A 57671-nucleotide genomic window follows, 5' to 3' on the forward strand; every position below is an offset into this window, starting at 1 on the left:
CTACTCGATCCAAATAGTCGGGTAATTGAATCAATTCATCTTCGGGAAACTGCCCCAACACAAAATCAACCTGCCGTCCTCTCGAAAAATCACTACCGATTCCTACCCGCAGCCGGGCGTATTCCTGGGTGTTAACAGACTCATCGATACTCCGCAGACCATTGTGTCCGCCGGGAGAGCCTTTGGGCTTCAAGCGTAATTTGCCAAAGGGCAAATCCTTATCATCGGTGATAATCAGGATGTTCTCGATGGGTATGTTCTCCTGCTTCATATAATACAGTACGGCCTTACCACTTAGGTTCATGAATGTAGTAGGCTTTATAAAAAACAGTTGCTTGCCTTTGTACTGCCATTTGGCCGTGTAGGCAAGGCGCGTCATCGTAAAGGTGAACCCGTGTTGGGCTGCCAATCGGTCAAGAACCATAAAGCCAGCGTTGTGGCGGGTAAGGGCATACTCCGGGCCAATGTTGCCCAGGCCAACGATAAGGAATTTCATAAAAACAATCAGTGTAAAAGGGCTACCGACTGGCGATACGTCATGGGTGTTCCATCTGGAAACAAACAGTCGAGCCGATACCCGTACATACCTGCCGGGGCCGCTCCACCATTTAGCTGACCATCCCAGAGCGGCTCCCCGCTTGAGAGTGCAAAATTAGCACGATTATACACGACTGCACCCCAGCGGTCGTAAACAATGAAGGTGGTAATCGTAAGGGACGGAAAACCGAAATGAACGATAAACGCATCGTTCACCAGATCATGGTTGGGCGAAAAGGCTGTTGGCAGGTAGACCTGATTGCCGCAATCGAGTGAAATTTGTACCGGTTTGGTGCTCAGACAGGCGTTATCGTCCTGAATCGTGAGGGTGTAATTGCCTGCCTTTAGTCCCAGGAAAACAGGGTTTCGCTGAAACGACTGCCCGTCAATGGAAAACACGAGAGCAGGTGCTGTGGCAGGAAGTAAAATATAAATGGTTCCATTCTGTTCGCCACAGGTTGCTATAGTGGTTTGTATATCGCTGATTTGAGGGCCTGTGCTAGCCGCTATCGTTACCGACCGACTGATGGTGCAGCCTGTGCTGTCTTTGGCCTGGATCGTATACGCGCCAGCCGTCAAGTCCGTAAAATGAGGATCATTTTTGACTGTCTGATTGTCGATACTGTATCGAACCGGTTTGTACCCCCCCGAAATATTCATCGTTACCTCGCCATTCGGTAGTCCGCAAGTGGTTGACGACAAGGATACATTCTGGATCTCCATGGGTATGAATGGCGGGAGCGTTACAGCTTTGTTAACCTCGCAGCCATTGGCATCGCGAACGCGAATCGTATAGGAACCGCCCGCCAGTTTATTGAAAACAGAACTGGACTGAAACGTAACCCCATAATCAATAGAATAGGTAAGGGGCGCTTTTCCCCCTGCCGCAACAACGCTAACTTCGCCATTGGCACTGGCGCACTTGGGTGGAGTAACGAAAAGGTTGGGGATGGTGGGGGCCGCATCGCCCGTAATCGTAACGGCTTGCCCTGCCTGACAGCCATAGGTATCTCTGGCCACTACCGTGTATGAACCGGGCACGAGACTGGCAAATAACGGATTCGGTTGGAAGCCCCCCCCATTTAGACTATATTGCCAGCCCGTAGAGCCCGAAGCTGCAACCTCAATTGCCCCGTTCGTTTTATCGCAGCCTGTATTGGCAGACACGATTCGAATGACTGGATCAGAAATGGTAATTGTGATGGGAATAGCCGGACTTTCGTTTTGGTAGAGTGTTTGCGTAATATAAAATGTGGTTGTCTGGGTGATGTTAGGGCTGAAGGTGTTGCCTGTGGCGAGGAGACCGGTTTTTGATGCCGAAGCGTACCATCGGATATTTTTGCCCGTTATGGCTAGATTGACCGGTTTACCCTTGCAAAAAGTGGTGTCGGAAGTTAGTGCAATTCGGTAGAGTTCGACCTTACCGCTCAACGCGTTGAAACAGGTTGTGCCATTAACGATGTTTTCGTAGGTGCCAATAAGGCTTTCGTCAGTAGAATTATAGGCTAGTGTTCCGCGCCAATAGCAGATGCTTCTCACGGCGGTACTTCCGCTCTGATCCGATTCATTGAACTGTACTGTCGATCCCGTCAATTGCCCCGAAACGCGTACTAAGCCGCTAAAGGGTAGATTGGGTGTGGCGCTCTGAGCGGTTCCATCCAACCTACTACCCGTTTGGGTAAAGGTCATCGTGTAATCATAAACGTTCTGATTTGGATTGCCAGGATAGGAAACGCCCAGCCACAGCCCAGTTACCGACTGCGCGTGACTGAGCGTAAAACTCAGGCTAAGTAGTAGTAGCAGGCCAGTAAAATTCCGAATCCTCATGCTCGATGCATTTCGTGTGGATAGGTCAAAGCTACAAAGAATCTTAAGTCCCCGGAAATTCTACATTTTAGGCCTGATAAACCGGTATATGACCGACTTACTCCTATTTTTACTCCATGAATCAACAACGCCTAATTTTGTCCAGTCCGTTGCTGGAAATTGTTGTGAGCCGCCTGGTGCAGCAACTGATTGAAAATTATCAAAATTTTGCCGACACGGTTATTCTGGGTATGCAGCCAAGAGGCATTTATTTTGCCGATCGTGTGGCCCGTGAATTAAATCGTGCGTTGGGCTACGAGGTGCCGCTTGGGTATCTGGATGCCACCTTTTATCGGGACGATTTCAAACGGCGCGATACACCTCTGCGGCCCAACACAACGCATGTGCCCTTTATTATTGAAAATAAACGAGTGATTCTGATTGACGATGTGCTGGCAACGGGACGTATGGTTCGGGCGGCACTCGATGCCATGACGGCCTTTGGTCGGCCTCGAAAAGTAGAATTGCTCGTGCTGATTGACCGGCGTTATAACCGCGACCTGCCTATTAAGCCAGATTATACCGGCAAGCGGGTCAATACTCTGGAGTCGCAGCAGGTATTGGTGGAATGGACGGAGCAGGGCGCCGAGGCCGACCGGATCTGGTTAGTGGGCTAACGATGGAACCGCACCGCCAGTGCGGTTCCATTTTTACTTTAAAATAGGCTCCAGCGCGGCTCGGTTATCCTTGAGCCAGTTGTGGATGTCGGTGGGGGTCAATTGCCTGTTGGCCATTGAGTATACCCGGTCAGCGGTGTGGGCTAAACCCGGTTTGTGCGTGATTAGCAGGATGGCGAGATGCGGGTATAGGTGGTTTAGCATCTCCATCACAAACTGCTCGGTATGTTTGTCCATTGCCGAAGTTGGTTCATCCAGCAAAAGCAGTTGGGGCTTCTGGTATAAAGCCCGAGCCAGGGCAACCAGTTGTCGTTGTCCGCCCGACAGGTTCACACCATCTTCTCCCAGCAACGTTAAGTAACCTTGTGGGAAGCTCTCAAAATACGGCGCGAACCCATGTTGTTCGCAGAACCGGATAATAGACTCGGCTTTTTCGGTAGTATTGCCCAGGCAAATATTATCGAGTAAGGTTCCACCAAAGAACGTGATGTGTTGAGGAATTACACCAATGGCTTGCCGCCAGGTAACGGTATTGACCTCCTGCCAATCGTTTCCATTTACCCAAATCAAGCCAGTTTCGGGTGCATAAAATCGTTGAATTATCTGAAAGAGTGTGCTCTTGCCACTGCCGCTTTCGCCCAGAATCGCCACGAACTCGCCTTTGTCAATAGTTAAGGAAACGTTTTCCAGCAGTAAGGGGCGACCCGCAAACCGGTAGGTGAGGTGCTGGATGTTAAGAGATGAAAAACTAAAGTCCGGGTCTGGCGAGGTGGTGGTATGTTCGGGGGTTAATTGCGCATATTCATACATCCGCTCAAAGGCAACAGTTGCCTCCTGAATCTGAAGATTGGTCAATGCCAGACTGGCAACTGCCGGGATGATACTGCCTGCAAGGGTTAGAATAGCCATCATCTCGCCCAGTTGTAGAGATTTCTGAACAACCAGCACCGACGTGACTGCCAGTAAACCGGCAATAAGTAAAGCGTTGATTAGCTCGGCGGTCAGGGTAAATTGTAGCCCGATTGTGCCGAGCCGATACACCTGTTGCTGATACAGGCCATAAACGGCTTTGGTGATGGTGCTGAAAAACGATTCGCGGTTGGTGGCTTTGATAATATCAATCCCTTGTAGGGTATCGACATAATTACTTTCGGTATGGGCCGAAGCCGCCATCACGTTGCGCTGTCCGGTTAATATGCGGGCGTGGTAGTACCACACCAACCCGCCATATAGCGGAATACTAACCACACTCAACAAGCCCACCCAAACCGAATAGGTGAACAGGTACCCGGCCGACACCAGTACGACCAGGGCATTGATAACTACCGCGCCCGTCAGATGACTGATGGTTCGTTGAATGCGGCCCGTATCATTCAGACGCGCTATTAGTTCTCCGGTTTTACGACTATCAAAAAACGACTTCGGGAGGTGTAGCAGGGCTTCGTAGAATCGATTGATGATCCGGTTGTTGAAGTCGCGGCTTTGTCGATTAAGCAGGAAACCACGAACATAACCGACAATTGCCCGTGCCAGCAGTAGGAATGTTAACAGCGACAAGCCCAGCAGTAGCCGTTTGGTGTCGTGTTTTGGTAAAATTTCGTCGATTAGTTTTTGCGAGAAAATTGCCGTGGACAGTCCCAGTCCTGCGGTTATAATGCCTAGTCCGGTAGCAATACTGAGTAAAGGAACATCATCCCGAACGAGATTGAGCAGCCAGCGACGTTTGGCCTTTCTGTCATCGTCCTGTAGACTCAGGCTAGCGTTTGGTGTTAGGGCTAGAAGCAATTTTGACGGCCAGATAGTTGCCAGTTCGTCTGTGGTATAGGTAAGGATGCCCTGCGCGGGATCGCCGATGAGGAAGTGTTTTGTGGTGGACTCCCAGCCGTAGCAGACAACGTAGTGTTGCAGCCTATTGTCAATGAGCACATGGAGTATAACAGGCTCGCTAACATCGGTCTTTAAATTCTCGATAGAATTAGCTTCCATCCCCTCGGCATCGAAGCCAATCTTCGAAGCCGCCTGATACAAACCCAGCATGGATGTGCCCTGTGGATCGGTACCGCTAAGTTCGCGTAACCGCTCCAGCCTACTATGGCCGCCATAGTAGGCCAATAACGAGGCCAGGCAAGCCACCCCACAATCGGCCTGCCCCTGTTGCCGAACGAGGGTCTGGTTGATGTGTTTGCGGGATTTCATAGGTGCGGATAGCTTGAATAGTTCACCAAAAGCCAAAGCAGTAGCAATAGAACGGATAGGGCTTGTTCCATAATCGGTTTTCAGGAAAGAGTGGAGATTAAATTAAAGGTGCCGTTTAATGGCGTCGACACTGGTTTCGCCCCGAAAACGCTTTGCCAGCGAACCATCGGCATGGTAAATGAGTAGATCGGGAACCGCCGCAAAACCAAAGGTTTCGTAGGCTGTTTTTCGGTCGATGTGGGCGACCTGTAGGGTTGAGACGGTATTTAGTTTGTGCGCTCTGGCAAAGGCTTGTAGTACAGCTACTGGTTCCGACGAAAGCATCAACACCTGTGCGCTGTCCAGCTTGTTGGCCTGTTGGCGAAGTTCGTCAGCTTCACGCTGGCAATGGTCACAATCGGAGTTAAAATAGAGCAGAACAGCTGGTTTATTCTGAAAGTCAGCCTGACTGATTGGGACGTTATTTATGCCTTCTGCTTTAAAATTGGGTAGTGTCTGAACTCGTTCATTAGCTTCCTGTTTGTGGTGCAGTTTTGTCGTAAATCCCCAGGCGAGGTATGAAAGCAAACCAATAACAAGCACCGGCAAGCTCCATTTAAGGTACGTTCTCATGACAAACTAACGGTTAGGAACATGATGAAAGCTACCCAAACTAACAGCCCCGATCCATATGAAGCGGCCACCAGGCCAAAGGCTCTTGACATAGGCATTTCGATTGCCTGCATGATACCATAGGCCAGTACCAGCCAGTAGGCCAACTCAAAGAGGTTAGCTATCTGTAATGGATAAGCCAGCCACGGCGCTATGTCTGTTGACTCGACCAGATTGAGCAGGCTAAGCGGAAAGAAAAACTGCAATTCATGAAGATTATAATCCGTTTGCACGAACAGGAACCAGATTAATTTCACAACCGCCGGAAGGAGCAACACCAGCTCGCCCTGAACAGCTACCTGAAAAAAGGGCTTGAATACCCAGCGATCTGCTGCAAAGTAATAACCCAGGCTAATACAGGAAGCGACAAGGGTAAATTTGAGCAAATTGAAGAGGGGTACTATGCAGTAGCCTAACCACGACCATTCATGACTCTGAGCGATAGTTTTTTGAATCTGCTCATACGTCATTTGCTCGGCGAGGGCGTTGAAATATAGCTCGTCAGAAAGGAGTAGATGCTGACCAGCGTAGGCGAGAAAAAGGCTAATCACTGTAATAAATAAAAACAGTAACCAGTCATGAACGGGTGGGGCGGATTGCTCAATCCGCCGATTTGGAAAGGTAGCGATTGGCATCATAGGAATGTAAATTTTTCATCTTTAAATCGCTTGGGAAAAATTCTATAAAATCAAATAGAGCTTTATGTTTTTTTTATCTTTCGCAAATAAATATCACATATGAATAATGAAAAGAGTATAACCCAATTAACTAACCTCCATGTTTGAGATAAAATATCACTCGCTAAAAGTGATACCGTAAGTACAAGAAATATACCCCAAATAATTCTTAAAGTAGTTAGTCTGTTTTTCCAGGGTCTATAGATAAATTCCATAATATCATGTTTTTGGATACTTCCCCCAGCAAGTGATCTTAGGGGAAGTATCGAATTATTTTACCAGTTTGAATAGACTGTATATCCACATGCAGCTAATTCCATTAACCCTAATGGTATTGCGCCGAAGCATGATACCAAGACACCCGTTAAGCACAATAAAGCTACTCCTTTGTTCTGTAAACCACCGGTTACATTTTGCATTTTAATATAGTCTAACTTTTTCATGTTATTTCAGTTTATGACCTACTCTCTTTTTTAGGCTTTTCGGCATTCGCCTTTGTTGCGCGACAACATGACAAAGGTGGAGAATGAAAATGTCTGTTACATGAGCAAGTATACCTATTTCGTATGGGTAATCTTGCTTATCTTGTATAGGTAAGCTTCCCTACAACTTACCTATGAAGCACTTACTGAAGTAAGGCCAGAAGCCGCTCCCGGTTCAATAATGAGAACTTTACCAAACTGCCCGGCCCGCCACAAACATTCAGTTTGAGCGCAATTTTTGCCTTATGGTTGTTTACCGTTTTTGGGCTTATAAAAAGTGTCTCGGCAATTTGAGGACCCGTTTGTCCTTCGGCTAGTTTCTGTAAAATCCGTCGTTCGCCTTGGGTCAGCTCCTGCCAGCCGGGAAATAATTCCTGGGCACGCGAAAGCGTATACGTCGCCAAAAGAGTGGATGTATAGAAACCATCTGCCACGAGACTTCGCAAGCAATCGGTAAGTTCATCCAGTGTACAAATACTATCAACCTCTATCGTGTCTAAATATGGCCAAAGCCGGTCATTAATAGCCGAGGCATTGGGCAATACACACAAGACAATATGGGTATGAGGACTACGTTGCCGCAATTCGGCAAACAGGGCCGCCTGCTCAAGGTATTCGTGTGTTAGAATCGCAAATTGAGGCTTTGTAGCCAGTGCCTGAGCAATAAAATCTGTTTCAGAGAGGTGGGCGTAACCATTTAATCCAGCTTGTTTGGTCGACGATGTCAATAGCATGGCCGTTAATCGACGGCGGCAAAGTAGGATAGGGGCCATAATCCATTGCATAAAGAGATTGGTTAGTAAACAGTATGAATGTGGATGTAGCGCAAATAAACAGTTATGATATGTAAATAACAAATACTAATAAGTTACAAAAGTGGGGATGATTTTAAGGCATTAACTATCAATTAGTTGGGTGAGTCGTTGAACCAAAAATAATAATTAAGTAACTTATTTAAAGATGTTTGATGCAAATCTCAAGTATATCATATAGGTGGTAAGACTACAATATAGATTGATTAATGGGGGGACAATGTACTTTTCGGCACGAAAAAGCCCCCGATTCAGGTTTGAATCGGGGGCGAGGGCGATAGTATAAAAAGTTCTACTTACTTCAAAATCGGCTCCAGCGCGGCTCGGTTATCCTTGAGCCAGTAGTGGATATCGGTTACGATCTCGCGAATGCCGAGTTCCGGTTTCCAGCCGGTCAAGTTCGTAACGTTGGTGTTGTCGGTAACGTAGAGCCGGATATCGGCGGTTCGGTTTTCGGCAACTTGTTCGATGGGAATGGTTTTACCCGTTACTTCCTGACAGATTTGGGTCAATTCCTGCAACGACGCACTACTGTCCATACCACCGCCCGCATTGAGAACCTTGCCGTTCACTGCATCTAAATGGTGCAGTTCCCAGTCGATCAACCGGTATAGATCGGCAATGTGGAGCATGTCGCGGGTTTGTTTACCGGTGCCGCCGTAGCCAATATAAGCGAGTTTCTGCTCGAAAAAGTGCTTGGCAATCCATAGAACCATCACGCCCTGATCAACTTTGCCCATTTGCCACGGGCCAGTAATCACGCCACAACGGTTAATCACCGTTTTCAGGCCATAAAACTCGTTGTATTCCTGAATCAGCAGTTCCGAGGCTAGTTTGGTAGTGCCGTAGAGCGACCGGGGGCCATCGAGCGGAAAATCTTCGGCAATCCCCTTCGACGATGCGCCCGGAACAGGTTGATTATCGCTTAACACAAAGCGCGTTTCGGCCTCGTCGAAATGCAGTGTTTCGAGGGTTTTGATTGGATATACCCGGCTCGTAGATAGGAATATAAAGCTGGCTTTATGCTTCAGGGCGTAGTTCAGGCAATTGACGGTGCCGAAGAGGTTGGTATTAATGAGGTAATCGGGTGTACCATCCAGACCAGCCAGCACAGAGGGTTCGGCAGAAGCTTCAATGACGGTATCGACCGCAGGCAAAGCATCAAAATCTTCCTTGTTGCGAATATCGCCATGTAAAAACTCGATACCAGCCGCTTTCAATCGGGCCAGACTCAGCTCAGAACCACGCCGTTTGAGATTGTCAAGGGCATAAATCTGGTAATGGGGGTAATTTTGTTTAAGCGAAATAGCCAGCGATGAGCCAACAAACCCGGCTCCGCCAGTGATGAGAAGTTTCATAAATTAGTGAAAGAGTGAAAGAGTGAAAGAGTGAAAGAGTGAAAGAGTGCGGGCGAGAAATTGATGCGCCAGCCACTCTTTCACTCTTTCGCTCTTTCACTCTTTACGATGTAATCCGTTTTAATTGAACGTTTTCGACGGGGCGAATAACGAGGGGTACTTTTTCGATTTTGACCGAACTGCTGTCCAGCCCGAACCAGCGGTCTTCGGGCGTTGTGAAGCTCTTGATTGCAAAATAAATGTTCATAATGAATCGCTCGCGAGCGGGCAGTTCATTTTCGAAAGACAGGAATTTTTCCAGCACAACGAACCTGAAATCACCAATAACATTCTGGCGGCTCAACGATTCATAGCGACTTGTAATGTCCACCTCCTTGTTCTTGACCATGTCTTCGATAACCTTCCGGAAGAACAGATTGATGCGTTGTTCAACCCGAAAACCTAGTTTAAACGTCACTTTGTAGACATCGTCGGGGGCAATGGTGTTCACTTTATACTCCATTGTGTACGGGTCATCGGTGGTATCGACGTGAACGAACCAGTAAATGTCGGCTCGTTTAGGCCGTTTCTGGAAGATCGAATAAATGATCTTCGACTCGATTTCAGATTGCCGGGCGGCATTGCTCATGAAGACAATGTGCGTAGCATATTTTGGAATACTAATATCCCGGCTGAGTTCTTTAATAGCCTGTATATAGTTATCAATCCGTACATATTCAGTCAGGCGCAGTTTGATCTGGAAAGCCCTCAGCCAGATAATCATCACGGAAGCCATCAACCCTGCAATCAGAATTGATACCCAGCCACCATGTGTGAACTTAGCCAGATTGGCCACCAGAAAGCAACTCTCCAGGCATAAATAGAAAATAAGGAAAAAGATAGTGAGCCAGGCATTGTATTTATGCGAATACATATAATAGCTGAAAAGCACGGTACTCATCATCATGGTCAGGGTGATGGCTAGTCCATAGGCGGCTTCCATTCGCGAAGATTCCTGAAAATAAAGCACGACACCAACGCAGCCTGCAAAAAGCAGCCAGTTAATACTGGGTACATAAAGCTGGCCTTTTTGATTGGACGGGTAGCGAAGCCGAACCTTTGGCCAGAAATTAAGCCGGATAGCTTCGCTTATCAATGTGTATGCCCCCGTCAGCATAGCCTGGCTGGCAATCACTGTAGCTGCCGTGGCAACGACGATACCAATGAGCAAAAACCATTCGGGCATAAGTCCGTAGAAGGGATTTCTATCCCCTAATGGCTGACCAACAAGGTTTTCCACGAAAGCGCCCTGTCCGAAGTAGTTAATCATCAGGCAGGCTTTAACATACACCCAACTGACCCGGATATTGGATCGGCCGCAGTGACCCATATCGGAATATAGAGCTTCTGCACCCGTAGTTGATAGGAAAACGGCCCCTAATAGCCAGAAACCACCCGGATATCCTGTCAGGAAATCGTAGGCATACATGGGGTTCAGCGAAGCCAGTATAGTCAAGTCATCGACAATATTTATAATACCGAGCGTGCCCAGCATCGTAAACCAAATCAACATAATGGGCCCAAAGGCGGTGCCAACTACACTGGTACCAAACGTTTGAATTAAAAAGAGAAAAGCCAGAATTCCCAGCACAATGGGAACTGTTGGAATATCCGGGTAGATAATTCGAAGTCCTTCCACCGCCGATGAAACGGAAATAGGGGGCGTAATAATGCTATCTGCCAGTAATGAACTACCCCCGATAATAGCTGGAATAGTGAGCCACTTCGCATGTCGCCTTACCAGTGCATAGAGAGCAAAAATACCGCCTTCACCACGATTATCGGCTCGTAGAATCAAGATAACGTATTTAATGGTGGTTTGAAGCGTAACTGTCCAGAAAATACAGGATAAGGCTCCTCGAACAACCTCGGCTTTAATTGGCTCGGTGGTTCCCACAATAGAACGCAAAACATATAAAGGCGACGTGCCAATGTCGCCGTATATAATGCCCATAGCCACCAGTAAACCGGCAGCCGTAACGGTGTCAATATGTTTCTTGTCTTCCATGGAATGGGCTTCCGCTTTCTTGATTTACGAGTGGGTCAAAACGGCGCAAAGATAACCGATGTTTATATTCTTTAATGTGGATAAAGCTGAAAGTTACATCCAGGTAAGATGACTCGAAAACGACTTCCTAGCTGTCAGTTTACGGTTTTTTCTAAAAATAGCTTTCTCGAAGAAATAGTATGAAAGAACGTAGTCGTAAGTGATCATATACGTGTAATAAAAGAAAACCAACCGATCAAACAAACCGTATATATAAACTCGAGTGTATATGTTTTTGGGTTTTGTTTAATTAGGTGTGTTTGGTAGATGGCCCGTTATATTAACGGGCCATCTCTTTTTCAATACTGTCGTATACCTGACACATAGTACGTTCTCATAGTTACTCTGGCAACTTAATCCTGGTTATTGGCCATTTCGTTGCCCGGAAACGGCTCAGATAGCTTTGTTGCACTTTTCGGTATTGATGCCAAATTATATACCTAGAAATAAATATAGGCGTGTTAGCATCTGTATCTATTTATTTTTTGTCATACATTAGTTCGTTAGCAGTCTACTTTATTCATCAACTTACACAAGTTGATGAATTATGCAAGTTGGTGTATAAATACGGATATAAAACAAAGTATTTGTAATGAAAATATATCACCTTCGATACTAACTTACGTATATTGCAAATAAATGGTTTATTTACTTATCCATGCCACCTATACACGAGTATCAGTTCGAACAACTGATCGAGAATTTAAGTCAATTACCTGCTTATACCATTGGGCGACATTTAACGAATCAACTTGTTCTGCCGAATAGTAAAGTTAGTGGGCATCATGCCCGACTGATTCAGTGTACACCAGCCAGTTTTGTTCTTGAGGATCTGTCCAGTAAAAATGGGTCGTTCGTGAATGGCATTCGCATTACGCGTAAAGTAGTTGACAAAAAAGATGTCGTTCGGCTGGCCGATACTGAGATTACGATTGAACAACTTCTTGCTTTATTACCGGTTGAACCGGTTAAGCCAACCGCTCCGGTCGTGTCCGCTCCGGTTGCCAGCAAACCCCTTCCCAAATCAGAAAAAGAAGTACTTGATGTTAGTCGGCAATTTTCTGACTTACAGCAGGTTTATGAGCAATACCCGAAACTCCGCCGGGATTGTCGAAGTCGCGAAAAAATGATTCGGACGGGCAGCGTTATCCTTTCCTCCATTGTCGGCATAAGTGCTGTTCTATCGACAGGAGGGGGCGCCTTACCATTCATTCATATCATGTCTGGAGCCGGGTTGAGCATGTTGGTGCCTACGTTATGCTCCACTTTATTATCGACCGACGAGAAGTTGGAGATCATTGACAAGGAATACCGCGAAAAATACCGTTGCCCCAACCCTAACTGTCGTGACCCCTTTGGTACTCGGGAATGGGAGTTGCTCGCCCAGCAGAAATCCTGCCGCCGTTGTCAGGCTATCTGGGTCAACTAAGAAAAAAACGCTTTTTCTCACTTACCTTTTTCAGGTACGTCCTATTCATTCGTGTAGTTAAAGATTTATAACCCTATCAACCATGTCTCAATTTCCCGACCAGACCGATTTGCAAACCGATTCCCATTCCCCTTCTGTGACACCCTCCTCATCAACACCGCCTGCTGCCAAAACAGGTCCGAATCCTACCCAAAAGAAGATACTGGGCATTTCAGCCGCGGCCATGCTACTAGGTGGAACCGCGTGGGTTGTGGCTAACCCAAGACCACATGGTCCGGATGGGTCAATACACAAAGATCCTATGTCACCCCACGCTGACATTGATGCGGCTGGTAAAGTCGATGATACAATGTCATTTGAACGGGCGTTTGAGGTCGCTCGGGATGAAGTTGGTATGGGGGGCATATTTAGCTGGCACGGTAACTGGTACAATACATTTATCAAAGAGGAGTGGGGTAGCCTGTCGCTGGACCAACGGCAGCAGTTTACGGAACTGATTACCCAGGAGCATCTGCCGGTTAAACCCTATGAAGAAACTGAAATCGAGACAGTTAAAGCAGCAGGTGAATCAGTAGAGGCCCCAGAGCCCACTATTATTGAAGGTCATATCAATGGGCAACGTGTAATGGGCCTTGACTTTAACCGGGATGGCGTTATCGATACGCTGGTTATGGAAGGAACGGATGGCAGCACCTATAAAATAGTTGATGCCCAAGGCGACGACGGGATGGATACGCTGTTGCGCTATGACTCATTTACGGGTGAACTTATCGAAATTGAGAAAATCGACGAGCCATTTGTCCTGAGCAACGATCAGTTTAGTCAGGGACTGGAAGCCAGTATGTCGAAAGAAGTTGTGGATTCTATTCTTGAGCCGGAAGTTGCAGCACCAGTTGCGCCCGCATTGTCGGTTGAAGAGGCTGATGACGACGATGAGCCTTCCCTCGGTGAAGAACACCTGGCCGATTCACACGAGCCAGATGATGATTCCTACATTAACAATGGGGATGTTCATGACATGGACGAGCAGTAAACATGAGTGGATTTAAAACAACGCTGATTGTTTGTCAGCAATGTGGCCGTAAAATAATGGTTCGTGCCGTCGATGCCGAACGCGGGTCTATTCTCTGTTCGCATGTTGGTTGTGGTGCCGTGAATGCGTTGCAAAAAGCATTTCATTACGATGAGCACATTGTGCAGGGACTCCCTTCTTTCGGGCATCTAACCCATGCCGATGAGCCAAAAACCACGTACCCGCTTCAATTTGGCCCGAATAGCATCGGCACTTCAGATACTTGTACTGTTCAGGTACCTCGACTCATGCATAACGGGCGGTGTTTCATCAGCCGTCGGCATTGCACCCTAACGGTCATGTTCGATAAGTGGACAGGCCAGCTGCGCTATCAACTTCAGGATGGAGCTGTAGACCCCGATGCCACAACGATCAAATACAGCTTAAACGGCACCCAGTTGGCAAATACGCCCTTGTTAAAAACAGAGATTGTCGATGTGGCAGACCGGGAGATAATCACCCTGGGCGGTCTGGATCGCTTTCGCCTGATGCATTATTCAATACCACCGGTCATGCTCGAAACCTATAAAGTGGAGTTGGACTACAACCCGGACCGCACCGAATAGCTTATGCAGATTCATCCAGCATCTCCTTTTGCGTTTTCGCACATTGGCCAACGGACAATCAATCAGGATACGCTGTATCCGGCTGTTGGTACGGCCACTGAACACACACAACTTTTTGTTATCTGCGACGGTATGGGCGGGGCCGATAAAGGCGAAATTGCCAGCCAGTTGGTATCCCAGGCCATACAGGACTATAGCACGGCAATGGGCTCGCCTGTTTTTGACCGGGTTCATCTGCAAACGGCTCTCGATCAGGCATACGACGCCTGTTATGCATACCTTCAGCAGCATCCATTCGTCAGTCGGATGGGGACGACACTGGCGCTCCTGCAAATTCATCCGGAAGGTGTCACGGTTGCGCACATCGGCGATAGCCGGGTGTATCAACTGCGGGGGGGGGATATTATTTTTCAGACCAAAGACCATCGGCAGGTAAACGATATGGTGGAGTCGGGCATCATCACCGTAACACAAGCACTTACGCACCCCTGGCGCAATCGGCTCAGTAAGGCTATCGTTGCCAGTGCAGCTGATAATCGAAATGCCTCGTCCCGTCCTGTCCCGGACATGACTATCCTGACGGATGTTCGGGCGGGTGATTATTTCTTTATGTGTACGGATGGCGTACTGGAGTATGTCGATGATTACGCGCTGAAAACCGTACTGGCGGGTAATGTTCCCGATCTGGCTAAAGCTCAATCGTTACAGGCCATGTGCGATGGGCAGACCAAAGACAATTATTCGGGCTATTTGATTGGTGTTAGCCGTGTAGAACAAACCGAATCCGTTCAAGTAAATGACCCGTTCAAAACCTATGCTGACTAACCTGCTACTTAGCTTGAGCTTGCTTTTTGGTTGTCAGCGGGCTTCCATGCCGGGAAAAACGTATGCCGTTGTTATTGGTATTTCCGATTATCAGGCCCTTACCTACACAACGGGGGATTTGCGGTTTGCTGATCGGGATGCACAGCAGGTAGCTACTTTTTTGCGGAGTAAAGCCGGGGGAAGTGTTTCGAATGCAAACATCCGGTTACTGACCAATCGGCAGGCTACGCAGGAAACGATTCAGCAGGCGTTAACACTCTTCCGGCAAGCGGGCCCGACCGACCGTGTTATCCTTTATTTTTCAGGACATGGTCTGCCTGACAGCTTTGTTCCCTACGACGCCCGACCGGGCGATGAGCGTAAGTTGTTAACCTACCGCGTTATCAAAGCCGCTTTTCATGAGTCAAACGCGAAAACGAAATTATGCATAGCTGATGCGTGCATGTCGGGCGGAATAACCCGACAGAAAACTAAACGATCAGCACTGGCTACCAACGAGCCGGATGGCAGTAATGTTGCCATGATGCTTGCCAGCCGATCTACCCAACGTGCTGTTGAGGATGGCCGGTTGGCAGGAGGGGCTTTTACTTACTTTTTATTGAAGGGCCTGACTGGTCAGGGAGACGTTGATGGCAATGGCATCGTAACCATTCGGGAGTTACATAAATACGTATCGCCACAAGTCAAAAAACGGACAAAAGGTCAACAGACGCCCATTTTTTATGGACGTTTTTCGGATGAACTGCCTTTGTCTTATCTTTGAATTAACATTTTTACATAGTTTGATCCTTACTCTATGAGTCAAACAATTACTTCGTTTAAAGACTTCAGGCAACGGTACCCAATCCGCCCAAACGATGAGGGGGCGTTATTGGGGAGTGGTTCGTATGGGCGTGTTATAAAGGTTGAGGATCAACTGGAAACCGAATGGGTTGCCGTTAAAATAAGTGAATTTAAGGGGAACGATACGAAGTCACTGAAAGCCGAAGTCGAACTGGCAAAGCGGGTGCCCAGGCAAGCCAATATAGCTCGATATGATGCCTGCTATCGGCTTGAAACCGATACCAGTGTTAGTGATTTTGCGATCATGAAATATTATCCGGATGGTAATCTGGCCGATCTGCTCCGGCATGTCGTGCTGACACCCACCCAGATTTATGAGATAACCCAGGGCATTTTGCTGGGCCTTCAGCACCTGCATAAAAATCGCATCGTTCACCGCGATTTTAAGCCCGCCAACATTCTTATATCTCGTGATAACGCTGGTCGATTCATTCCGAAAATCGCGGATTTTGGCCTCAGTAAACTAGTGCGTGACGACGAACTCGACAGTTCTGATTTTGATCTGAGCGATGGACGTGGTACGCCTTCCTACAAAGCGCCTGAACAGATAGAGGGCAGCCGGGTTAGTTTCAACCTCGATTTGTGGTCGTTTGGCGTGATCCTGTATGAAATAATGACAGGCGAAAAACCGTTTCGAGCCGACGCACGCAATAGTAGTGAACAATCGGTTCGACGCGAGATCGAAAAGAAAATCATAACCGTAGAATTGCCTTCGCGCCTGAACCAGGTTGCCGAACCGTATGGGGCCATAATTCGGCGGTGCCTTGTGCGCGATATTCACGAACGCGCTCGGAAGGAAGAGGAGTTGCTGAACTTACTAGATTCCATTCCCCAATTACTGGCCGAAGCGCAGAAACTTTTCGACCACCGTGAATACCAATCAGCTCTTGCCGTCTTTGAGCAGGTGCTCAGTAAGCGCGAGTACGATAGTGGAGCGCAAAAAGGTGTTGAACAATGTACGTCGGCTATTGAGCAACAGCATATAGCGACGCTGCTGAACGAAGCCGAAAGGTTCATTCAGCAACAACGGTTCGATCAGGCCAAAGCACAATACGAACAGGTATTGCAAGTAAATCCAGTGCATGAAACGGCGGTTCGGGGTCTGGCGTTTTGCATCGACAAACTTCGACCTAAACCACTGGTCATCGAGCCAGAGTCAACGGATACCTATCAGGAGCAGGAAGAACGTACAGATGCTTATGAATCTCCTGTTGCTCCAGTCGTTGTGCCAATTGCGGTAAAACCAGCTGTGGTTATCAAGGCTGTTGTGCCTGAGAAGCAGCACATAGCTAATTTGCCACGTCAGCCTGAGGTTGTGTCTAAGCCTCCCGTTTTGCCCCCTGTTACCGGTAATGTGATTACCCGGACGTTCCCCTGGAAGGTAGTCGCGCCGGTATTCATGGTTGTTGGTGGGCTTGTTTGGTATTACAGCCTGGACGGAAATCATACAAGAACAGATTCTATTCAGAAGCAGGATAGTACTTTAACCGCTGGCGTAGTGCCACCTCCAGAAAATACTAAACCTACACACATAGAACATACAGAGCCAATCAAGCTCAAACCGGTCCTTGGTGAATCGAAAGAAGCGCTTGGTAAACGAATAGATATTGCGCTCGGCAAGGCTCAGCGGGCTTATCAGTCAAAAGACTTTGGGTACACTATTGACATGGCCAATAGTGCGCTTAAGCTTGACCCCACTCGTCGGGATGTGATCAAACTCCGCGACGCGGCTAGTAGAGAAAATCTGAAAAAAGCACAGGAAGAAGCGAAAGCACCTCTTACGACTCCGTCAGAATCGCCTAAGAGTGCGGCACCGGAGACAGAGAAGGCCAAACCTGCGGAGTCTGTTGCGCCGGAAAATTCAAAAAAGGAAGATCAGGAAAAATATGAGCAGTTGATTGAGGAAGGCACGAAAGCCATTACCAGCGGAAACAACAAGGCAAAAGCCATGGCGACATTCACTAAAGCGCAGGCTTTCGCGAAAGAAAATGATTTGAACACTGCCAAAGGCGATGGTGCCTATACATACATGATGGGCAAAGGCAAAAACTATTTTGAGAGAGATGAATTTGATGGCGCTAAAGGTTGGTATCAGGTAGCGCAATCCTTGAAAGATACCGAAGAGGTCAAACGAAAAATTAAACAATGTACAGATCAGTAACCCAATTTTATGCGTAAACTACTACACCCGTTCATCCTTGCCCTATTCCTGACGTTTGTTTTGCTGCCCTCTATGCGGGCGGTGTGTCGCCCATCAAATGGCGTCGTTGTTGTCGACGACGAATATGATCGGTACAAAAAACGAGGGGACGATTTTTTTAAAGAGGGCAAATATTTCGAAGCACGTCGGCAATATCAAAATTGTCTCGAAGTTCCCGGTTTCGAAAACGACCCTTATGCGAAGGAACAGATTGCCGACTGCACAAATGGCTTAACGCTTCGCCAGCAAGCCGATGATGCCGTGCGGCAGAACAAAGGGCCGGAAGCAATCCGGCTATTTGGCCAACTGCTGAATCTCAATCCGGATGATGCCATTACAAAAGCGCAGCTGGCCGATTATTACGAACGCCAGGGTAACCAGCTTTTCAACCAGAAACGGTATCGGGAGTCTAAAAACAGCTATTCAGAGGCACTTAAATATGCCGCTGCAACAAAAAAAGAATCGCTTGTAATTCAAATGCAAACCATAGATGGTATTCTTAATCCAATTCCTAAACGTATTGGTTTAAAGATCTTTACGGGCGCAGTTGCTATTGGTGCCGGTGCGTATGCAGTGCTCCTTCGAAGTGATTATCAATCTAAAATGAACACGCTTACTCAAATTAGCCAAACCGCCGACCCTACCGGAAGCGGTATTATCGCTAACTCCGACACCTATCGGCAATATAATGAGGCTTATACGGCAGCCGAAGCGGCTCAGCAAAAGAACGGGTTGTTCAAGGCTTGTATAGGCGTTGCTGCTTTAGCGACAATAGCCGAAATCTACTTACTGGTACACAAGCCTAAACCACGCACCAGTACGTTGCAATGGAGGCCTTCATCGCAGTCGTGGGGTCTGGCAGTCGGTTACACGTTTTGAATTATTTCACACCATCTTTTCCATAAAAAATGAAGACATCACGTACTTATCTCCTTGTTAGTGTTTTAATCTGCAGCTTTGGTAGTCTGCTTTTAAGTTGTGGCAGCTGGGACCTACCCACGAAAAAAACGCAGCGAATCTGCGAAAAACCGGCAGGGACATTAACTCAAAAAGCGCAGGAACGGAAGGTTGATTTTTCGATTAGTGATGCGAAAGGTACCATTGATCAGGTTATCTGGAGCTTTGGGAATGGAATCACTGCCACAACTACGGGTACAACGGTTACGTATACATACCCAGTTTCTGGCACATTTACTGCCAGTGCAACGCTGACGAATACATGTAATAACACAACCACGTTGTCTACTGTAGTTACCCCTGTTAATATAGTTGCTCCTTCACTTAGTATTGTCAAACCATCTAGTGCTGGCGTGACTACAGCCAGTGTAAACTTTGTTGTCAATAATTATGGTAATCCCGCTGCCGTAGAATATGGTATCTGCTATTCATCTACCATTAATACTCCCGATACTAAAAACTCAACTGTAGTTCCGGTAGTTACGCCAATAGTAGGTGTAAATACAGTCGTCAATCTGCCAAATCTGGCGCCTAGTACGACTTATTATTATCAGGCTTATGCCAAATTACCTTCAGGAGATTTTGTTTATAGTTCACCGGTTGAATCATTTACGACGCAGGCAGATCCTCTTCTTCAGGACCTGATAGCCTCTGTATCATTCACTAACCAGTCCCTTCTGGATGTTAGTGGCTATAACAATAACGTTAAGCTAGTAGGTACCACGTTTACCGGCGACCGTAAGGGCAATGCGAACTCGGCTATTTTGTTAAATGGGTCGGGTGATTATTTCTACATGCCTGAGAACGGGACTCTGAATCCGGAGGCATTGTCAATTAGCATTTGGATCAAACCAGCCGTCATACCTGTTGGCGTGGAAGGCCGGATGCAGATTTACAATAAAGCACGCTTTAGCGACGGTCTCCCGCAAACGTATAGCTCCTTAATTAAAGCCGAGAAAGATATTGGGCCAGGGCTGACGTTTATGACCAACATTAAGCAAAATAGCGACTGCATAGGTGGTAAAGGCTGGCAGGATTTGGAGTTTACCAGCGGTGTTGACCTAAGTAAGTGGCACCATTTGGTATTTACATATAGTGGAAGTTCAGCCCGAATGTATTTTGATGGTGCAGAACTATATGTAAAAACTGACCTGTCTCCTAACGGAATAGATAAATGTCCGGGTGGGGAATTGAAATTTGGGGCACAGTATCAATCCCTTCCCTGGTATTTTAAGGGAGCTATGGACGACATTAGGATTTACAAACGGGCGTTAACAGCCAGCGAGGTACAGATGTTGCTTAATCAATAATCTGGATTAGTCAATTTTCTGAAGCACACGTTGCGCCAGTGAGTTAAAAGGGTGGGCCTTATCGGTACTGATTCGTTTCAGCATGGGTAAGGCCTTCTCTTTTTGCTCATTTTTAACATAAGCCAGAGCCAGAAACCACTCGGCTTTTTGTCGGAGTTGACGAGATGGAGCGGCCTGCGCTTCGATCAATAACGGTATCGCTTTGGTCGGTTGCTTATTGGCCAGGTAACTCAGTCCCAGAAAATAATCCTTGTAATAACGCGTCTGTTTATTGGCGGGGAGGGTGGTTAACTGCTCAATGACCTTATCGTATTTACCGGCCTTATAGTTTCTCATGGCGTCCAGAAACTCAGTCCGGACGGACGGGGAAACCTTGCCGGATGGGAAATCTTTCAGCAGGTCGGTAGATGGATCGGGCGAGGAGATGTCGGCGTAGGCCATATCGGCCTGATTATTTCCAGTCTGCTGATACGAATAATAGCCAACGCCTAACGCCAGAACTACCGATGCGGCCGCTGCCCAGTACCGCCAGTTGGATAGGGGACGAACAATAGTCCGTTTTTCGGTCAATGACTCTAAAGGTGCTGTGGTTGCCTCATACTGTGCTTTTGCTCGCTCCAGAGCGCGTTCGATACCCAAAGCCCGCAAGCCGAGTCGAATGTTACGCTGTCGATCAACTTCTGCCCGAAGTTCGGCATCGGCCTGCATATCCTTTTCAAACAAGGCTCGGTCTGTTGCCGACAGCTCGTTGGTTAAATAGGCCTCAATTATCTCGTATTGCTCTTCTGATAAATTCATAATCCTTACTGATTAGCCGTTTTCAGGTAAAAAGTTTTCAGCTTTTCGGCACAATCATACCGTTTCGATTTCACTGAGGACTCCTTCATGCCAAGTCGTTCGGCAATTTCCCGCAGTGACAGGTCTTCCACATAAAACCACTCTATTACCTTTCGGCACTCATCCTTGAGCTGGCCAAGCGATTGCCGAACCGCCTGCACAATATCCAATCGTTCTAGATCCTTGACTACGTCGGCCGTATCAACCATATCGACTGTGTCGGGCATGGTAGCGCGGGTACGTAATCGGGACGATTTCAATTCAGTCAACCATACGCGTTTACAATACTCAAAAACGACGGTCGTAATGCGGGTACCCGCCTGAAGTTGATAACTACCAGTTTCCAGGTTGAGCAAAAAACTCATTAACCCTTTCTGAAAGGCATCCTCAGCATCCATTTCTGAGCCGCTGTTGGTCAATACCCAATATCGAAAAGAAGGAAGTGATTCAGTGTACAAAAATTGATAAGCCCGCTCATCGCGACGGCTCAGGGCGGTATAAAAATCCTGTTCTGTTGAGTAAATGGGTAACGGGCGCGTTGACATATGGCTGTAGAATGGGCGAATATAAAACCCGAACGTCCACAATTGCACCCGCCAGCCAATTATTGATGAATAGGACTCAGGCCAAAAAGGTAAGTCAGACAATCTTTTTTACTTATTTCTCAAAATGCCCACTCACCTTCTCGCAGTTCGATTGATATATACCCGAAGCTTAGCTTTAAGGTAGTCGAAGCCATTATTGGAGTTGACCTTCCTCTTAAAATACTAAGCGGGTTATAACACCGATTTCCCGAAAAACCAGGTGGCGTAAGCTGAAAAGCCAATAGAGTAAGCAATAGTTAAATTTTTGTTCAAAATGAAAAATCTTATTTTACTATCGATGATTGTGTTTACCAGTTCACTTTCAATGGCTCAGTACAAGAAAGATGGTACGCCAGATATGAGGTATAATTCAAATAAGCAGGCATATGGCAATAGCTATTCTACACCTAGCTATGGTACTACAAATACAGATAAACAGTACCAGAGCGGTTACGAGCGAAACGGGACATATGTTGAGCCAAGTTATCATACGAGACCGAACAATACCAATACAGATAATTGGAGCACAAGTGGAAACACAAATCCGATGACTGGAAGTCAGGGGACAAGAGCCAGAGACTATTCGAATGATGCAACTAACTATGGTCAGGGTCAATCTATTAAGACGGGTTCGCGTGGTGGTCAGTATTACGAAAACAGCAATGGTAATCGAACCTATGTACCTAAGCAACCATTCCGATAAGCGGTATTTAAAAAGAAATAAAAGACATAATGATTTTTGGCTTTCCGCTACTTCCACCCATCCCGCAATTCAACAATAAACGTTTCTTTCCACTAAAATCATGGGTACTGTTCAACCATCTGGCTCGTCAACCACTGTTAATCCTGACGATTATTACTTCTACCACACTATTGATTTACCGGGCCTTGGGGAAATGAATGGCGAATGGGATCTGCGCCCTTTTGTCGATGATTATCTGGGTCATGTTCCGTTGGCAGGTAAGCGCGTGCTGGAAATGGGAGCCGCTAATGGGTTTCTAACATTTCATATGGAAAAGAAAGGGGCGTCGGTGATTAGTTATGACCTATCGCCGGATCTCGATTGGGACATGGTTCCCTTTGCGCATAAGGATGGAGCAGCCTGGGCACCCAAACGGAAGAATCATATTCGAAAGTTGAATAATGCCTACCGTCTGGGCCATTCACTCTTTAATTCAAAAGCCGAGTTTGTACATGGCACCGTATATGATATTCCGAAATCGGTTGGTTATGTGGATATTAGTACGTTCGGCAGTATTTTACTTCACGTTCGTGATCCATTTCTGGCTTTAGAACAAGCGGCAAATATTACCAAAGAAACCATCGTCATTACCGAGATTCTGGATAACAATCGCCAGAAAATCATAAACAGTTTATTTGGCTGGATGGGCGAATCGACGGTGCGTAAAATTCGAAGTAAGCTGCTGGGCCCATCAATGATCTTTCGGCCTAATGCAGTGGTGGGGCATCCTGAAGAAACCTGGTGGCACTTTACACCAGAAATTCTCGAACAATTTCTAGGCGTTCTTGGCTTTCAGGATGTTCAGATCAAATACCATAAACAGTTTTTTGCCCAGCACAACAAAAGTCAATTAATGTACACCATAGTCGCGAATCGGACTACGCCAATAAAGTAGGCTTAAGTTATAAACAGGACGACGATATCACAATAGTTGATATCGTCGTCCCATTTTTGTCGTGCGACTATAAGCAGCGAACAGGCTAATTCGTTAAATAGCGTGAATTAGGGATGATTTAAAAAGGAAACTATGCGTTGCTTTTGTCATCCCGACGGAAGGAGGGATCTTCGGACAAGACGAAGTGATCCAATTTACCGAAGATCCCTCCTTCCGTCGGGATGACAAAAAGACAAAACATTGAATTACAGATGCTTAACTGAGTGTCTATCTATAATTCATATTAAATATATGTTCACGGTTATAAACTCGAAACCGTGTCCCATAATAAATAGGTATTCAAGACGATAATAAGCACCGCAACGATCCAGGATAGTGCTTTTACCCAGACAGGATTAACGAATTTTCCCATCTTGGTTTTATTACTGGTGAATGAAACAAGTGGCACAACTGCAAAACTAAGCTGGAGTGACAGAATAACCTGGCTGAGCACTAATAGCTCACTGGTGCCATGTTCACCATACAGAATGGCCACTACCAGTGCCGGAACAATAGCAACCAGACGTGTAATAAGTCGGCGAATCCAGGGTTTAACGCGCAGATTGATAAAGCCTTCCATTACAATCTGCCCGGCCAATGTACCGGTCAGAGTGGAGTTTTGGCCTGATGCCAGCAAGGCTACCGCAAACAAAATACCCGCTAGTTTAACGCCCAGAATTGGGTCGAGTAAACGGTGAGCATCGGTAATATCGGCCACTTGCTGGTTCCCCGAAAAGTGAAAGGTTGCCGCTGCCAGAACAAGAATGGCTGCATTGATGAAGAAGGCAAGAAACAGGGAAACCGTAGAGTCGATAGTGGCGAATTTAATGGCCGACTTCCGACCGGCGTCATTCCGCCCGAAATCGCGGGTTTGTACAATGCTGGAGTGCAGATACAAGTTGTGCGGCATCACCGTAGCACCCAATATGCCAATGGCAATGTAAAGCATGCCCGGATTGGTGATAATGTCTGCATGGGGCACCAGACCGGCAGCAACGCCAGCCATATCGGGCCTGGATACCAGCAACTCGTAACCGAAACATCCCACAATCAGAAAGATCAGACTGGCAACGATTCGCTCAATGAGTTGAAACCCTTTGTTCTGTAAGTATAACAGTAACAGCACATCAAGGGCCGTTATCAAAATGCCAAGCGTGAGGGGCAGACCAAACAGCAGATTGAGCGCAATCGCCGACCCGATGACTTCGGCCAAATCGGTGGCGGCAATCGCAATCTCGGCCAGAAGCCATAAGCCAATGGATACGGGGCGGCTAAAATGATCGCGGCAAGCCTGAGCAAGGTCACGGCCAGTCGCAATGCCTAATTTTAACGCCAGGTGCTGAAGCAGTATGGCAAACAGATTAGAAATAAGAACAACCGATAAGAGTTTATAGCCATACCGGGCCCCGCCCGCAATATCGGTTGCCCAGTTGCCTGGGTCCATGTAGCCCACGGCAACCATTAGGCCAGGCCCGGCGTAGGCCCGTAATGTTTTAAAGAACCCTCCGCCTATCGGCACATGAACAGAGCTATGTACGTCGGCCAGAGAGTTTTCGTTACTCTCTTGCCGCCAGCCTTTCATCGACGTATTCGTTACCTCCATTTCAGTCTTACACGTTGAATACCCACTAAACCGGTTGATGAACCTGTGTGGTTTTAAGTAGTTATTGAATTACTCAGAAATACGTTTGTTTTTCTATAACGCATTAAAGATAAGCATTGTTGAAATAAAAATTTAGAGTCGCCTAAATTTTTAGAAAGTTTAACATAAAAACTACCTTTGCAGGCAAACTGTTTTCGTTTATTCAGCCGTTATGGATAAGCAGCCACTCATTTCATGCATTCATTTACTGAAGAAAATTACCTGAAGACCATCTATTACCTCGCCAGTCGTCAGCAGGGTGAAGTTAGCACGAATGCACTTGCCGAAATGACCGCAACAAAGGCAGCTTCTGTAACGGATATGCTACGAAAACTGGCCGAAAAGCAATTGATTCACTACAAAAAATACCAGGGCGTTCGATTAACGGAAGAAGGTGAGCGCCTGGCATTGCAGGTTATTCGGCGGCACCGGCTCTGGGAAGTCTTTCTGGTGCAGAAACTTGGTTTTGGCTGGGACCAAGTTCACGAAATTGCGGAAGAAATGGAACATATTCGGTCGGAGGAACTGGTGACGCGTTTAGATACGTATTTAGGTTGCCCGCAGTTTGATCCACACGGCGATCCTATTCCAACGCAGGCCGGACAGATGCCTGAAACAGGCTACCAGAAACTGTCTGAAGTGGCCAAAGGGCAGGACGTTTGCCTGATGGCTGTGCTGGAACACTCGACCGAATTCCTGAAACACCTCGATCAGTCGAATCTTACCCTCGGCTGCACCGTTACAGTAAATGAAATTAACGCGTTCGACAAGTCGGTGCTGGTGCAAATTGAAACCGGCCGTACTGTGTTCATCAGTTACGAAGTCGCCAAAAATTTATTGGTAAATTCTATGAGTAGCAGGTAGATACCAATCAGGCCACTCACTATCTGGCCACTTACCACTTGACTACTTACTTTCTTATGAAACTCTTAGACGCCTATATACTTAAGCGCTTTTTGCAAACCTACATCTTCGTGGTGCTGGTAATTGTGCTTGTGGTTGTGATGATCGATTACACCGAAAAGGTGGACAACTTTCACAAAACACACGCACCCGCAGGCGAAATTCTGTTTAATTATTACCTCAATTTTATTCCGTACTGGGCTAATTACATCAGTCCGCTAATGGTGTTCATCGCCACGGTTTTCCTGACATCCCGACTGGCGGCCCGCACCGAAATTATTGCTATTCTGAGTAGTGGCGTCAGTTTTGTTCGCTTGCTGTTGCCGTATGTGCTGGGGGCAACGGTACTAGCCGTAGCCACCTACTTTATGGTTAACTACGTAATTCCGAAGGCTAACAAAACCCGGATTGCGTTTGAAATAAAGTACATCAACGACGCCTATACCTACTCCGGGCGCAACGTTCATCTGAAGATAGCGCCCAATACTTACGCCTATCTGGAAAGCTATAATAACCAGATCAATACGGGTTATAAGTTTACGATGGAACGGGTAGAGGGGAATCAGCTAAAGCAAAAACTCTCCGCCGATCACATTGAATGGGATGCCAAGAAAAAGAAATGGACTGTATACGATTATAAAATACGAACCATCAATGGACTACAGGAAACGCTCACGCCCGGTGCCCGTATCGACACAACGCTGAACCTGAAACCCGATGATTTTAGCTCGGACTTTAACTTATATGAAACCCTCACGCGCCCTGAGTTAAACCGACACATCGATTTGTTACAAAGTCGTGGTGCCGACGGTGTTGAGACGTACCTGCTCGAAAAATACAGCCGCGATACCCGGCCATTCGCCATCATTATTCTAACCGTTATTGGCGTTATCATGTCGGCCCGCAAGAGTCGCCGGGGGGTGGGCTGGCAGGTGGCACTGGGCTTCTTTCTGGCCTTTACGTATCTTCTATTCTTTATGCTGGCCAAAGGTATTGCCGAGTCGGGTAACCTGAACCCCATAGTGGCAGTATGGTTGCCAAATGCTATTTTTGCAGGTATCGGTGTGCTTTTATACAACACCATTCCGAGGTAAGCAGTAACGAATGATAAAAAAAGCGTCAGTCACAGATTATCTTCAACTTCATTTCATTGTGCTGATCTGGGGGTTTACCGCTATTCTGGGTAAACTGTTGCAACCCCTCGACCCTTCGGCAGTCGTTTTATTCAGGACGTTGCTGGCCGTTTTGGGCGTAGGTGTCGTGTTGCTTATTCGTAAGCAAACCATCCGGGTGTCAACCACCGACTGCTGGGGACTTCTGGGAACCGGCGGGCTCATTGGCCTGCACTGGGTATTGTTTTTTCTGGCCGCCCGGCTGTCCAATGTCTCGGTTTGTCTGGCAGGTATGGCTACCAGCTCCCTTTGGGCGAGTTTTCTGGAACCCTTATTATTGCGTCGGCGGGTTCGGCCTGTTGAGGTAGCCCTTGGCGCGGCTGTTATGGCGGGCCTGTATTTAATTTTCCGATTCGAATTTGATAAGGTTGTCGGGCTGACCGTTGCGGTTGGTTCGGCCATGCTGTCCTCCCTGTTTACGATCATCAACAGCCGGTTTACGCATCGGTACGACGCACTGGTGATTTCATTTTACGAGATGACTGGCGCGTTACTGGGGGCCATAATCCTGTGGCTACTGGTGTGGCAGCTTACTACAACGGGGCCGGGTTTGCCGGTTGAGTTTGTGCCCCAGTCACTTAGTCAATGGTTCTGGCTTTTGATACTGTCGATGGTATGTACGGTGTATGCCTATACCGTTGGGGTAAGCCTGTTACGGAAATTTTCCGCTTATCTGGCCATATTAACCGTAAATTTGGAGCCTGTATATGGCATTATACTCGCCCTGTTGATATTTGGCGACACCGAGCACATGACATCGGGCTTTTACATCGGCACGCTTGTCATTCTGATCGCTGTACTGGCCTATCCATTTCTGAACGGACAGAAGCCAACGACAGCGGTGGAGTGAATAATTTATAATGAAGAGTGAATAATGAAGAATGAAAAGTGAATAATAAATAATGATGGTAAGTTTTTGAGTGTAAGTGGTTTACTATTTTTCACTCTTCATTATAAATTATTCATTATACGTTCTTCTATGTCCTGCCTCTGTTCAACTTTTGCATGAAACATCCGCTTATTGATCGGTTGGCGACCGTAACCGTAGTTCTCTTGTTTTTGCTGGCTTATCTGCCGTTAGTATTGCTTTCGTTTCATAATCACCCCTCGGCTGCCGACGATTATTGCTTTGCTGATACGGCTACGCGCTATGGGTTCTGGCAGGGACAGAAATACTATTATGATGGATGGACAGGGCGCTATTTTTCCAATATGCTGGTTCACGCGAGTCCGCTGGTGTGGGGCTGGTATGATGGGTATCGCTTTATTCCGGCTCTTGTAGCTACTGCTCTTGTGGGCTCTATTTATGCACTGGTCAACGAAATATTGCGCAGTGAATCGCTGAAAAACCGGCTCCTAGCAACAGGATTGGTGTTTTTTATGATCGTGATGGCGCTTCAAAGCACTGTCGAAGCGTTTTTCTGGACGGCTGCCATTGCTACCTATACCGTCCCCACTATTCTGACCATTTATTTGGTGGCTGTATTAATTCGATGGTACCGTTTACCAAATAGTCTGCTTAAAGGGCTGACGGCCGTATGGGCGAGTTTTCTGGTATTTGCCACGATTGGTTCCGGCGAAACGAATCTGATCTTGTTGATTTTGTTGCTCTTCACCATCGTGGGATACCGATTGGTCTTTCTTCGCCGTTTTGATCCGTTGCTGGTCGGGCTGGTTGTCGTGGCGTTGATATCGGCCTGGTTGCTATTTCGGGCACCGGGCAATGCCATTCGTATGGGCAGCAATCAGGCGAAGGCTGGCGAATTGGTCAAGTCTGTGGGATTCTCATTTGGCTGGCTGGCCCGGTCGATAGGCGAGTGGCTGCTAAAAACACCAATAATACCTTTTTCGCTGTTGTTTATTCCCGTCGCCCGTCGCCTGGTACGGCACGGTAGCCCTGTTCGGGAATTGTTCCTGCTGCCAGCCGGCTTGTTAACAGTCATTTATCTGGGCTTACTGGCCGGCACAATTTTTCCGTCCTATTATGGCCTGGGCATACCACCGTTTGCCCGCACCATGAACATCCTGTTCGTGTTCTTTGTCCTGGGCTGGTTTTATGTGCTGACCGTCTGGGTAGGCTGGCTGGAACGGCGGGGCCGCAGCCTGACGCTTGTGCAGAAGTGGCCCGCCCCCGTATGGTTGTTTACAGGTGTTTGGCTAATTGGAAGCCTGCTCGCCAGCACGTCCATTAAGCAAATGGGTACTGATTTGCTGACCGGGAATGCATCTACCTACGACCACGAAATGACAGAACGACATCAGCAACTATTAACAAAAGCAGATACCGTCCGTTTACGGCCAATCAGCGTGTATCCGCCCAGTTTGTTTGTAGAAGATATTAAGTCCGAGCGCAATCATTGGTGGAACCGCTGTCAATCAGGGTACTACGGTCATAAAGCGCTCGTTCTGGACTCTACCCTCACCGCCACCGTCAACCCATAAAGGCCGAATGTCGATTGTTTGCATCATTATTCCCTGTTACAATGAGGCTACGCGGCTCCCGGTCGATGTGTTTCTGGCCTATGTACAGCAAAGTACGAACGTTAATTTTTGCTTTGTAGATGATGGTAGTACCGATGGTACCCGTGCCCTATTGGAAACAATGCAGCGCCAATACCCAAACCGTGTAGAGGCCTTACTACTGGCACAAAATCAGGGTAAAGCCGGAGCTGTACGTGCCGGTATGTTACATTGTGCCAACAAGTCATTCGACTATTTGGGGTTTCTGGATGCAGATTTAGCCACACCACTCACGGCCATTGCCGATTTAACGGCTGTGTTGGACACTAATAGCGCCCTTGATCTGGTTATGGGGTCACGCATCAAATTTCTGGGCGTTGATATTCGACGTGATCCGTTTCGGCACTATGTGGGCCGGGTGATTGCCACAATCATCAGCAACATTCTGAAGTTACCCGTTTACGATTCGCAGTGTGGCGCCAAGCTGTTTCGGCGCAACACGGTTGTGAGTCTGTTTCAGGAAGCCTTTATTAGCCCGTGGTTATTCGATGTAGAATTATTGGCCCGGTTAACCCAAAAACACGGCCGGCCAAGCGTACTGGAGCACGTTGCCGAGTATCCACTTCGGCAATGGATTGAGCAAAGTGATTCGCGTATTAGTTCAAGCTACGTTTTTAGAATGTGGTACGAACTATACCGGATTCAACGAAAATATAGAAACGTATGACCCGCCTATATCGCCTATTGGCGTTTCCTCCCGTAACGAGGGCTTTGTTGCTGTTGCCCATTGCGGGATTCTTTCTGTATTTCTTTACGATACGCTTCAACATACCGTGGTTCGATGAGTACGAAAATATTCCGTACTTTCTGGACCGGTTTCTGAATGCACCTTCTTTTGGCGAGCGCATCGGCGCATTGATCAGACCCAATAACGAGCACCGGGTTGTTTATGCTCGTCTGGTTGTACTGGCTCAATATTACCTGACGGGCAGATTGAATTTCGGTCAGCTCATGCTCTGGGGAAATATGGCCCTGGTGCTCATCTTTTTTCTTCTGTACCGGGCCTTGCGCGATCAGGAGGGTAATTCGAAAAAAGCACTCATTGGTATGTTGCCGGTACCGTTGCTACTGTTTGTGGCTCAAAATTATCTGCTGACGTTCACGGCGATTTATACACTTCAATACCTGGCGATCATTGGGTTGGTCATGCTTACATTTTTTGTTCTCGCCACCAATAAGCCGCTTAATTTGGGTATAGCTCTGGCATTGGGCTTACTCAGTACATTTAGCATGGGCAATGGCATGCTGTTGTGGCCTGCCGGAGCCGGTATGTTAATTCTCCAGCGTCGATGGCTTGCGCTGGCTATATGGCTGGCGGTAGGTGGTCTTGGTGGATATCTCTACTTCTTGGGCTATCCGGTGCAGCAGGGCAATGCAGAAGGGTTTGCCTATGTAATTGCTCATCCTGTTCAAACACTGTTCGGCTTCCTGGTTTTTGCCGGTAGCGTATTTGATTTCTTCCCCACGCTCCTTGCCGAAAAGCGGGTTCATTTACCATTTATCGCGGGTCTGATTCTCGTTGGCGGCCTTGCTTACTGGATCATTAAGAGTCTGTTTCAGTCAAAAAAAAATACCTCTTTCTTTGATGCCTTCATTCTGGGTATCGTCCTTTTTTTGCTGGCCAACATCGCTCTGATTGCGGTCTTCAGGATTCGGTTTTATTTCGGAATGGTTTTGCATAGTTCTTATCGAACGTATGCGATGGTGCTGTGGGCAACTGCCTGCGTTTTGTTCTATAGCCGATTACCGGAGAACAAACGGGTACGTATCTGGCCAGTCATATGGGGAATCTTCGTTGTCGTTAACGTGGTGACTTATATAACGTATGTGCCGATGGCTGTTGAACGGAGAAAGTACTTACAGGGTATGGCCTACAATCAGGTGCATAGTCAGGTTGGTCTTGGCGGGAGCCGTGACACCGAACTGGCCCGATATATCTCGAATCTAACGTCTATGATGCATAATCGCGGCTGGTATAGCCTGCCTGTTCCAACGATAACGCCCGATGAGAAAAAGATGGAGAATCCTGTTCAGGCGTCTCCGCTAAAAATACCGCTGCACGTCGACCAGCAGACTGATTATGTGGTTGTCAGCAGTGATGATCCTACCTATAAGCCGGGTTTGAATGAAGGAACATACATGGTTATGAAGTCAGACCGCCATACGTATGTGATGTTTGCAACCCCAAACCGGCCCATAGGGTATTTCCCCTGGCGAATGGCGCCCGGCTTCTCAACGGGGATCCCTAAACTGATGGTTGTACCCGGTCATTACCAGCTTGGCTTGTTTCGAACATACCCGGACCACAGCGACCTGCAATTCGCGAATCAGTTTGTTGATGTAGAATAAATAGCCGGTTTCTACTACTTAAATTGGCTTACTTAGGCTATACGATAAGGCATTGGTCGGTTTTAGGCCGAAAAGATTTACTTTTGCCAAGTCTGCTATTGACCCTAATCAAACTGTTTTGCCGAAACAACAGATTTTTGGTATCGCTTCACGGTATAATGACCCGGAATCATTCCCGCATCTTTTTGCCCGCCCGAATGCCCTGGTGAGCAATTCGTTGCTAATTACTGAAGCAGACCAATCTATTACTCATTGTCAACACTCCTAATGGCATTAGATAACACCTTCACCGCCTATCCTGATCGAATCAATATTGTCATTCCTTTATTCAACGACTGGCAGGCGCTGGGGCTATTACTGGAACGAATTCGGGACGTAAACGAACCGGCTCTTACCAGCCGGTTGTCCTTTTTAATCGTTGATGATTGTTCGTCAACGGACTACGATACGTTGCCCAACGGTATTGGACAGTCACTGTCGGTGCTACGATTGTTTCGGAATGTTGGCCACCAGAAAGCTATTGCCCTCGGTTTATCGTATCTGGCTTCGCTACCCGATCAATATCCCACTATTGTGATGGACTCCGATGGGGAAGACAGGCCTGAAGATATCCCGAAGCTGCTGGAAAAAGGGGCGGCAAATCCTGGAAATGTTGTGTTTGCCCATCGGGCGAAACGGCACGAAAGTGTCACATTTCGCTTGTTCTACGAAGTGTACAAAACCGTATTTCGATTATTGACAGGCAAGGTCATTACGTTTGGCAACTTCAGCCTGATTCCGGCCAGACAGCTTCGTAAACTGGCCTATGTTTCTGAAATCTGGAACAATTACCCTGGTGGCGTTATTCGGTCAAAGTTACCTTATACGGCGGTCCCGTTAGAGCGTGGTCGTCGGCTGGCTGGCGAATCGAAAATGAACTTTGTATCGCTGGTGCTGCACGGCCTTAGTGCGGTATCAGTACTTATGGATACCACGGCCGTTCGGCTAGCTCTATTTTGCGTTATGATGGTGGTGGCATCGGTCTTTGGTATTGGAGTCGTCGTTTTCCTGCGTCTGTGTACCGACACCGCCGTGCCGGGATGGGCCAGTTACTTAGTATTCTCATTTCTGATCGTTATCCTTCAGGCTTTCCTCATTTCGCTCTTGCTGGTATTTATGGTGTTGTCCTACCGAACGCAACCCCAATTTATTCCGGCGCGGCAGTTCCAGGATTTCGTAGAAAAGGTCGAGAAAGTATATTAAAACTTACCGACTCACCAACCAATGCTCTTTAATTCTCTTCAATTTTTACTGTTCTTTATTGTTGTTACGCTTAGCTACTTCAGCCTGAAGTGGCAGGGGCGCTGGATACTGCTGTTGATAGCTAGCTGCTACTTCTACATGGTGTTCCAGCCTGCGTATATTGTCATACTCTTCCTCACCATTGTCATTGATTACATTGCCGGTATCTGGATTGAGAAATCGACCGGAAAAACCCGGAGGTGGCTGCTGATTCTGTCCCTTATTTCAAATCTCGGTATCCTGGCCTTTTTCAAGTATCTGGGCTTCTTTACCGAAAATCTGTCTTTTCTGTTTGAGAAACTAAGCATGCCCGGCCTTGCCGATAGTGTTACGGAACTGGTGAACCGCATATTCGTAAAAGTGCTGCATGTGTTCGGGCAAAGCGGTATTTCGTCCTACAAAGACAACATGAGTATTCTGCCCATTGGCCTGTCGTTCCATACATTTCAGGCCATGAGTTATACCATTGAGGTGTATCGGGGCAACCAGAAAGCCGAGAAGCATTTCGGTATCTACGCGCTTTATGTCATGTTCTACCCGCAGTTGGTGGCCGGGCCAATTGAGCGACCCCAAAATGTACTCTGGCAGTTCCACGACTACTTTAAGTACGATAAAGAGAATGTGAAAGCGGGCCTGATGCAAATGGCGTTCGGCTTGTTCAAGAAACTCGTTATTGCCGACCGCCTTGCCATGCTCGTCGATCATGCGTATGCTGCTCCGGATCAACAAAATGGCTTGACGCTACTGGCTGCCACATTTTTCTATACGTTTCAGATTTACTGCGATTTTTCGGGCTACTCTGACGTAGCTATTGGTGCCTCGCGGGTGATGGGCTTCACGCTCATGGAGAACTTCCGAACGCCCTACATTGCCCAGTCAATTTCGGAATTCTGGCGACGCTGGCATATTTCGCTCTCAACCTGGTTTCGCGATTACCTGTACATCCCGCTTGGCGGCAACCGGAAAGGAGAGATCCGGCAATACCTGAACATGCTTATCGTGTTTCTGGCCAGCGGCCTATGGCACGGGCCAAACTGGACATATGTAATTTGGGGTGGACTAAACGGTCTTTACCAGATACTGGCTGTTTTGCGGGATAAATTGATGTCAAAAATGGGCTTTTCCAGTACTCCGCCGAGCTTGGTAACATCGCCGGTTCACGACCGGGAAAGCAGAAAGTCGCCCGTGCGGGTAGTGGTAAACACGCTCATTACGTTTATACTGATTATGCTGACGTGGGTGTTCTTTCGCGCCCGCAGCCTAAGCGACGCCTTCCTGATTTTGAAACGCATCCCAACGTTATCGATAAGCGACCACATCGACAGCCCAATGAACACGACCGAGATGTGGTTCAGTATTTTCCTGATTGTGTTTCTTCTACTCAAAGAGCAGTTTTACCTCACCATTCCGACGCGCAACACGGTTCGATTCGCTACGTTGTTTGTTCTGATCACATTCGTGACCTACCTGTTCGGCGTCTTCTCCTCCAATCAATTCATTTATTTTCAGTTCTGATAAAATGACTTTTAGCCGCTATTGATTTATTAAATTTTGCCATATTTTGAGAATTCGCTCTGTTCTCTGACTAGCTGTACTACGTTCTAATTGAGCATAAATGTATTCGTAGAGGCTTGATTTTGAGAGCAATGTATTTATTTCTGCTTGTACATACGAACGCATAGGTTCTGTACTCTCCATAATTTCGTTGAATAGCTTCTGTCGATTATCGAAAAGATAAATGATGTCTTCAAAATCGGAATTCATTCGCGGGTCACGCCCATGTCTGAATGAGTTAAAGGCTTCGATTTTTGTAGCAATAAAGTACGGAGCAGAAAAAATTCGTATAGATTGTCGTTCATCAATTTGATAAATAATGGCCTCCTTAACTCCGTCTTTGTACCAACGGTTCGTGAAGCCGAGCACACCGGAATCGGTAGGCATTACGTCTACGAGTAAGCCATGGATTTTGTATCTACAGATTACACCAGATTCATAATCATTTGTAAATCCCAATTGTCGTAACCGATCCTCAATCTGGCTACTAAACTCTCGATATGTGGCTACTTCAATAACTACATCTATATCATCGGTTGGTCTAGGTTCCGCAGCTGCTGAATCATCAGCATGAAGACTGATTGTTGCACCGCCCACGAAGACGACCTTCTCGTTAAGTTCCGCCAAGGCAGCAGCTACCGCTCGGATACGAACTAAGTTGGTGTGATGATTCATTCGTTTACTCTTATTCGTTTAGTGAGTTCTTCCACTGCCAGCTTTACCTCTCTGGATTTACCAACGCGTATGGCATCTATCAACGCCAGCATTTCATATAGGAAAGGATCATTTTCGACCGCTTTTACAACAGTTGGGTATAGAGGGTCGATCGCTTGCCCTCGAACAGTGCCATCCGCATTGGGCCATACATAGGGTTCGTTGGATTGAACAAGTTCACATAATGGTTTAGCAGAATGAGCTGTAGGAGTTCCTCTAACTAATGAACCTGGTTGTTGAGGAAATACATACTTTAAGCCATACTGCAAAAAATCAAGAAGGGCGCTAGCCATTACCCTTTTTCTAGTTGGATCATACAAGCCAGCAAACACCGACCTCGCCAACGATTCTGTTACCTCAGAGGGGCTAATGCCTAAATCAAGGGCAATATTTTTTTGCAGCAAAGGCATCATTATATCCACCATGCTGTCGAGTGAGCATTTATGCATTAAGCGTTGCCTATCTGCATCAATTTTCAGCAAAATTAGTATATCCTGTGGCCGCATGCCGCTATGTTTTTTCATGATTTGCAATTCGCGAATTGCGAATTTTTATAAATGTAGAAAATAAGAGAAGAATATAAAAACACTAAATTCACTCTTACAGACCGTATGTCGCTGGGTACGAAGATGAAAGGTAATGAACGAATTACTTGCCTTCGGCAAACGATAACGCTACCCCATTCATACAGTACCGCAAACCAGTGGGGTCGGGGCCATCGTTGAAAACATGGCCCAAGTGTGCGTCACAAACCGAACACCGAACTTCGGTTCGATTTCCATCGGGCTCATCATACACGGCATTGGACGTAATAGGGGCATAGAAGCTAGGCCAGCCTGTGTGAGAATCAAATTTGGTGCCGGACATGAATAGCGGACTATGGCAGCATACACAACTATAAATTCCCGGACGCGGCTCGTGGGTAAGTTCGCTGCTGTTGGGCCATTCGGTACCGCTCTCGCGGGTAATGTTGTACTGAGATCGGGTCAGTAGTTTTTTCCAGTCGGCATCGCTCTTTTCGACCCGCCGATTGCCGGGCGAAGTGGCTCCTGCCGGGCGTTTGTGGGGTGGTTTGGGAGTAGCAATGTACGTACCGTAAACCCACAACCCGCCAATGAGCAGTAGGGCTATTAAAATAAAAAACCTGTTTTGCTGCATATACAATTAGCCGGAAGACTTTCCTATAAAACACAAAACAGGCAGTTTCCCGTTCACCAGAGTTTATCGCCCAATCGCTACTTTTCGCAAAATGGAGTCAATGACCTGTAGGGACGTAACGCCATCGGCTTCGGCTTCGTAATTGAGCATGATGCGGTGGTTGAACACGTCGGGAGCTACTTCTTTAATATCTTCGGGCAGCACATAATCCCGCCGGTCGAAGTAGGCGAGGGCTTTGGCGGCCAGATTCAGGTTGATACTGGCGCGGGGCGATACACCAAACTGAATATATCGGGCTTCATCGCGCAGGTTATATTCCATCGGCCGACGAGTCGCGAAGACCAGCTCAATAATATAGCGCTCGAGTGTTTCGGAAATAGTAACGCCGTTGATTTCGTTGCGAATGGCGACCAGTTCCTCTTTTCCCAACACAGGCTGCACCTCATAGTCGAAGTTCATGTTCGACATTCGACGCATGACGGCCAACTCATCTTCTTTGTTGAGGTAATCCACGAAGACCTTCATCATGAATCGGTCGACCTGGGCTTCGGGAAGCGGATAGGTACCTTCCTGCTCAACCGGGTTCTGTGTCGCCAATACCAAAAAAGGCCGGTCGAGCACAAAGGTTTCTTCGCCGATAGTCACTTGCTTTTCCTGCATCGCTTCCAGAAGGGCCGCCTGTACTTTGGCGGGCGACCGGTTGACTTCATCGGCCAGAATCAGGTTGGCAAAAATAGGCCCCTGTTTCACCTCGAACTCTGCGGTTTTCTGGTTGAAAATCATGGTGCCAATCAAGTCGGCGGGGAGCAGGTCGGGGGTAAACTGAATGCGTTGAAAATCCAGTTCCAATACCTTCGCCAGCGTATTGATCGTCAATGTTTTGGCTAGTCCCGGCACCCCTTCGAGCAAAATATGCCCACCCGTAAACAGGCCAATGAGCAGCCGATTGAGGAGTCGTTCCTGCCCAACCACAACCTGACTCATCTCACTGAATACATCGCGAATTTTAGCATGATACGTGAATGAGGTTGTTGGTTGCATGGGTTGATTAATTAGTTGATGGGTGAAGTGGAGGAGTAGTTGATTTTAATCGGTTTGTTAACCCACTCTGCCACGCTCAAAATGTAATTCGAATACTACGGTCTTTGCCGTGAATGTCTTTATAAACCTGGATATTGGTAAAGCCCCTTTCGGCGAATACTTCACGCGTTGCTTCACCGAAACGCTCGTTTATCTCAACGTAGCAAGCACCGTCTTTGGTGAGGTGACGAACGCAGAAATCGGCTACGGCTTTGTAAAAAACCAACGGATCGTTGTCGTCTACAAAAAGAGCCAGATCAGGTTCGTAATCAATCACATTACGATGCATGTCGGCGGCTTCGGAGCGCGTCACATAAGGCGGATTGCTCACAACACAATCGAAACGCTGATTAAAATCCGCCGGGATGTTTAGAATATCCTGAATCGAAAAGTGAACATCGGCGTGTAGATTCTCTGCATTGTGCCGGGCCAGTGTGAGTGCTTTTTCGGAAACATCCCAGCCCGTAACCACCGACTGGGGCAGGAATCGCGCCATCGTAATGGCAATACAGCCGCTGCCTGTGCCAATATCGAGAATCGGAACATCGTCGACACGGTCGGCAAAGTCATGCATGATGAGCCGGACCAGATCTTCGGTTTCGGGGCGGGGAATCAGCACATCGGGCGACACCTCGAACTCTAAGCCGCAAAAAATCGTCGTGCCAATAACGTGCTGAATGGGTTCCTGGCGGTTTAGTCGCTCCAGAATTTTGAACCAGTCGGGCTCTGTCCGATTGGGTGGGAGCGGCTTATCGGTCAGCACATCCGTTTTTCGCAGTCCGAAATAATGGTCGAGTAGCATGAAGGCCATCTCCCGTGCTTCTTCGGGCTGATAAGCCGTAATGTTTTTACTAAGTCGTTCGTATAGGGGTTTGGCAGTAGCCATTTTGATCGGGACGAGTAATTTTGCCAAAAATAGGGAAGTTTACGGTATTCAGTAGTCGGTTTGTGGTTTTCAGATTGCAATGCATCAAGCAGCCGCCGTCTATTTGTCATGGACTATGAACGGTAGATCACAAATTATGAACCAATTCATGTTGCGGGCGCTCGAACTGGCTGCCTTAGGCCGGGGGCACGTTAGCCCTAATCCAATGGTTGGCTGTGTTATTACGCATCAGTTGGGTGATTCAGAGCCGCGCATTATTGGCGAGGGCTGGCATCAACGATATGGTGAATGGCATGCCGAAGTGAACGCCATTCGCTCCGTTCGACCTGAAGATACGCATTTACTGCCCGAAGCAACGGTTTATGTTACGCTCGAACCCTGTTCGCACTGGGGCAAAACGCCCCCCTGTGCCGATTTACTCATTGAAAATCGGGTTAGGCGGGTTATTTGCTGTAATGATGACCCTAATCCGCTGGTGTCGGGGCAGGGCTTTGACAAATTACGGGCGGCTGGTATTGAGGTAGAAACAGGTGTTATGGCCGAGCTGGGCCGTCAGTTGAATGCTCGTTTTTTTACATTCTTTGAGAAAAAGCGCCCGTATATTATCCTTAAATGGGCCGAAACCGCCGATGGGTTCATTGCGGGTGAACAAGGTAGGCAAGTGAAAATCAGTGGCGATCTGGCGCATCGGCTTGTTCATCGCTGGCGGAGCGAGGAAGACGCCATCATGGTGGGTACTAACACTGCCCGCCTGGATAACCCCCGATTGAACACCCGTTTGTGGCCGGGCAAAAATCCAACCCGTATTGTTGTGGATAATGCCCTTTCACTAGATCAGACATTACATCTTTTCGATGGTTCTCAACCGACAATCGTGTTCCATACTTGTGAGGACGATACCCTTGCAGGGCGCCCAAATGTCATCCACGCATTCACTCATTCGCTCATTCACGCATTGACTACGCTTCACGAGCGTAAGATTCAGTCTATACTGGTTGAGGGTGGAACAAGTCTTATAAATTCATTCCTGCAAGCTGGTCTTTGGGATGAAATGCGCGTGTTCAGAAGTCAAGCGATGCTGGGAGGAGGAATAGCCGCCCCAACCGTGCAGGGTGAGATGATGAGCCGGGAGATGGTGGGATTGGATGAGTTAACTGTATATACTAACAGCCCCGGAAGCTGATCCGGGGCTGTTAAGTAAATAAAATGACATTTGCAGAACGGCCTTAAAAACGACGTCTACTGCGACTGCGCTACGGGTGTAGCATTACCCCCAATGTTGCCACTGGCTACCAACGTTGTACCCGACATGATTTTTACATTGGCGTTGTAGGCACTCAGCTTGTCATAGAAACCGGCTTCACTGATCGTGTAGTATTTGCTTGTTGAGAATGATCCTGTAGCACCACTAATGGCATCGAGCGGTTTAAGGGCTTTTGCGGAACTTTCGGTAGCCTTGCCTTCGTAGATAGAAGACGCGTACGACGTGCCGGTAACCGTATTATACAATCCCATCTCCACTAATGTTACGGTCGAATTATACTTGTAGAAAACGACGCGCCCATACACAGTAGCGCCTGTTGCTGAGGCTAATGTGTATGATTTGAAGGTGGTTACTGTGCCACCGCCGGGAGCCACAGATGTATTTGGCTCATACTTATTTTGCTCACAGGCACTCAGAAAAACGAGCAGAGAAAGGCAAGCGCCTAGTAAGGGAAGTATGTTTCTTGTGTTGAAAAATCGATTCATAGCTGGAATACCAATTAGAAGTTGAACATCACACGGGCATAGTAATAAGCACCATTGGACCCTTGCTGATTGTTGGAGTACAGATAAAAACCCTGGTTTTCTGAACGGAGAATTTGTGGGTACTTATCGAGGATATTACTGCCGCCAATCGACACTTTCACGTTCCGACTCAGGTCATAGCCAAAGCTTAGGTCAAAAACCGCCTGACCAGAGAAGGTCTGATCGTAGAAGTTACCATCGTTATCAGAGGATACAGACCGCTCGGTTACAGAACCAAAATAGGTGCCTCTCAGCATGGCGTTGAACTTGTTGACACGATACGAAACCGAACCGATCAGTTTTGTTCTTGGTGTACCGGTTTCAAACTGACCGATAATGTCACGGCTGAGGTATTTGCCAACGATCTGCTCTGACGTAAGATTAGCTACATTCAGGTCAAGGACTTTGCGATTGAGCACGGTGTTCTTGCTCAAAATAGCGGCCAGTGTGAACGTAAAGCTTTTTCCTTTCTGAAGGTTGAGCGTATAGTTACCAACGGCCTCAAGACCTTTCGAGCGCACATCGGCTCCGTTCACAAAAAATTGGGCTTCACCTTCGCCAATTACCTCACCATAATTGTTACCAACTTCCGCAGCGTTGAAGTAGCTGGTCCGGAAAATCCGGTTGTCAACGTCAATCTGGTAGGCATCCAGTGTTACCTCAAACCCTGGTGCTGGCTGATAGGTAAGGCCAATACCGTAGGTGCGCGACTGCTCCTGTTTCAGCCCTTTGATACCCAGTACCCGAGCGGCTGTGCTGTTGGTTGGGTAAGTTGTTACATCAAGTGGCTGTGGAATGCCGTTTGCATCGGGAACAAAAGCGGTAGCCGTGTGCGTGTAGTTCAACTCCTGTAATGAAGGCGCACGGAATCCCGTAGCGATCGATCCGCGTAACGAGAGTGTTTTTGTTATAGAGTACCGGGCGGCTAGTTTGCCAATCGTTACGCCACCAAAATCAGAGTAGTTTTCCAGTCGGAAGGCACCGGCTATCAGGAATTTCCGGGTCAGTTCCAGTTCGGCATCCAGGTAAGCGGCCATTGTCGTTCTGAATTCATTCCGCTCGTTTTTAGGACCAAAACCTGCGAAACACTGGCAATTGGAGGATAGCGACTTAACCGTTACCTGCTGGCCAGCTTCTACGGCTAATGGGTTTCCGTTAGCATCAACAATGGGAATGCTGGCGGCATCTTCCAGTGGCTTTCCGTTTGGACCTACCAGAAGTCCGTCTTTTCCGACGGAGACGATACCTGCTGTGCCGTAGGCGTAACTTTCTTCCTGTCCTTTCATTATTTTGTAATTCTCAATGCGCATTTCTGCGCCAAAGGCGATATTCAACCCATTCATCACCCCTTTAAAATACCGGGACATATCAAGGTTAGTCGAGTTCTGAGAGAACTGGTGGGTTCCAAGATTCATGTTCACCGGCGAATTGGAGCCTAAAGAAGCATTGATCGTGTTAACCATACCAAGTCGCATCGTGTTACGGCCGAATGTGTTGCTGAAGTCAACACTAAACTCGCCGATCTTGCTTTTAAGGCCAATGGTGTTCGACACGTCAGAGGTGTTGGATGTCATCTGAGGGCGGAAGCCGTTTGGATAGAGCAGGTAATTGAAACGGTCGGTCTGGGCGGGCCGCCGGAAGTAGCATGAGAAACCTTCCAGATATTTGTAGGAAGCACCACCAAAACTGTAGATGGTTGTGGTGGGGTTTATTTCATACCCTGCGTTGTAAAACGTGCTGCCAAGCGTGATGGCGGGCATACCGGCATACACGGCGAAGTCGGCTTTTGTAAGGCCACGAGCGCTCATCAACCCAGTCTCTGTCGTTAGGGCGGAAATCTGCGACGTATTCCCGGAAGCCTGTGCATTAATCAGTTCTGGATTGGTAATTACCGGATTACCGGCTTTGTCGGTTCTTAAATTATTGAGGTAAGTTTTGTCGAAAAATCCCCAGTCATTGACAAACGGACGTAAGGTTGGACGCCGTTGCGTAATTTGACCAGACATATTAAAATACCCTTTGTCGCCAATTTTGAAACCATAGTTGGCGTCGAACTGGTAGTTAAAGCCGTCAGGTTTGCCTGATTTTGTCAGAGCTCCGGCCTGGCCACCCGTATTGGCATACCCGCCACCGGTCAGGTTGGCCGTTAATTTGTTGGTGCCTTTTTTGAGAATGATGTTAACCACACCCGCAACGGCGTCGGAACCATACTGAGCAGCCGCCCCATCGCGCAGGATTTCGACCCGGTCGATTGCCGAAACCGGAATCGTCATCAGATCGACCGTCGTCGACGGACTACCTACCGCTGTCTCGGTAATGAGCAGCGCAGATGTATGCCGCCGTTTCCCGTTTACCAGAACCAGAATCTGGTTGGGAGCCATGTTCCGTAGCTGAACCGGATCGACGTGGGAGTTCAAATCACCGCCCTGCGACCGAACGGCGTTGAAACTTGGGGCCACAAAAGCAAGCATCTGAGCCAGATCAAGCTGCGGTAGTTCGCCCATTATGTCCTTAATGGAAATAACGTCGACAGGAACCGGTGTTTCCAGAATGGTCCGTCCGGTATTGCGTGAGCCTGTTACAATCAATTCTGTCAATTGCGTAGCATCTTCATCCATTGAGATGTTGAATGTGGTCTCATTGCCTACTTTAATTTCTTTTGATTTAAAGCCGATGAAGCTGAAAACTAGTACGTCATTTGGTGTTGCTTCCAGGGAAAATTTACCCTCTCCATCCGTAATGGCACCTTTACGGCTGTTACCCTTCACTAATACATTGACCCCCTGAACTATTTCGGAGTTAACGCTGGAGACTACTTTACCTGTAATCCGCTTGCTTTGGGCTAAAGCGGTGTTTGAGTACATAGCCACCATAATAAATAGGGTGACTATGACAGGTGCGATGGTATGCTTTTGTAATTTTCTTTTCATGGTTAGTATGAAAATTTAGTTAAACAATTCACTATCGGATTAGAGAGGAAGCCGGACTGGTTTAGGTAAAGTGCAGTGAGCATGAATCAACATAATTTGGGCAATGAAATACCATAGGTCGATTTTTCGATCTCTGTGGGTTACTAAAATATATGCTTAAACGCTTGCTGTAATCAGTTCGGACATGACCGGTTAACTGATTACACGCTTCCTGAACAGGTGACTCTCTAATGAATTGTTCGTGCGCACGAAGTGAGAGTCATTACTTTTGCTGTACTTGGTCAAATATGCAAATTATAATTTTGTATTAAAACAAAATTAAAGAATATAATGCGTTATTATTAGATAAATGAAATATATAATACAATTTGACCTATTTTTTGGGATTTTTTTGAAAAGTTCTTAGTGCCTGATTTACAGTATGTTCGTGTTTAGTATCTGTGAATTTAGGCTGGTCTTTTATCCGTTTTCTCAAATGGACCTTTTGCTAACTATTTATGTATCCATATCGTGTAATCCATATTAATCTATTAATATCGGTCCGCCCATTTTTTTAGGCTAATCCTCTCTCCTGCAAAACATTACAGTTATATGAAGTACCTTTTTTATCCTCTTTTGCTACTTAATTTTATCCGTTATCCAGCCGCTCAGGCACAAAGCGCTCGTACTGCTCTTGAAGCCCAGCATTTTATTAAATTGGGAAATACGTTACGCATGGTCGACCGGCCACAGCAGGCAATTGATCTATTGTTGAGAGCCCTTCCCGGCGTGCAGTCTAAAGACCCATATATGGAAGCAGTAGCGTATGAAAACCTGGGCTACGCGTATAATGATCAGGAGAATAGCCAAACGGCATTAACTTATTTCTACAAAGCGCATAAGCTTTATAAGCAACTGAATTATGGTGCCAGCGAAGCGGCCATGCGCCAGTTAATTGGGGAAGTATCCGGTAAAGAATTGTATGCAGGAATTGATGTTGGCGCATCGGGAGTCAAGCTGGCTATTTTTCGAACCCGGTACGAAAATGGATTTTATAGTAAGGATGTGAAAGTAAAGCCTAATGCCCCTAATGTGACACTTGTATCAGGAACGGCGCAGTCATTTCAGGCTGGACAAGAGGTCATGAAAGCCTATCTGGACTCGATTCGACGCTATAAGGTAGCCGCCGACCATATTTATGTGGCGTTTAGCAGTGGTGTTAATGAGGCATTAGGAAAAACACCTGCCAAAAAAAAGAAACTTTATGAACTGTTTTCGTCGCTCATCACCAACGGCATGCCCGGAAGTGACAGTCTGGTAATCGACTCCACTCTTACGGCAGCCCGCGAAGCAGAACTGTTTATGATTGGCTCAATTCCACAAAGGCTATGGACGTCAGCCTCGTGCATCGATATAGGAAGCGGCAATACCAAAGGAGGCTATTATGACAGTGGCCGTCGGTTTCATTCTGTTAGTCTGCCATTTGGCACCAAAACGCTGGCCAGTTTGATCGACAATAATAAGTCGTTGTCAATAGATGCATATAAAGAAGCCGCCAAACGATCAATCAAAATGATTGCCGATTCGGCGGTTAACGTTGAGTTTAATACGGCCAGCCCTGGTCTCCATCAACGAAAAACCGTTGCGTTGGGTGGTGGAATCGCCTGGGCAATGGCGTCGTACCTGCACCCGGAACGAGCCGGAACGACCGCCGTTTCCCTGACATTGGCTGATGCTGAGCGGTTTGCGCGCTTAGCGTTGACAGACTATCAGGCCTTGATTCACCCTGACTTGTCGGAAATTAATGAACCGGCAGTACGAAAAAAAGCAGAAGCTGACCTGAACAACGTCCAGAATCAGTTCAACGAAAAACAATTGATCGCCGGCGCTTTACTGATCGAGTCTGTCTTCCGGGCCTACGCGAATACATCCATTCCCAAGCGATTCGTGTTTATCCGGGATTCGGATATTAGTTGGGTGACGGGTAGATTCCTGGAAATACTCAATCAGAATTATGCGCAGGCAATTGCCAGCGATGCACGTTAGGTGTCAGGGCTTTATGCCAACTGGTTACCCGATGCCCAGACGCCTTTCACATTCATGCCTTTATCGAGCCGGACCAGATTCGCTACGTAATCTGGCTGAATCCTGCCCAACTGATCGCCCATACCAATGATTTCGGCCGGAATAACCGAAGCCATTCGGAGCGCATTGGTGAGGGGTATACCTGCCTGCTCGACCGCAATTTTAACGCAGTCGATCAGCGTAATGGCCGATCCCGCCAGGTTGCCCTCGTTGTTAACGTATCGACCCGGACCCTCCAGTCCGGGACCCTCCAGTCCGGAACCCCCTAGATCTGGCTCAAAATGCACGATAAATTGGCCCAATTCGAAGGTAGGCCGTGGTGGATTGGCAAAGAGGGCATCTGAAATCAGAAACAAACGCTCGCCCAGTAGTCGATAGGCAATGCGAATGGTTGTTGGATTGCAGTGGTAACTATCGGCAATGATACTGGCCCGAACGTTCGGATGGTCAAATACGGCACCCACCACGCCCGGTTCCCGGCTCTCGAACCCACGCATGGCGTTATACAGGTGAGTTGCCAGCGGAAATCCATCATCGAACGCCATTGTGGCCTGTTTGTAGGTCGCGTTGCTATGGCCGAGCGATAAGAGCGTACTGGTGTGTTTGAGTTTTTTAAGTGTGCTGAGTTGTTCGGGAGTCAGGATTTCGGGAGCCAGCGTCAGAATTCGAATAACATCGGAATTGGTACTAAACAGGGTTTCCAACTCGCCTTCGGCTGGGGGGCGAACGTAGGCCATGCTGTGCGCTCCCCGTTTTATGGGATTGAAATACGGTCCTTCGATATGAATACCCGGCACCCCAAACGGGTTTTCGGCCCGGACAACCTGAACAGCCGCCATCGACTGCTGCATAATGTCGAGCGAGGTTGAATGGATGGTTGGGAGTAGGGTAGTGGTGCCGTTTCGGGCGTGGGAGTCATAAATGTGCCGAACTGTTTCGGGAACTGGCTGATCGTTTAAAAATAAAGTTGAGCCACCATACAGTTGTAAATCGATAAGCCCCGGAATAAGATAATCACCGTTGAGATCAATGATCGTCTCACTCTTATCATCGGCAGGGGATGTACTCGCCTGGTTGATTTCATGGATACGGCCGTTAGCAATTCGAACAGATGCGCCGGGTAACCAATCGGTTCCGGTAAATAAATGAGCGTTTATGAACGTATAAGTCATACTAGTTAGTCCTGAATTCGCTTTGGTAATCTAAATAATGGCCGGAATGTAGTCGATTTTTCGTTTTTTTGCGAACTATTTCGTTTCAGTACCAACCTGTTTATCTCTTGAACGCCGTTCGTTTAATCCCCCCTTCTGCATTAACGCATTCAGTCCAGGCCACGATTCCGTTGGCTTCGTCGAAAAGTGAAAGTAATCGTGCGTTAATCATCGACGCCCTCACCGGCTTTCGCTGCGACTTGCAAAACCTCTCGACCGCCCGTGATACACAGACGATGATTCGGCTGTTAAAATCAACTGACAACATTGCCGATGTGTTGGATGCGGGAACGACGATGCGTTTCCTGACGGCCTACTTTAGCATTACAGGTCAGAAAAAAACAATGACAGGCACGCCCCGTATGTGCGAACGACCCATTGGTATTCTGGTCGATGCCTTACGAGTGCTGGGTGCTGATATCACCTACCTGAAACAAGCGGGTTATCCACCCTTGCAAATAAACGGTTTCGCTCCTGCAACAGAATCTACGAATCGACTCAGTATTCGTGGTGATGTGAGTAGTCAATACATTTCGGCGCTGGTTATGATTGCTCCTTTGTTGCCAAGCGGGTTAACGCTGGAGTTGACGGGAGCTATTGGCTCGCAGCCGTACATTGACATGACGCTCGAACAAATGCGCTATTTTGGTGCCGAGGTTCAGGCCGATTGGGAAGCTAAAACCATTACCGTAGCGCCTGAGGCTTACACGCCAAAACCCTACGCTATCGAGTCCGACTGGTCGGGGGCGAGTTACTGGTATAGTGTAGCGGCTTTAGCTACAGACCAAACTGCCGAAATTAACTTGTTGGGACTCAAGGCCAAATCATTACAGGGCGACAGTGCCATTGTCGATATCATGCGGTCGTTGGGTGTGGAGAGCACGTTTACCGAGTCGGGTGTTCAATTGACCAAATGTCCGACTGCCGAAACGCTTGCCTGGGACTTCACCGATTGCCCTGATCTGGCCCAGACGGTAGCCGTTTGTGCAGCCGTTAAAGGAGTAGTTTTACGGCTAACGGGTATCGAAAGTTTAAAAATTAAGGAAACCGATCGTGTAGCCGCTTTGCAGGCCGAATTGCAAAAGATTGGCGCCGAGTTGGTAGAGATCGAGCCAAATCATTTGTATGAAGTTCACCAGTTAGCGATAACGCCATCCGCCCCGGCAACCATCGATACGTATGACGATCACCGCATGGCCATGGCGTTTGCACCCGTAGCCATGAGGCACGAAATCATTATCGACGAACCCGGGGTAGTGGCCAAGTCATACCCTTCGTTCTGGGACGATATGGCGCGGGTTGCCACGGTTGAGTTTATGTAGGTCTACCACCCCCAACCCCCTCCTAAAATAGGAGTGGGCTATGCCGAAGGGTATTTCTTTCCTGATTCCTCATATATAAGGAGCGGGTTCGGGCTATGCACAAGAGTACCCCGTTATAAAGCCCCCTCCTGTTTTAGGAGGGGGTTGGGGGTGGTAAAACACGTCAAACCCCCTAGTCTGCAATAACATTCTCGCCAGTTTTTTGCGAGGACTTCGAATTAGACGGCGGGGTATACGTTGTGGGAAGAGTGATACGAAAAGTAGTCCCTTTGCCAACTTCGGACTCTACCTGAATTTGACCCTGATGTAACTCAATAATGCGTCGCGTCAGAGCTAGACCAATGCCGTGCCCGTTAATAGTCATGGTAGAGTCTGAGCGATAAAAAGGCTCGAAAATGTGCGGGAGGTCATGGGGTGGAATGCCGTACCCCTGATCGCTGAAGGTAAGCTTTAACTGCCCACGCTCAAATAAAATCCGTACCGACATACGTTCATCCGGTGAATATTTACAGCCATTTTCCATCAGGTTCTGAAAAGCAGTCTGCAGTAGGGATTCCTCGCCCACAATCACCAATTCCTCTTCATGAACAGGCAAATTGTCGAAGTCGATATCTATCTGATAATTAGGTTTTTTAATAACAATGTGACTTTGAGCCAGCCACAATAGTTCATCTATACGAACAGGTTGATAGTTAAGCGTTACAACGTCAGAATTGGCGCGGGCTAATTCAAGCAGACCGTTCACCAGCCGAATCATACTTTTAACTTCGTCGAGCAGCGCATCAAATGCGACCTCATACTCCTCGGCAGTACGCGCCTGTAAACGGGTCACCTCGATCTGACCCATCATTACCGTTAGCGGAGTGCGCAATTCGTGCGACGCGTGCGACACAAAGCTTTTTTGTAACACGAATGCCTCTTCGAGCCGGATCAGAAGGTCGTTGAAGGTGCGGGCCAGGTCGGCCAGTTCATCGCGCTGGCGGCCAACCCGTAATCGCTCATGGATATTGGTGGCCGAAATGGCGTTTACCTGTGTAATCAATTCGGCAACGGGCCTAAGCGCATCTGTAGCAAATAAATAGCCTGCTATCCCTACAATGACAAGGCTTAGTAACCAACCCGAAAACAGAATTTCACGAAGCCTGTCAAGCTTCGACAGTCCATACCGATCATTGCCGGATGCAACAATAATGACGGGCTCCTTTCTAATATTCAGGTGGATGACGGCTATCGCTTCGAGGTCGCCAAGGCGAATATATTGCGGCTGCCGGGTTTGTGTAACTTTACGAAGAAAGGCTGTCGTTATCGGAAAGCGAGGCTGCTTACTATCCTGGTTGTATAAAACCACGCCCTGTCCATTATAAATAGTGACCTGCTCACTAGTCATAACGGGCAAATCATCTCTGGGGATTTCTCCTACATCTTCACGAAGACGAACAGTAGTAACAGCTTTTTCCTGGAGCCGTTGGCGAAATTCCTGCTCTCTGAACTGGTCATATAAATAATAAACCGAAACAGTAAAAAGCAGCACAATCGAAGCGACCAGCAGCACAAATAATAATGTTAGACGAGTGCGGATATTCATTGTTTAAAAAAAATAGGCGCTGGTAACGAGAATGGCTGACGCAAACTATATAGTATACATCAGCCATTCTAATCACTAACTCCTGATAAAAGTACCTATTCTTCTTTCAGCATGTACCCCATTCCAATCACCGTATGAATTAATTTGGTAGGGAAATCTTTGTCAATTTTCTTTCTAAGGAAATTGACATAAACATCAATTACGTTGGTACCTGTATCGAAATGAATATCCCAAACTTTTTCGGCAATATCGACTCGCGACACGACCCGCCCCCGATTACGCATTAAGTAATCAAGCAAACCGAATTCTTTTGCCGTAAGCTCAATTCGTTTGTCACCACGACGGGCAATTTTTTCATTTAGATCCAACTCCAAATCGGCAACTTTCAAAACATTTGCCTGCATACCGGCGTCGCTGCTTCGTTTTGTCAGCGCTCGTAAACGAGCCATTAATTCCCGAAACTCGAAAGGTTTCACTAAATAGTCATCCGCTCCGGCTTCAAAGCCGGTCAGTTTATCATCTACCGACCCCATAGCCGTCAACATTAGAACGGGCGTACGGTTTTTTTCCTGTCGAATGGACTGGACGACATCAAAGCCGTTCATTTTTGGTAGATTGATATCCAGCACAATCACGTCATATAGATTATTGAGGGCCATATTGCGCCCAACCTGCCCATCATAGGCTACATCTACTTCACACGACTGCTCCTCCAGCCCCTTCTTAACGAAAGAGGCCAATTTGGGCTCGTCTTCTACTACCAGAATCTTCATATCGGCAACATACATAGCTATCGGCTGATTTAAAAACGGCAGAATAAAATTATTATTTAATGTATATCCACAGCCTGCAAAAAGTGCCTTATTTTATATAAGCGAACGTCTTCCCGGTTGAGTCCATAAAACTCGTTCGGGCATCTTAAAAGGGATTGAAAATAGTATTAAAAGGTAGTTAAATTAATGTCAATACAGGGTGATAGAATACAAAAAAGCCGCTCCGAATATCGGGGCGGCTTTCCGCTTCTATCCACACCATTTCAAGACTGACGACCAGGCGGCCGCCGAGTCTTGATGTTCAACCTTCCCTTTGTAAAGGATTGTTATGCTAAAAGTAAGCAATTTCTTTTTACACACGAAACGTATAGCCGTTTTTATGTGTAAGACAGTGCAAATGTTGCAACATCTTTTTAAAAAAACGCAAAAACTCAGTTAAAATTATCAAGCGTACCAAAAAGTAGGCGTTACCCGTTTAATTATCGCTGAATTTGTGTTTATAAAAGACGTAGAAAATAAGCGGGAAAACAAACAGGGTTAATAAAGTTGCTGTGATGAGTCCGCCAATAACAACGATGGCTAATGGCTTGGCTGTTTCAGATCCGATTCCATGCGACACCGCTGCCGGAATAAGACCAATGCCAGCCATCATAGCGGTCATAACAACCGGTCGTATACGTGAGATGACGCCTTCCCGGATGGCATCATTCAAGGGGACACCATTGCGTAAGTTTTTCTTGAAAACAGAGATTAGAATTACTCCGTTTTGAATGCAAATCCCAAAAAGTGCAATGAAGCCAATGCCTGCCGATATGCTGAAGTTAACGTGTGTAATGAGTAATGCCGCAATACCACCAATGATGGCAAAAGGCACGTTGAAAAGCACCAGCCCAGCGTCTTTTACATTGCCGAACAACACGAACAGAATAAAAAAGATAGCCAGCAAACTAATAGGGACAACCTGTGCCAACCGAGCCGTTGCCCGCTGCTGGTTCTCGAAATCGCCCGCCCACTTGGCTGTATAACCCGCCGGAAGTTTAACATGTGCCTGTACTTTTTGCTGGGCTTCGGTAACGGCGCTACCCATGTCGCGGCCCCGTACAGAAAACTTAACAGCTCCGTACCGCTGCCCTGCCTCCCGGAAAATCAATACCGGACCGGTTTGCGTATAGACGCTGGCAATTTCTTTGATGGGTATCATGCTGCCATTTTCGGTGGGCACCATCAACTGGCTAATTTGTAACTCGCTCGAACGGAAGGGACGATCATAGCGAATACGCAGATCGAATTTACGCTCGCCCTCATAAATCTGAGTGGCCCCTTTACCACCAATGGCCATCTCAATAACCGCTTCGGCTTCTGCTTTGTTGACGCCATACAAGGCCAGCTTATGCTCATCCAGTTCAATCCGCATTTCGGGTTGGCCTGTAGTACGGATCACGCCCAGATCTTCGATACCCTGCACCGTAGCCAACTGATTTCTGATCTCATTGGCCTTTGTTTCCAGAATACCCTGGTCCGGCCCATAAATCTTAACGGCAATAGACCCTTTTACCCCTGATACGGCCTCTTCCACGTTGTCCATGATGGGTTGTGAGAAACCAAAATTTACACCCGGAAAAACGCTGAGTTTCGATTGCATCTGTTCAATCAGCTCCTCTTTGCTAAGCCCGCTTTTCCAGTCATCCTGTGGGTATATATCCACCAGAAATTCGATGTTGTAAAAGCCGGTTGGGTCGGTGCCGTCATTGGGTCGGCCGGTTTGTGAAATTACGCCTTTAACTTCGGGGAACTGCTCGAAAATATGTCGCATCTGCACGGTTTGCTTCACCGATTCGGGCAACGAAATGCTCATGGGCATCGTGGCCCGTACATAAATAGACCCTTCGTTCAGTTCGGGGAGAAACTCGGTACCCAGCAACGAAAAACCCGATAAGCCCACCACCACCAGCACGCCCGTCAGAATAATGCTGATTCGTTTGTGGGTAAATGTGAAGTTAAATAACCAGGTCGAGAACTTCGTCACGACGTTAACGAACGGGTTGTGTTTCTCGCGAACGTTCTTTTTGAGTAAAATACTCGCCAGCACCGGCACTAACGTCAGCGTGAAAATCAACGCGCCGAGCAGGGCAAAACCAAGCGTCCAAGCCAAAGGAGAGAACATCTTGCCTTCCACTTTCTGAAAGGAGAAAATAGGGATCAGACAGGTAATGATGATGGCTTTGGAGAAGAAAATCGCCTTGCCCATCTCCGTACCAGTTCGGCGAATAATGCCCATTTTAGCCAGCCGATTGAACTTCGCCATGCCTTGCTGATGAGCCAGTTCATCGAGAGTAACGAAAATGCCTTCCACCATCACCACGGCACCATCGACAATAATACCGAAGTCAATAGCGCCCATAGACAGCAAATTGGCCGACATACCTTTGAGTCTAAGGCAGATAAAGGCAAACAGTAACGCGAGCGGTATAACAATGGATACCGTTACAGTTGTGCGCCAGTCGGCCATGAACAGAAACACAATTACCGTGACGAAGATGATCCCCTCAATCAGGTTGTGGGTAACGGTGTGCGTGGCAAAATTGATGAGCGTTTCCCGGTTGTAAAAGGTGTTGATCTCAACGTCGCTGGGAAGAATGCTGGTATTCAGTTCGTTGATCTTGTCTTTTACCCGCTCAATAACTTCGCTCGGGTTTTCACCTTTACGCATGACCACAATACACTCGACCACATCGTCCTGTTTGTTGCGACCTGCCTGCCCGAGTTTGGGTAAGGCCGACTCCGAAACCTGGGCTACGTTTTGTACCGTAATGGGCGTCCCTTTGATATTCTTGACAATAATATTCTGAATATCCTGCTGATTTTTGATCAGGCCAATACCCCGTACAACGTAGGCTTCAGAGTTTTTTTCGATTACATCACCCCCCACATTGACGTTCGCATTGGCAACGGCCTGATAGAGCTGCAAGGGGGTAATGTTATAATCCATGAGTCGGCGAGGATCTACCGAAATCTCGTAGGTTTTAACCTCACCCCCAAAGCTGACCACATCGGCAACACCCGGTACACTCTTCAACTGGCGGTCTATCACCCAATCCTGTATGGTTTTGAGTTCGCGGGCAGTACGCGTTGGCGATTGCAGCGTGTACCGGAAAATTTCGCCCGTTGGGCCATACGGCGGCTGAACGTCGGGCTTGATTCCTTCGGGTAACTCGACCCCATTGAGCAGGTTGTTTACCTGCTGGCGGGCAAAGGTGTCGTCGACTCCATCATCGAATAGAATCTTGACAACCGATAGCCCAAACAGGGATGTTGACCGGATGTCTGTTCGTTTCTGGACCGAATTCAGGCCAATCTCGATGGGGATCGTTACAAACTTTTCGACCTCCTCTGCCGAACGGCCCGGCCATTGCGTGATAAGGGTTATCTGGGTGTTGGTAACGTCGGGAAATGCTTCGATTGGGGTGTTCTGATAGCTGATAACACCCGCAACGACAGATAGAGCTGTCAGGAAAAAAATGAAAAATTTATTCTTCAGCGAGAAGGATAGAATACTCTTTATGAATTTGTTCATACCGACTACGGCGCACGAATTTTATGTCAGCAAAAGTGATGGTGCGAACTTAAATTGGTCTTAACCTGCGGTTAAAAGTGCGTTAAATCATCACAGAGGCCTATTTTGTTTATCAGCACGTTTTCAGCGGACTGAATAGGGCGAAAAACAAATTTTTAGGCCATTAATACGTTTGACAAGTTTATCAGATACTCTTGTTATTTATAGCTGTTAATTTTCTAAAGCCTTATGTCTGAAATTCAATCAAATTTTGGTTTTGCCGGTAGTAAAGAAGAATCCAGTAGTCTCGAAGAACCCGTTAATCCGTTACCCAGGGCCGTTCTGCGTCCCAATACACATTGGCTGCTCGATGGCGAATGGCAGTTTGCGCTCGATGCCAACGATACGGGGCTGCACGAAAGATGGTTTTTGGGCCATCAATACGAGGATAAAGCCCAATGGCCAGGCTCGATTGAGTCGCACATGGCAATGGCAAAAGGACAAGCCAGTCCGGTAATCTGGCAGGATAAGGTGATTGCCTGGTATGAGCGTGAATTTGATCTGCCTGAGCGAACCGCATCCCTTTCCTCATCTACTATTCAACTAACGTTTGGGGCTTGTGGCTATGAAACGAGGGTGTGGCTCAACGGGCACCCCCTTAGCACGATTGAAGGCGAGGCTGTTCATTATGGAGAATACACGTCTTTTTCCTACGAACTGGCGGATGAATACCTGCGCCCCACGAACCGATTGACGGTGCGTATTGCCGATACAATGGATGCCGAAACGACCCGTGGCAAACAGGAATCGCACGTCTATAAACGAGGAGGTATATGGTATCAGACCTATACAGGTGCCGTGCGGTCGGTCTGGCTCGAAACGGTCGAACGGAACAGGCTGCGGTCGCGAGTAGGCGTGGTCAGCACGGTGGAAGATGACATGGTTCGCTTCAGCGTAACGACCCGTATTCATGACCCCGGTAATTACATTCTTCGGCTTCAGGTATTTGAGCGAAAAGCGGCTGAAACGTCGTCACCAATGGCCACCTCCGATTTTCCCTTGTTGCTGGAGGCGGGTCAAAAGCAGCAGCGGGTAACGGTTGAAGTGCCGGGTGCACAACCGTGGTCGCCCGAGAATCCCATTCGGTATCGACTGATTGCACAGCTTATTGATAGCGATGGACATATCGCGCAGATTGAAACTCAGTTTGGTTTGCGAAAGATTGAAGCGCGCGGCCGATTTGTTTACCTCAATAACAAGCCCACTTATCTCGATGGTATTTTATACCAGCCCGGTACGGCCACTTATGAGGAGATGAAGCGGCATATGCAGGCCATGAAAGAACTGGGCTGCAATCTGGTTCGGGTGCATATTGCCGGTATTGACCCGCGTATTTATAATCTGGCCGATAAATTAGGACTCCTGCTTTGGGTCGAAGTGCCCAGCCCGCACAGCTCAACATCAAAAAGTCGCCATAATCATCAGGCCGAATTATTTCGGATGCTGGCACTGATTGGTACGCACCCATCGGTCGTGATCTGGAGCCTTTACAATGAAGACTGGGGGGCACAGGATATTGCCACGAATCCAGAAACCCGAGAGTATATAATGAATATGTACCATTTTATGCAGCTGACCTATCCGCAGTTTCTGGTTGTTGATAATGATGGCTGGCAACATATTTCATACGAGGGTCGACTTAAGTCGGATTTGCTGACAGCTCATTTATACACACCCGATCCACTGCATTGGCAGTCTCTCCTCGACCGATTGGTAGCGGGTGATCTGAATACCGTTGCCGCTTTCCCGCTGGTGGTAGGTGATCCATTTTTTTATCGGCGACAGGTTCCTCTGATTGTAAGTGAGTGGGGCGGGTTTGGGTTTGCCAATTACGGTGGCCCGCAGGAATCCGAAGACCGCGCCGAACGCATTCGACTCTTTAAGCAGGAGATGCGAAAACGACCCATAGCAGGCGATGTGTATACACAGGCGACAAATATTGAAGATGAACGAAATGGCCTTATTGATCCACAAACGGGGGTTTTATCAGTACCCGCTGGATTACTGGCATCGGGCGGGTATGAAAACGCGACTGCCTTACCGAGAGGATAACACTCAAATAGTTAACGATACAATTCTATAACGCCCGTCATAAATTGTGTAATGACGGGACCGTGCCGAATGACGACCTTTGTAGAAGAAAAGTTTTTGACAGGATTAACAGGATTTAAATGGATAAAAAATTCTGTTAATCCTGTTAAAGAATACCAATTAAATAAGCACGAATATGGAAACCGTAAAATTCAAGACTAATATAAAATGTGGTGCCTGCATTGCCACTGTAACTCCCTTTCTGAACGAGGCCGTAGGCGAAGGCAACTGGCAGGTTGACCTGCAAGACCCCAAAAGAGTGTTAACCGCCGATAACTCAACCGCCGAAAAAGTCAGACAGGCCGTAGAAAAGGCAGGCTATAAAGCGGAGTCGCTAAACTAAGAAATCATGGCTATACTCACCACCGAGTCCGATAGGAAAGCCCCGAAAAGTGGTTCTCCGGCCGAGATTCGACAAACATATCCTGTACTGGAAATGAGCTGTGCGGCCTGTGCCATTAGTGTCGAGTCGATCCTGAAGCACACGCCGGGGGTGAGCGATGCGGGTGTGAACTATGCCAATCAGTCGGCCTGGGTGCAGTTCGACCCCAGGGTTGTAACTCCGAACGAGATGCAAAGTGCCGTTCGGTCAATGGGGTACGACATCATTGTAGAGACCGAACCGTCTGGCCCTGACGCTCGCCAAGTGCAGGAAGAAGCCCAGCAGAAAAAGACACAGGATCTTAAAAAACGCACGATCTGGGCATTGATTCTGGCGGCACCTATCGTTGTGTTAGGCATGTTCTTCATGGACCGAAACGTCGGACCACTTTCTTACGGGAACTACATCATGATGATTCTGGCGGCTCCGGTTGTTTTTGGCTTGGGGCGGTCATTTTTCGTCAACGCCTGGAAGCAAGCCCAACATGGTAAAGCCAACATGGATACACTGGTGGCCCTGAGTACCGGCATTGCGTTTTTGTTCAGTACATTCAACACGCTCTACCCCGAATTCTGGTATAGCCGGGGCGTTCATCCGCATGTTTATTTTGAGGCCGCAGCGGTTGTCGTTGCGTTTATTTTGTTGGGTAAACTTCTGGAGGAGCGGGCAAAACTCAGTACGTCATCAGCGATAAAAAAACTAATTGGCTTACAACCAAAAACGGTTTGGCTGGTGGAGGGTGATACCGAGCGCGAGATTCCAATTGCGTCTGTTCAGGTCGGCAATTTACTGGTTGTTCGGCCGGGTGAAAAAATTCCGGTCGATGGGCGAGTGGCCTCCGGTCAGTCGTATGTAGACGAGAGCATGATAAGTGGAGAACCCGTCCCAGTGCTGAAGCAAGCTGGTGAGCCGGTTTTTGCCGGTACGATCAACCAGAAAGGGAACTTCCGGTTTTATGCCGAAAAGGTGGGTGCCGATACACTTCTGGCGCAAATCATACGTATGGTGCAGGATGCCCAGGGGAGCAAGGCACCCGTACAGCAGATCGTCGATCGAATCGCGGGCATTTTTG

The 57671-nt window shown here is 47.6% G+C and carries 47 protein-coding genes (2 of these 47 running past the window's edge); 25 read left to right on the forward strand and 22 right to left on the reverse strand.

Going from position 1 to position 57671, the window contains the following annotated elements:
• Nucleotides 1–496: the 5' portion of an aminoacyl-tRNA hydrolase gene (gene pth, locus CWM47_RS25490; protein ID WP_100991185.1), read on the reverse strand. Its footprint begins 65 nt before the window's first position; 496 of the gene's 561 nt are visible here — the first part of the coding sequence; its start codon is at nucleotides 494–496; the stop codon falls past the left edge of the window.
• Nucleotides 497–504: 8 nt separating this feature from the next.
• On the reverse strand, nucleotides 505–2364 hold the full coding sequence (locus CWM47_RS25495) for a T9SS type B sorting domain-containing protein (protein ID WP_100991187.1): 1860 nt from the start codon (nucleotides 2362–2364) through the stop codon (nucleotides 505–507).
• Between the two features lie 116 nt (nucleotides 2365–2480).
• On the opposite strand from CWM47_RS25495, the gene pyrR reads away from it, so the two are divergent.
• Nucleotides 2481–3020 carry a bifunctional pyr operon transcriptional regulator/uracil phosphoribosyltransferase PyrR gene (pyrR, locus tag CWM47_RS25500; RefSeq protein ID WP_100991189.1) on the forward strand — a complete coding sequence of 180 codons (540 nt, stop codon included), beginning with the start codon at nucleotides 2481–2483 and terminating at the stop codon, nucleotides 3018–3020.
• A gap of 33 nt (nucleotides 3021–3053) precedes the next feature.
• Here the strand turns inward: pyrR and CWM47_RS25505 are convergent, their stop codons facing one another.
• The 6 genes from CWM47_RS25505 to CWM47_RS25530 all read right to left on the reverse strand — a co-directional run bounded on the left by CWM47_RS25505 (nucleotide 3054) and on the right by CWM47_RS25530 (nucleotide 11243).
• Nucleotides 3054–5216 carry a peptidase domain-containing ABC transporter gene (locus CWM47_RS25505; RefSeq protein ID WP_100991190.1) on the reverse strand — a complete coding sequence of 721 codons (2163 nt, stop codon included), beginning with the start codon at nucleotides 5214–5216 and terminating at the stop codon, nucleotides 3054–3056.
• Nucleotides 5217–5318: 102 nt separating this feature from the next.
• The gene (locus tag CWM47_RS25510; protein WP_100991191.1) at nucleotides 5319–5828 is read right to left on the reverse strand and encodes a peroxiredoxin family protein; all 510 of its coding nucleotides are present in this window, start codon (nucleotides 5826–5828) and stop codon (nucleotides 5319–5321) included.
• Nucleotides 5825–6505 (reverse strand): hypothetical protein, encoded by a 681-nt coding sequence (locus tag CWM47_RS25515; RefSeq protein WP_240625471.1) that lies wholly within the window; start codon nucleotides 6503–6505, stop codon nucleotides 5825–5827. The genes CWM47_RS25510 and CWM47_RS25515 overlap by 4 nt, the downstream gene beginning before the upstream one ends.
• A gap of 664 nt (nucleotides 6506–7169) precedes the next feature.
• Nucleotides 7170–7811, reverse strand: a complete 642-nt coding sequence (locus CWM47_RS25520; RefSeq protein WP_100991192.1) for a helix-turn-helix domain-containing protein — start codon at nucleotides 7809–7811, stop codon at nucleotides 7170–7172.
• A 323-nt stretch (nucleotides 7812–8134) separates the two neighbouring features.
• Nucleotides 8135–9196, reverse strand: coding sequence for an NAD-dependent epimerase/dehydratase family protein (locus CWM47_RS25525; RefSeq protein ID WP_100991193.1), 1062 nt, complete (start codon nucleotides 9194–9196; stop codon nucleotides 8135–8137).
• A 103-nt stretch (nucleotides 9197–9299) separates the two neighbouring features.
• Complete coding sequence (locus CWM47_RS25530; protein WP_100991194.1) at nucleotides 9300–11243, reverse strand: KUP/HAK/KT family potassium transporter; 1944 nt, start codon at nucleotides 11241–11243, stop codon at nucleotides 9300–9302.
• 697 nt (nucleotides 11244–11940) lie between these two features.
• Between CWM47_RS25530 and CWM47_RS25535 the strand changes: the two genes are divergently transcribed.
• From CWM47_RS25535 to CWM47_RS25570, 8 genes are all read left to right on the forward strand, one after another.
• Complete coding sequence (locus tag CWM47_RS25535) at nucleotides 11941–12711, forward strand: FHA domain-containing protein (RefSeq protein WP_100991195.1); 771 nt, start codon at nucleotides 11941–11943, stop codon at nucleotides 12709–12711.
• An 82-nt stretch (nucleotides 12712–12793) separates the two neighbouring features.
• On the forward strand, nucleotides 12794–13744 hold the full coding sequence (locus tag CWM47_RS25540) for a hypothetical protein (RefSeq protein WP_100991196.1): 951 nt from the start codon (nucleotides 12794–12796) through the stop codon (nucleotides 13742–13744).
• 2 nt (nucleotides 13745–13746) lie between these two features.
• On the forward strand, nucleotides 13747–14349 hold the full coding sequence (locus tag CWM47_RS25545) for an FHA domain-containing protein (RefSeq protein ID WP_100991197.1): 603 nt from the start codon (nucleotides 13747–13749) through the stop codon (nucleotides 14347–14349).
• Nucleotides 14350–14352: 3 nt separating this feature from the next.
• Nucleotides 14353–15174, forward strand: a complete 822-nt coding sequence (locus CWM47_RS25550) for a PP2C family protein-serine/threonine phosphatase (RefSeq protein ID WP_100991198.1) — start codon at nucleotides 14353–14355, stop codon at nucleotides 15172–15174.
• The gene (locus CWM47_RS25555; protein ID WP_240625473.1) at nucleotides 15146–15937 is read left to right on the forward strand and encodes a caspase family protein; all 792 of its coding nucleotides are present in this window, start codon (nucleotides 15146–15148) and stop codon (nucleotides 15935–15937) included. Before CWM47_RS25550 ends, CWM47_RS25555 begins: the two co-directional genes overlap by 29 nt.
• 33 nt (nucleotides 15938–15970) lie before the next feature.
• On the forward strand, nucleotides 15971–18178 hold the full coding sequence (locus CWM47_RS25560) for a serine/threonine-protein kinase (protein WP_100991200.1): 2208 nt from the start codon (nucleotides 15971–15973) through the stop codon (nucleotides 18176–18178).
• 9 nt (nucleotides 18179–18187) lie between these two features.
• Complete coding sequence (locus CWM47_RS25565) at nucleotides 18188–19096, forward strand: tetratricopeptide repeat protein (protein WP_100991202.1); 909 nt, start codon at nucleotides 18188–18190, stop codon at nucleotides 19094–19096.
• Between the two features lie 29 nt (nucleotides 19097–19125).
• Nucleotides 19126–20484 carry a LamG-like jellyroll fold domain-containing protein gene (locus tag CWM47_RS25570; protein ID WP_100991204.1) on the forward strand — a complete coding sequence of 453 codons (1359 nt, stop codon included), beginning with the start codon at nucleotides 19126–19128 and terminating at the stop codon, nucleotides 20482–20484.
• Nucleotides 20485–20490: 6 nt separating this feature from the next.
• On the opposite strand, the gene CWM47_RS25575 is transcribed toward CWM47_RS25570, so the two are convergent.
• Both CWM47_RS25575 and CWM47_RS25580 read right to left on the reverse strand, forming a co-directional pair.
• A complete protein-coding gene (locus CWM47_RS25575; RefSeq protein ID WP_100991206.1) occupies nucleotides 20491–21282 on the reverse strand; it encodes a hypothetical protein in 792 nt (263 codons plus the stop codon).
• A 5-nt stretch (nucleotides 21283–21287) separates the two neighbouring features.
• Nucleotides 21288–21866 (reverse strand): RNA polymerase sigma factor, encoded by a 579-nt coding sequence (locus tag CWM47_RS25580; RefSeq protein WP_100991208.1) that lies wholly within the window; start codon nucleotides 21864–21866, stop codon nucleotides 21288–21290.
• Nucleotides 21867–22179: 313 nt separating this feature from the next.
• Here CWM47_RS25580 and CWM47_RS25585 point away from each other — a divergent pair, with 313 nt between their 5' ends.
• Together CWM47_RS25585 and CWM47_RS25590 are read left to right on the forward strand one after the other, a co-directional pair.
• Nucleotides 22180–22608, forward strand: a complete 429-nt coding sequence (locus tag CWM47_RS25585) for a hypothetical protein (protein ID WP_100991210.1) — start codon at nucleotides 22180–22182, stop codon at nucleotides 22606–22608.
• A 100-nt stretch (nucleotides 22609–22708) separates the two neighbouring features.
• A complete protein-coding gene (locus CWM47_RS25590; RefSeq protein ID WP_100991212.1) occupies nucleotides 22709–23542 on the forward strand; it encodes a class I SAM-dependent methyltransferase in 834 nt (277 codons plus the stop codon).
• A gap of 301 nt (nucleotides 23543–23843) precedes the next feature.
• On the opposite strand, the gene CWM47_RS25595 is transcribed toward CWM47_RS25590, so the two are convergent.
• Nucleotides 23844–25184 (reverse strand): Nramp family divalent metal transporter, encoded by a 1341-nt coding sequence (locus tag CWM47_RS25595; protein WP_100991214.1) that lies wholly within the window; start codon nucleotides 25182–25184, stop codon nucleotides 23844–23846.
• Nucleotides 25185–25418: 234 nt separating this feature from the next.
• Between CWM47_RS25595 and CWM47_RS25600 the strand changes: the two genes are divergently transcribed.
• The 8 genes from CWM47_RS25600 to CWM47_RS25635 all read left to right on the forward strand — a co-directional run bounded on the left by CWM47_RS25600 (nucleotide 25419) and on the right by CWM47_RS25635 (nucleotide 34963).
• Entirely contained in the window at nucleotides 25419–26087 is a 669-nt protein-coding gene (locus CWM47_RS25600) for a metal-dependent transcriptional regulator (protein WP_100991216.1), read from the forward strand.
• Nucleotides 26088–26143: 56 nt separating this feature from the next.
• Complete coding sequence (locus tag CWM47_RS25605) at nucleotides 26144–27220, forward strand: LptF/LptG family permease (RefSeq protein WP_100991218.1); 1077 nt, start codon at nucleotides 26144–26146, stop codon at nucleotides 27218–27220.
• 10 nt (nucleotides 27221–27230) lie between these two features.
• A complete protein-coding gene (locus CWM47_RS25610) occupies nucleotides 27231–28148 on the forward strand; it encodes a DMT family transporter (RefSeq protein WP_100991220.1) in 918 nt (305 codons plus the stop codon).
• Between the two features lie 155 nt (nucleotides 28149–28303).
• Nucleotides 28304–29740: a DUF6056 family protein gene (locus CWM47_RS25615; RefSeq protein ID WP_100991222.1), complete on the forward strand. Its 1437-nt coding sequence runs from the start codon at nucleotides 28304–28306 to the stop codon at nucleotides 29738–29740.
• Nucleotides 29741–29747: 7 nt separating this feature from the next.
• Nucleotides 29748–30485 carry a glycosyltransferase gene (locus tag CWM47_RS25620; protein WP_100991224.1) on the forward strand — a complete coding sequence of 246 codons (738 nt, stop codon included), beginning with the start codon at nucleotides 29748–29750 and terminating at the stop codon, nucleotides 30483–30485.
• A complete protein-coding gene (locus CWM47_RS25625) occupies nucleotides 30482–32167 on the forward strand; it encodes a hypothetical protein (RefSeq protein ID WP_100991226.1) in 1686 nt (561 codons plus the stop codon). Before CWM47_RS25620 ends, CWM47_RS25625 begins: the two co-directional genes overlap by 4 nt.
• A 267-nt stretch (nucleotides 32168–32434) precedes the next feature.
• Nucleotides 32435–33409: a glycosyltransferase gene (locus CWM47_RS25630; RefSeq protein WP_100991228.1), complete on the forward strand. Its 975-nt coding sequence runs from the start codon at nucleotides 32435–32437 to the stop codon at nucleotides 33407–33409.
• A gap of 21 nt (nucleotides 33410–33430) precedes the next feature.
• Nucleotides 33431–34963 carry an MBOAT family O-acyltransferase gene (locus tag CWM47_RS25635; protein ID WP_100991230.1) on the forward strand — a complete coding sequence of 511 codons (1533 nt, stop codon included), beginning with the start codon at nucleotides 33431–33433 and terminating at the stop codon, nucleotides 34961–34963.
• 18 nt (nucleotides 34964–34981) lie between these two features.
• Here CWM47_RS25635 and CWM47_RS25640 read toward each other — a convergent pair whose 3' ends face one another.
• The 5 genes from CWM47_RS25640 to prmC form a co-directional block, all read right to left on the reverse strand.
• Nucleotides 34982–35677 carry a nucleotidyl transferase AbiEii/AbiGii toxin family protein gene (locus CWM47_RS25640; RefSeq protein WP_100991232.1) on the reverse strand — a complete coding sequence of 232 codons (696 nt, stop codon included), beginning with the start codon at nucleotides 35675–35677 and terminating at the stop codon, nucleotides 34982–34984.
• Entirely contained in the window at nucleotides 35674–36240 is a 567-nt protein-coding gene (locus CWM47_RS25645; RefSeq protein ID WP_240625474.1) for a hypothetical protein, read from the reverse strand. The genes CWM47_RS25640 and CWM47_RS25645 overlap by 4 nt, the downstream gene beginning before the upstream one ends.
• Nucleotides 36241–36364: 124 nt before the next feature.
• Entirely contained in the window at nucleotides 36365–36874 is a 510-nt protein-coding gene (gene msrB / locus CWM47_RS25650) for a peptide-methionine (R)-S-oxide reductase MsrB (protein ID WP_100991234.1), read from the reverse strand.
• A gap of 63 nt (nucleotides 36875–36937) precedes the next feature.
• Entirely contained in the window at nucleotides 36938–37915 is a 978-nt protein-coding gene (locus CWM47_RS25655) for an AAA family ATPase (protein WP_100991236.1), read from the reverse strand.
• 76 nt (nucleotides 37916–37991) lie between these two features.
• Nucleotides 37992–38840: a peptide chain release factor N(5)-glutamine methyltransferase gene (prmC, locus tag CWM47_RS25660; protein WP_100991238.1), complete on the reverse strand. Its 849-nt coding sequence runs from the start codon at nucleotides 38838–38840 to the stop codon at nucleotides 37992–37994.
• A 136-nt stretch (nucleotides 38841–38976) separates the two neighbouring features.
• Here prmC and ribD point away from each other — a divergent pair, with 136 nt between their 5' ends.
• On the forward strand, nucleotides 38977–40023 hold the full coding sequence (gene ribD / locus CWM47_RS25665) for a bifunctional diaminohydroxyphosphoribosylaminopyrimidine deaminase/5-amino-6-(5-phosphoribosylamino)uracil reductase RibD (RefSeq protein WP_100991240.1): 1047 nt from the start codon (nucleotides 38977–38979) through the stop codon (nucleotides 40021–40023).
• Nucleotides 40024–40079: 56 nt separating this feature from the next.
• On the opposite strand, the gene CWM47_RS25670 is transcribed toward ribD, so the two are convergent.
• Both CWM47_RS25670 and CWM47_RS25675 read right to left on the reverse strand, forming a co-directional pair.
• Nucleotides 40080–40589: a hypothetical protein gene (locus CWM47_RS25670; RefSeq protein ID WP_100991242.1), complete on the reverse strand. Its 510-nt coding sequence runs from the start codon at nucleotides 40587–40589 to the stop codon at nucleotides 40080–40082.
• Nucleotides 40590–40603: 14 nt separating this feature from the next.
• Nucleotides 40604–43558, reverse strand: a complete 2955-nt coding sequence (locus tag CWM47_RS25675) for a TonB-dependent receptor (protein ID WP_240625475.1) — start codon at nucleotides 43556–43558, stop codon at nucleotides 40604–40606.
• A 591-nt stretch (nucleotides 43559–44149) separates the two neighbouring features.
• On the opposite strand from CWM47_RS25675, the gene CWM47_RS25680 reads away from it, so the two are divergent.
• Complete coding sequence (locus tag CWM47_RS25680) at nucleotides 44150–45583, forward strand: tetratricopeptide repeat protein (RefSeq protein ID WP_100991246.1); 1434 nt, start codon at nucleotides 44150–44152, stop codon at nucleotides 45581–45583.
• An 11-nt stretch (nucleotides 45584–45594) separates the two neighbouring features.
• Here the strand turns inward: CWM47_RS25680 and nagA are convergent, their stop codons facing one another.
• On the reverse strand, nucleotides 45595–46794 hold the full coding sequence (gene nagA / locus CWM47_RS25685; protein ID WP_100991248.1) for an N-acetylglucosamine-6-phosphate deacetylase: 1200 nt from the start codon (nucleotides 46792–46794) through the stop codon (nucleotides 45595–45597).
• 107 nt (nucleotides 46795–46901) lie between these two features.
• On the opposite strand from nagA, the gene CWM47_RS25690 reads away from it, so the two are divergent.
• A complete protein-coding gene (locus tag CWM47_RS25690) occupies nucleotides 46902–48155 on the forward strand; it encodes a 3-phosphoshikimate 1-carboxyvinyltransferase (RefSeq protein WP_100991250.1) in 1254 nt (417 codons plus the stop codon).
• Between the two features lie 172 nt (nucleotides 48156–48327).
• Here the strand turns inward: CWM47_RS25690 and CWM47_RS25695 are convergent, their stop codons facing one another.
• From CWM47_RS25695 to CWM47_RS25705, 3 genes are all read right to left on the reverse strand, one after another.
• Entirely contained in the window at nucleotides 48328–49740 is a 1413-nt protein-coding gene (locus CWM47_RS25695) for a sensor histidine kinase (protein ID WP_100991252.1), read from the reverse strand.
• A gap of 95 nt (nucleotides 49741–49835) precedes the next feature.
• A complete protein-coding gene (locus CWM47_RS25700) occupies nucleotides 49836–50513 on the reverse strand; it encodes a response regulator (protein ID WP_179945465.1) in 678 nt (225 codons plus the stop codon).
• A 475-nt stretch (nucleotides 50514–50988) separates the two neighbouring features.
• Nucleotides 50989–54087 carry an efflux RND transporter permease subunit gene (locus CWM47_RS25705; protein WP_100991254.1) on the reverse strand — a complete coding sequence of 1033 codons (3099 nt, stop codon included), beginning with the start codon at nucleotides 54085–54087 and terminating at the stop codon, nucleotides 50989–50991.
• A 228-nt stretch (nucleotides 54088–54315) separates the two neighbouring features.
• Here CWM47_RS25705 and CWM47_RS25710 point away from each other — a divergent pair, with 228 nt between their 5' ends.
• The 3 genes from CWM47_RS25710 to CWM47_RS25720 all read left to right on the forward strand — a co-directional run.
• On the forward strand, nucleotides 54316–56178 hold the full coding sequence (locus tag CWM47_RS25710) for a glycoside hydrolase family 2 protein (RefSeq protein ID WP_100991256.1): 1863 nt from the start codon (nucleotides 54316–54318) through the stop codon (nucleotides 56176–56178).
• A 175-nt stretch (nucleotides 56179–56353) separates the two neighbouring features.
• Complete coding sequence (locus CWM47_RS25715) at nucleotides 56354–56560, forward strand: heavy-metal-associated domain-containing protein (RefSeq protein ID WP_100991258.1); 207 nt, start codon at nucleotides 56354–56356, stop codon at nucleotides 56558–56560.
• Nucleotides 56561–56566: 6 nt separating this feature from the next.
• A protein-coding gene (locus tag CWM47_RS25720; protein WP_100991260.1) for a heavy metal translocating P-type ATPase crosses the window boundary here: on the forward strand, nucleotides 56567–57671 show its start. It continues 1247 nt past the right edge of the window; the window shows 1105 of its 2352 coding nt (coding positions 1–1105); it begins with the start codon at nucleotides 56567–56569; the stop codon falls past the right edge of the window.

The organism is Spirosoma pollinicola (genome assembly GCF_002831565.1).
Classification (GTDB): domain Bacteria; phylum Bacteroidota; class Bacteroidia; order Cytophagales; family Spirosomataceae; genus Spirosoma; species Spirosoma pollinicola.

Bases quoted from the DNA above. Each gene is read 5' to 3' on its own strand.
- CWM47_RS25495 (WP_100991187.1), bottom strand. From the start codon at position 2,364: ATGAGGATTCGGAATTTTACTGGCCTGCTACTACTACTTAGCCTGAGT.
- pyrR (WP_100991189.1), top strand. From the start codon at position 2,481: ATGAATCAACAACGCCTAATTTTGTCCAGTCCGTTGCTGGAAATTGTT.
- CWM47_RS25505 (WP_100991190.1), bottom strand. From the start codon at position 5,216: ATGAAATCCCGCAAACACATCAACCAGACCCTCGTTCGGCAACAGGGG.
- CWM47_RS25510 (WP_100991191.1), bottom strand. From the start codon at position 5,828: ATGAGAACGTACCTTAAATGGAGCTTGCCGGTGCTTGTTATTGGTTTG.
- CWM47_RS25515 (WP_240625471.1), bottom strand. From the start codon at position 6,505: ATGATGCCAATCGCTACCTTTCCAAATCGGCGGATTGAGCAATCCGCC.
- CWM47_RS25520 (WP_100991192.1), bottom strand. From the start codon at position 7,811: ATGCAATGGATTATGGCCCCTATCCTACTTTGCCGCCGTCGATTAACG.
- CWM47_RS25525 (WP_100991193.1), bottom strand. From the start codon at position 9,196: ATGAAACTTCTCATCACTGGCGGAGCCGGGTTTGTTGGCTCATCGCTG.
- CWM47_RS25530 (WP_100991194.1), bottom strand. From the start codon at position 11,243: ATGGAAGACAAGAAACATATTGACACCGTTACGGCTGCCGGTTTACTG.
- CWM47_RS25535 (WP_100991195.1), top strand. From the start codon at position 11,941: ATGCCACCTATACACGAGTATCAGTTCGAACAACTGATCGAGAATTTA.
- CWM47_RS25540 (WP_100991196.1), top strand. From the start codon at position 12,794: ATGTCTCAATTTCCCGACCAGACCGATTTGCAAACCGATTCCCATTCC.
- CWM47_RS25545 (WP_100991197.1), top strand. From the start codon at position 13,747: ATGAGTGGATTTAAAACAACGCTGATTGTTTGTCAGCAATGTGGCCGT.
- CWM47_RS25550 (WP_100991198.1), top strand. From the start codon at position 14,353: ATGCAGATTCATCCAGCATCTCCTTTTGCGTTTTCGCACATTGGCCAA.
- CWM47_RS25555 (WP_240625473.1), top strand. From the start codon at position 15,146: ATGACCCGTTCAAAACCTATGCTGACTAACCTGCTACTTAGCTTGAGC.
- CWM47_RS25560 (WP_100991200.1), top strand. From the start codon at position 15,971: ATGAGTCAAACAATTACTTCGTTTAAAGACTTCAGGCAACGGTACCCA.
- CWM47_RS25565 (WP_100991202.1), top strand. From the start codon at position 18,188: ATGCGTAAACTACTACACCCGTTCATCCTTGCCCTATTCCTGACGTTT.
- CWM47_RS25570 (WP_100991204.1), top strand. From the start codon at position 19,126: ATGAAGACATCACGTACTTATCTCCTTGTTAGTGTTTTAATCTGCAGC.
- CWM47_RS25575 (WP_100991206.1), bottom strand. From the start codon at position 21,282: ATGAATTTATCAGAAGAGCAATACGAGATAATTGAGGCCTATTTAACC.
- CWM47_RS25580 (WP_100991208.1), bottom strand. From the start codon at position 21,866: ATGTCAACGCGCCCGTTACCCATTTACTCAACAGAACAGGATTTTTAT.
- CWM47_RS25585 (WP_100991210.1), top strand. From the start codon at position 22,180: ATGAAAAATCTTATTTTACTATCGATGATTGTGTTTACCAGTTCACTT.
- CWM47_RS25590 (WP_100991212.1), top strand. From the start codon at position 22,709: ATGGGTACTGTTCAACCATCTGGCTCGTCAACCACTGTTAATCCTGAC.
- CWM47_RS25595 (WP_100991214.1), bottom strand. From the start codon at position 25,184: ATGGAGGTAACGAATACGTCGATGAAAGGCTGGCGGCAAGAGAGTAAC.
- CWM47_RS25600 (WP_100991216.1), top strand. From the start codon at position 25,419: ATGCATTCATTTACTGAAGAAAATTACCTGAAGACCATCTATTACCTC.
- CWM47_RS25605 (WP_100991218.1), top strand. From the start codon at position 26,144: ATGAAACTCTTAGACGCCTATATACTTAAGCGCTTTTTGCAAACCTAC.
- CWM47_RS25610 (WP_100991220.1), top strand. From the start codon at position 27,231: ATGATAAAAAAAGCGTCAGTCACAGATTATCTTCAACTTCATTTCATT.
- CWM47_RS25615 (WP_100991222.1), top strand. From the start codon at position 28,304: ATGAAACATCCGCTTATTGATCGGTTGGCGACCGTAACCGTAGTTCTC.
- CWM47_RS25620 (WP_100991224.1), top strand. From the start codon at position 29,748: ATGTCGATTGTTTGCATCATTATTCCCTGTTACAATGAGGCTACGCGG.
- CWM47_RS25625 (WP_100991226.1), top strand. From the start codon at position 30,482: ATGACCCGCCTATATCGCCTATTGGCGTTTCCTCCCGTAACGAGGGCT.
- CWM47_RS25630 (WP_100991228.1), top strand. From the start codon at position 32,435: ATGGCATTAGATAACACCTTCACCGCCTATCCTGATCGAATCAATATT.
- CWM47_RS25635 (WP_100991230.1), top strand. From the start codon at position 33,431: ATGCTCTTTAATTCTCTTCAATTTTTACTGTTCTTTATTGTTGTTACG.
- CWM47_RS25640 (WP_100991232.1), bottom strand. From the start codon at position 35,677: ATGAATCATCACACCAACTTAGTTCGTATCCGAGCGGTAGCTGCTGCC.
- CWM47_RS25645 (WP_240625474.1), bottom strand. From the start codon at position 36,240: ATGAAAAAACATAGCGGCATGCGGCCACAGGATATACTAATTTTGCTG.
- msrB (WP_100991234.1), bottom strand. From the start codon at position 36,874: ATGCAGCAAAACAGGTTTTTTATTTTAATAGCCCTACTGCTCATTGGC.
- CWM47_RS25655 (WP_100991236.1), bottom strand. From the start codon at position 37,915: ATGCAACCAACAACCTCATTCACGTATCATGCTAAAATTCGCGATGTA.
- prmC (WP_100991238.1), bottom strand. From the start codon at position 38,840: ATGGCTACTGCCAAACCCCTATACGAACGACTTAGTAAAAACATTACG.
- ribD (WP_100991240.1), top strand. From the start codon at position 38,977: ATGAACCAATTCATGTTGCGGGCGCTCGAACTGGCTGCCTTAGGCCGG.
- CWM47_RS25670 (WP_100991242.1), bottom strand. From the start codon at position 40,589: ATGAATCGATTTTTCAACACAAGAAACATACTTCCCTTACTAGGCGCT.
- CWM47_RS25675 (WP_240625475.1), bottom strand. From the start codon at position 43,558: ATGAAAAGAAAATTACAAAAGCATACCATCGCACCTGTCATAGTCACC.
- CWM47_RS25680 (WP_100991246.1), top strand. From the start codon at position 44,150: ATGAAGTACCTTTTTTATCCTCTTTTGCTACTTAATTTTATCCGTTAT.
- nagA (WP_100991248.1), bottom strand. From the start codon at position 46,794: ATGACTTATACGTTCATAAACGCTCATTTATTTACCGGAACCGATTGG.
- CWM47_RS25695 (WP_100991252.1), bottom strand. From the start codon at position 49,740: ATGAATATCCGCACTCGTCTAACATTATTATTTGTGCTGCTGGTCGCT.
- CWM47_RS25700 (WP_179945465.1), bottom strand. From the start codon at position 50,513: ATGAAGATTCTGGTAGTAGAAGACGAGCCCAAATTGGCCTCTTTCGTT.
- CWM47_RS25705 (WP_100991254.1), bottom strand. From the start codon at position 54,087: ATGAACAAATTCATAAAGAGTATTCTATCCTTCTCGCTGAAGAATAAA.
- CWM47_RS25710 (WP_100991256.1), top strand. From the start codon at position 54,316: ATGTCTGAAATTCAATCAAATTTTGGTTTTGCCGGTAGTAAAGAAGAA.
- CWM47_RS25715 (WP_100991258.1), top strand. From the start codon at position 56,354: ATGGAAACCGTAAAATTCAAGACTAATATAAAATGTGGTGCCTGCATT.